A 57671-nucleotide genomic window follows, 5' to 3' on the forward strand; every position below is an offset into this window, starting at 1 on the left:
CGAGAGCAAACTCGCCTACGGCGACCCCACTCGAACGCCCTCGGGCGCCTGGGATCTGGGCACCCAGTACGCGGACACTTCGAGCGGCGGCTCGTCCACGTACACCTCCACCGGGGGTTCAGAACTCGAGGAGCACTACTCGGCGCCCACGGCGATCTGGACCCCGCCCGAGTGGGTGGGGCTGTCCTCTGGGTTCGACGCGTTCGACCTCAACGGGTGGGTCAAGCTGGATCAGCACCTGCGCACGACGTGGCGTAACCACCTCGTCGAATCCTTCGCGCCCGTGCTCGCCGAGGCAGCGAAGCTAGTGAGTGCGTTTGCCTTCGGGCGCGACAGTTTGTATATCGTGGACCCCACGCCGGTGGCACCCCTTTCGCCGCCCAACGGGGGCGGTGGCGGGATACCCAACTGGGCGGACTTCATCCCGAACTGGGCCAACTTTATTCCCAACTGGAATGACGTCGTGCCCAACTGGAATGACGTCGTGCCCAACTGGAATGACGTCGTGCCCAACTGGAATGACGTCGTGCCCAACTGGAATGACGTCGTGCCCAACTGGAATGACGTCGTGCCGAACTGGGACGATGCCGTTCCCAACTGGAATGACGTCGTGCCGAACTGGGACAAAGTCGTTCCCAACTTCGACGGTGCCGTTCCCAACTTCGACGGTGCCGTGCCGAACTGGGACAACGCCATCCCGAACTTCGACGGTGCCGTGCCGAACTGGGACAGCGCCGTTCCCAACTGGGACGACGCCTTCTCCAGCCTGAGCAGTGTGCCTCCCAACGAGGACCAGGCAGGGCTGGGGCCGTGGGATCTGTATCCGAACTCCTCGTCCGACGGTGGGTCTGTTCCGCAGTTCGGAATTTCGCTGCCGAACGGGTCGTACGGCGGCAACGGTTCGCTCGGAGACTGGGCGAATTCCTACCCGAACGCGACCGGCGGCGTTGGTGGGCCGGGTGCGGGTATCGTGGATCCCTTCGCGAACAACCCGGGTGTCGTCGGCGGAATCCCGGGCTGGGATTCGCTCCCCGGCGCCGGCGCGTCCACGCCGGGGAGCCTGGGTGACCTGACGCCGGAGCAGCTTCGACAGTTGGACTCGGTGGGGCTTCTCGACAACGTGCCGCTCTCCCAGGAGCAGGCGGACTTCCTGCGCCGTAACGGCCTCGGGGTCCCGGGTGGCGCGAACCCGACGCTCGGTCAGCTCACCCCGGAGCAGCTCGGCGCGCTACAGGAGGCCGGGCTGCTCGACGACATTCCGCTGACGACGCAGCAGCGGGCCAACCTCGGTCTGCCCGGCAAGCTGCCCGACACGACGGGGGGTCTGACGAAACTGCCGGTTTGGCAGACGACCCCGGTGGACACCAGCAAGTTCCCGACGAAGGTCGACGGCCTCGACGTGTCACCGCTTCCGGACCGGAGCGACACGGGTCTGGTGATCGGTGACGTCAGCCAGCCTGGCACGGGCACCCACCCGGACATTCCAGGGCTGGTGCTCGGCACCGGCGGTTTCTCCTCGGTGCCCGGCGTGTCCGGCACGCCGGGCGTGCTGGGCAGTGCCGGGCTCGGCATGCCCGTCGGTGGAACAGGGACCGTGGGTAACACGGCGGGGACCGGCGGGACCGGGGCGGGAGTGGGTGGCGTGCCGGGATCGGCCGGCAGCAGCGGCCTGCCCGGCGGATCGAACGCCGCGCAGGGCGCCGGCGGCATGCCCTTCATGCCGGGCATGATGGGCGGCTCCGGCACGGGTAACCAGCGGGAGCGGGATCGGGAGCGCAGCACCTGGCTGAAGGAGGACGAAGAGGTCTGGGGAACCGATCCGGAGTGCGCGCCGGCGGTGATCGGCCGGCAGGGCCGGGGCAGCCGGGTCGAGGAGGACGAGTACCCGACGTCCGGCGACGAGCGAATCGTCACGCAGGAGGAGCGCCGCCAGTACCGAGGACGGTGAGGGACCGGGATGCCGGTGAACCCGGCACCCCGGTCCGGGCGTGAGGATTACAGAGGAGGTGCCCGATGGGAGCACTGGGGGACGAGGAGTTGCTGGCCGAGATGAGGTCGGCGCTGGAACAGGTGCAGGCCGAGTCCGATCGCGTGGCCCGGCAGGTGCGGGAGACGAAGACCACCGTCCAGGACAAGGAGCGGAGGCTGTCGGTCACCGTGGGCGGGCAGGGCGAGCTGCTGCAACTCACCTTCCACGGGGACGGGTACCGGCGTCTCGCCCCCGCCGAGCTGGCGAACCTGATCGTGACGTCGGTGGAGAAAGCGCGTGACGACGCCCTGCGCAAGCTGATGGCCGGCACCGCCGCGCTGGCCGATGACCTGCCCCGGCTGCACGACACCGCGCGCCAGGCGACGTCGATCGACGAGCTGATCGAGGGCATCGCGGGGGTGGTCGGCGCCGCAGGCGATCGGCGGCCGGGCAGGAGGAGGACAGCATGAACGGCTCGATCGAGTTCTCCGGGGATGCCCTCGCGCAGCGGGTGCCGCTGCTGACCGAATTCCGGCAGCACCTGGTGGACATCCTCGAACCGCTGACGGACGTCGTGGCGTGTCGGTGGGCGGACGGCGCTCCCGCCAACGACGAATTCACGATGGCCGCCCGCGAAAACGTACGAAAAATGTTGGTCGACTACGTGCTTCCGGCTTACCTGCAGCTTGGTGAGTCGGTGGGCGTGCAGGGCGAGAAGCTGGACGTGGTGCGGCAGGTCGGCGAGAACACCGAGGCCGGCAACGCCGAGGTCGCCGGCGGCTGGAGCGGTGGGGGTGGTCGGAACGGCTGAGGTCCGTCGGATCTTCGCCGGCTTTCGGCAGCAGAGAGGTACGCGTCACGATGATCAAGGCCAACGTCCCTCTCCTTGAGGTCGACGAAGGGACCTTGCGCGCCCTCGAGGTATTCACCGGCAGCCGGTTGCCCCGCGCGAACGTCGGGCATCTGCTGAACGACGCGGCAATCCTGGCCATGTTGGCGGAACGGGTCCGCAAGCAGTTGGGGCCGCAGCTGCTCCAGACGATTCAGGCCGTCGGCGCCTCGGTGGACGGCCAGACCGCCGCCCGCTTCGTCGCCCAGACCGCGCCGTTCGTGGCGACGAGCCCGGCCGTCCTGCATCAGGTGGCCAGCATCCAGGACCAGATCGCCGAGGCGATGCGCGACTACGCCATCGAGATGGACTACCTCAAACGCCAGACGTTGATCATGTTCTCCTTCATGATGACGGAACTCGCGATCGCCGCCATCGAGGCGTTCTTCTCACCGGCGACTGCGGTGGCACGGGTGGCGGCGACGCGCTCGATCATCCAGACGGTGCTGCGCTCCTCGCTGATGAAGATCGCGGCACGCAGTACGGCGATCCAGATGCTGTTCATGCCCGGCTCCGCGCTGCTGGCCCAGCTCGACCAGATGGCCCGGGGCATCCGCTCCGGCGTGAACTGGGGTGTGATCGGCAAGCAGGCCCTGTACGCGCTGGCGGTGGCCGGAGTGAGCACGGCCGCCATACCGGTGTTCAAAAAGGGCACGGTCGCGATCGATGAGATCATGAAGAAGCACGGCGTCGTACCCAAGTGGCGGCAGCCGATCATCGAGTACACGGCGAGGCCCGTCACCGAGGTCACCCTGGAGGTGGGCGGCGGCGTCGGTGCCAGCCTGATCGTCGATCAGAAGTACGACACCCGTAACGCCGACGACGACGCCGTCTCCGGGGCGGTCGAGGCGGGCACCGGAATCGGCGCAACGGGGCTCGGCCGCGGCGGGCGCGGCGCCTCCATCCATTTCGGTTTCACGCCGCCGGCCCTGCCGTGGCTGCGCGGGCCCACCGGCTTCGACGGAGGCGGCCGGCCGGTGCTGCCGCCGAATGGGGAGAAGCCATCGCAGCAGCCGGGCTCGGGCCTGGGCTCGGGCCTGGGCTCGGGCCTGGGCTCGGGCTCGGGCTCGGCGAGCCACCTACCTCCCGGGTCGAAGCCGTCGGGCGGGCCCCCGGTGCCCGGGCCGGTGCCGAACCCGCTGGGTGGGCCCGCCTCGCTCGACGGGTCGACGCTGGTGGGAACGCCGAACCTGTCGGGAGCGCCGAGCCTGTCGGGGGACTCGACCCTGTTGGGGACGCCGATCCTGTCGGGGGCGTCGAGTCTGTCGGGGGACTCGACCCTGTTGGGGACGCCGATCCTGTCGGGGGCGTCGAGTCTGTCGGGGGTGCCGAGTCTGTCGGGGGCGCCGATCCTGCCGCTCGCCCCGGTGCCGGGCTGGGTCGTCCCGACCGACCTCCGCGTCAACGGATGGCAGGGGTTCCAGCAGAACCTCCTCGACCGCTACGGCACGATCGTCGCGCAACTCGGCCAGGCGAGGCAGGCCGTCGCGTCGCTACCGGTGTCGGTCGAGCGCCTCTTCGACCAGTGGCGCGACGCCCGACCCACCGCCGCGGCCCCTGCGGCGCTGCTCACCCGACTCGGCGTACCGCCGACCCTGCTCACCGAGCAGTACCTGACCGATGTCCGGGACCAGGCGGTGGCGCGGATCATCGAGGCGGTGGCCCGTTCGGGCGCCTCCCCGCAGGAGATCATGGCCGCCCTGCCGGTGGAGTTCGACCGGCAGGCGCTGCGCTCGGCGGGGCAGATCGCCGCGCAGTACCAGGTGGACAGGTACTTCGACGGCGTCGCCTCCGTGCCGCCGGATGCCGTGCGGGACGCGGTGGCCCGGCAGATCCGGCTCGACGTCGATCGTGGCCTCGAGACGGTCCTGGGCACCGCCCCGCTACGGCCCGTCGGCGATCCGATCGCCCCCCAGGTCCCGCCGGTGGTGAGCGTGATCCAGCAGGCGACCGGTGACCTGCCCGCCCAGGTCGCCTCCGTCACCCACGGCCCCGAGATCGTGGCGACGGAGAGGCCGACGGGCCCGGCGGCGTTCGAGCAACACGCCGCGCAGGCGGCCGAGGTGGCGCGTACCCAGTTCATCGGGCTGGCCCAGCGGTTCGACCCTGCGGCGGTGGGCAGCGCAAGCCCTGCCGACCCGGTGGGCAGCGGGAGGCTCATCGAGGCGTACCAGCGGGAGTGGCTAGATCGCTACCGTGCCACCTTCGCCCCGGACGCAGGCACGACACCGCAGTCAGGTCCCGCTGCTGCTCCGGGCAGGGTCGAGATCGCCGCCGAGCGGTGGCGCCCGACCGGCGAGGCGTTCCATGTGAGTGATGGCGGTGTGACTCGGACGCCTGATGGTGAGCGGATATCAGTGCGGTACGAGTTGGTGCCGCGGTCCGACCAGTGGGTGTTCGAGGTGCGGTTGCATCTGACGGGTCAGCCGGATGCCGTTCTCGATCAGGTGCGGGAGGCCACTGAAGAGGGTGTGGAGCGGTATCTGAACGAGCCGGGCTACCGGTTGCCGTCGGTGGATGTGCCGATGCGGGTCGAGGTGCGGTTCGTCGATGATCCGGCGCTGGCGCATGCCACGGTTGCGGTGGGGTCGGCGGAGAGCCGGATGGATCAGGCGCGTTGGGCGCCGGGGCAGCCGCCGACGTCGTACGCGCACGAGGTGTTGCACTTCCTCGGTGCGGTCGACCATCGGGCTTCGCTCACGCCTCCGGGCGGCGTGTCGGTGCCGGATGTGGGGTCGTCGTTGATGGGCCGTCATCATCCGGAGGGGTCGCCGGCGGTCACCGATGACGACCTACGGCAGATCGTGGACACCCTGGCTCCGTACTACGCGGGTGTGGTCGGTAGTCCTGGTCCGGTCGATCGTCCGGAGGGTGCGGCGCGGGGCCCGGGTGATGTGGCCGAGTTCTGGGCCAGTGGGATGGACCGGCCGCCCGGGTTGACCGGCCAGCTGGCGGCAGAACCGGAACCGGCGACCGGACCGACCGAGTTGTTCACGGTGCCGCACGACGGCTACTCCCCGCTGTATGCCCTCATCGCCATCGATCCGGCCCTGGTGCGTGACGTGCTGCGGCAGGGCCTGCCCCCGGAGCTGACGCGGAACCTGCCCACGAACCTGCCCGCGGACCTGACCCGCTTTCTGTCCAGACCCGACATGGTGCGCGCGCAGGTGGCAACGTCGACCGGGGGAGGGGCGGTCCCCTCGGACTCCGAGCTCGCGCAGGTGGCCGCGCGGCTGCGGATCCATGTTCTCGATTACCTCAACACCAACCGAGACGCACTTCCGGCCGACGTGACCCTGTCATGGGCGGGGCTCTCGAATGCTGAACCGTCGGTCGATCCGGGGGGCCGTGCCGGGGCTGAGGCATTCGGCAGGGTGCGGAAGCTCGTGGAGGAGTGGAGGAATCCCGCGGTCCTGCTTCCGCTGCTGGCGCACACGACCGGTAGCCGGATCGCCGTCGCCCAGCTTCCCGGCAGGGGCTCGGAAGAAGTTCTGTACTTCGGTCCGGAAAATGGCCGCCCGGTCACGCTCTACCGCAGCGGTAGGAACTTCGACGCCGCCGTGCCCGTCGCGCCGTCGCAGCCGTCGCTCTCCGCCGAACCTGTCACTCCGCCGGCGCCGGCCGTCACTCCACCACCGGTGGTTGACGCGCCGGTGGTGGATGCTCCGGCGGTCATGGAGGTGTCGGAGTCGTCCGCGACGCCTGCGCCTGGTTTGACCTCCGACCTGTCTGAGTCCCCGGGCGGGCAGGGCACTGCCGCCTTGGGTGCTTTCGGCGTCGCCGTGCGTGATTTTGCCGTTGCCGCGCCGCCGAGCGTGCCGTCGATCCCCGGCCCGCCTGCCGCTGCGCCGGCTCCGAAGGCAGACGGGCAGTTGGTCGTCATGGCCGCCACGTTGCCGGAGAGCCTGCGACTGCAGCGCGCGGTCGGCGCCATCCTGTTACACGACAGTGGAACCACACCCGGCGCGATCAGCTCGCGGGTGCCGGCCCCGGGGCCCGGACCGGCGATCCTGCTGGACCCGTCGGTGCTCGACCCGGAGCTTCTCAGCAAGGCGCTGGACGGACTGGAGGCGCAGGACACCGCCAGGGCGGTCCTGCACTGGCCGCAGGAGCAGCAGGTCGGCGTGGACCGCGCGCTGGAGATCATGGCGAAGGTGCAGGGAAAGAAGCACAACGCGATCCTCTCGGTTCCTCGATCGGCGCTGTCGGCCCGACCGAAGCCCAACCCGCTGATCATCCCGTTGGACGCCGACGGCAAGGTGACCTTCTTCGGCGGGCGCCCCGACCGGTACCTGTTCCTGGCAGAGGTTCCTGCCGACAAGCCGGCTGCCGGTGAGCAGCTTCAGGCCAGGCCGCCCGAGCAATCGACGGGCGTCGGTGAGTTCCGGCCCACCCCGTACGGGCTGCCCGAGCGGTCCACGGGCGTCTACCAGCTCGGTGACGACTGGGTGGCCTGGGAGGGGGGAAACCACCTCTGGATCGGTCCCGTGGCCCGGCTCGACGAGGCAACGCAGGCGCTGCCGGGCAGCACCCAGTTGCCGGACGACAGCAGCTTCTCGCAGGAGCCGCAGGTGTTCCTGGGGTGGCGGGGAACTGAGATCCCCCCCGGCGTACGCGATCAGGTGGGTCGGATCTTCGCGGCGATGCCGGCGGGTCCGGTGACCCCGCTCGTCACCTCGGGCATCGGTCTGGACGGGCGCACGTTCGACCCGGCCATGGTGGAGGGTCTGCCCGAAGGCGTCCGACTGAGCCCCGTCCCGGGCGGGCTGGCGGCCTACACCGGTGCACGGCCGCCGGCCGTCACGGCGGCGTTGCACTGGTCCGACCTGACCGACCCCGCACGGCCCCGGCTGGTGATCGACGACTCGGTGACCGACCCGGCCGCCGTGGTGGAGGCGGTGCGGCAGGCGGTCGGGCCGGGACGCGCCGCTCCGCTGCAGGTCTTCCTGGCGCCCGCACATCTGCCGGCACGGAGCAGTGCGACCCCGCCCTCCTTGGCCGACGAGTTGCGGCGTCAGTACGGCGATTCCGTGGAGCTGGTGCTGCCGGCCTCCGCGCTGGGCGGGACGCTGTCGGGCGTCGACGGGCTGGTCCCGATCGACGCCCGGGGCCGGGCGACGTTCCCTGCCGCCGCGCATACCTACCGGCTGCCGGCTGCCGGCGTGGCTCCCGCAGCCGCGCCCCCGCTGCCGCGGTTCACGTCGAACGGCAGTGGCGCCTTCTGGGTGGGTCGGGGCTGGACCGCCGAGCAGCGTGACGGGATTGTCCTCTTCGCCGAGGGTGGGACGGATCCCGCAACGCTGCCGGAGGGTGCCTTGGCGGTGCCGTCGAACGGGGTCGGGGTCGTGGTCCAGTCCTCCGGCGCGCCGATCCCGAGGGAGGTCGCCGCCGCGGTCGCGGAGCTGCTCTCCGGGGTGCCCGTCGCCGACCAGCAGGTGCACGTCTACGGCAACCCGGCCAGCGCCGGGCCGGAAACGCCGGATGCCAGCCCGGTGGCGCCGGAGGCGGGGGCCGGGCCGGCGGCCGTCGCCCCTGCGGTGGCGTCCGACGCGCCGACGATGATCCCCGAGGCCAGGACTCTCCCGCTCTCCGCCCTGAAGGCCGGCCTACCCGGCAGCAAGCGGATCGTAAAGGCACTGGTGGCGGAGGCGAACAGCCGCAAGATCAAGGTCTCACAGCGCCAGAAATACCTGCTGAAGAAGGAGCTGTTCCACAACTACTCGTTGATGGTCGGCAAGGACGGCTACCTGCTCGCACTCGGTGGTATGGAGGTGCTGATCCGGCTGACCCCCGAGGACCCTCAGGTGGTGAAGAACCCCGCCGGGTCAGCCGAAACCGATGCGACCGGCCCGTCGGTGGACGCCGACAATAAGCGAACCACGGAGGACGGCGCCTATCACGCCACGCAGACCACCCTTGGCAATTTCCAGACCGGAGCGCACTCTCAGGCGCAGAGCGGTCTCTTGCGGGCCGCCCGCGCGAGAATCGGTTTGGCCTTCGACATTGTGAGGGCTCAGAAGTGGCATTTGGGGCCAAGGTTCTCCTTCATGGCCAACCGGTCCGATCAGAGGCTCTCGCACATCGTCGATGCGGAGAAGGGGCGAGTTCTCGATACCCGCGCCGACTCGACCATCTACTCGTACCGCCCCGAGTGGTCGGTGCAGGCGCGGGTGACCGCCACTGAGACCGACGGCACGGCGGGGGCAGTCAACACGGCCTGGGCTCAGGTGCGGGTGCCACCGCCGGGCTCGGGTCGAAAGCCCGAACGGTTGATCGTGGCGGTCGCGGACCACCTGCTGGTCGAGACCGGTGCGCAGGTGGTTGCTGATCTGCCCGTGGAGCGGGCGGGCAACAAGGCCAAGGTGCCTGCGCTCTTCCATGCCAGCAACGTGAGCGGGCTGATCGGCCTCTACGACAACATCCTCGCGCGGCTGAAGTCGGACGGCTTCGACGTGTCGGTCGGAAGCCCGATCCGCCGGGAACTGCACCGCAAGCTGTGGAACGTCGACTCCCATTTCGACGAGTTGGTGAACAACCAGCCCTCCGCCGAACCGGGGCAGCAACCCCTGCACACCAAGGGATACCAGTTCACGCTCCATGACAAGCAGGAGGCAGTGGCGACGATCCGGGTGTACGCCGAGCGCGGGGCCGCCGAGCGGGCGGGTGCCACGAGCGACAAGGCGCACATCGAGCGGGTTCGCACCGCGATCATCGGACAGGGCGGAGAGTTCACCCTTCAGCAGAGCACCGGGGTGAATGTCGGCGGCAGCGTCGACGCGACCCTGGGCAACAGCGTGGACTTGGACGTCGGCAGTCAATCGACGCCGTCGGGGAAGCAGGACGGGGCCGGGTTCGGGGCCTCCGCTGAGGTGGGCACGAACATGAACAACCGGGACGGTGGCGGTTTCACCAACGTGTCCCTGAACGTCATGGTGTCCCGCTACACCGGCATGACGGGTGGACACGAGCTCCAGCTGAAGTTCGGTGCGAGCGTGGCGACGTCCCGCAGGCCCCTCGACGGGCCGCAGCAGGTTGCCGCAGTCGACGGATCGATCGTGCTGCGGCTCTCCGAGCCGGATGCGTACGACTTCGGGTTCCAAGTCGATGCCGACGCCTTCGAGGGAGCTGGCCCTCCCGCGAAGAGTGTCGGCGCGCCGACCCCCCCGGCCGCCCCCGACCCGGCCGTTCCCAGTCGACCCGAGGCGGTGCCGTACCAGGAGTGGCGTGACCGCCTGCGCAACCTCGGAAAACACAAGGAGGACTTCGGCGGCAACCAGTTGCCCCGACATGTGCTCGAAGGGCACGGCTTCGGACAGAGCCTCGTCGAAGTCGACGACCAGGTGGTCGGCGAACTCCACGAACGGCTGAGGAGCGACCTGGCTGAGAGGGGGTTTCTGGTCGCGGACCCGGACCGGCCCTGGAACCGGGCGGTCGATTTGCCGACGCCGCTGCAGCGCGTGGCGGGGGGCCCGGGACGCATCTTCGGCCACGACACCAACGCCTCGATCGACAACGCCAACGAGCTTGGGAAGATGGTCTCCCGCGAGGGCCTGGAGTCACACTTCGACACCCTCACTCAGGATGGAATGGAATTCACCCTGAGTAGTTGGCGGGCCGGATTCATCCGGACCGCGAAGGTGACGGTCCGGGCGACCCCCCGCTTTGACGCTGAGGTCGATTCGAACGGCAACTCGGTGTACTACGACCGGATGACCGACGAGCGCCACTCGGTCAACCTGACCATGGGTATCGGCATCGCCGGCCAGGGTTCGGGCGGTAGCCGCGGCATCTCGGGGGAGGTCGGGCTGAAGCTCGCCGTGCCGACGGCGGTGAAGGGAATCGGCTCGGTGGACCTGATCGGTGGGTCGGTGAGCCACTCCGTCGGTGCCGGCGAGCGGGTCACTCGCCTGGTGAACCGTCCGGAGCTGCTGGAGTACCCGGGTCGAGTGCAGTTGTTCAACCTGCCGTACGACTTCACCTACACGATCACCGAGAGCGGCAGCGACAGCACGCCCGACAGCGACGCCGTCAGTCAGGACGGCTCGGCGCGCCCGGTGACCGGATCGGTGCAGGCGGGGCTGTTGCCGCTCAACAGGGACCCGTCCGTGTTCAGCCGGGTCGATCCCGAGGACACCGACCCGGTTGTGCTCGACCAGGGCGTGGTGTACTTCCTCGACACGCACGGCCTGCACAGCGAGGTGAAGCGTCAATTTCCCGGCCTGACCGACGTCGGGCAGCCGATGGCCACGGCGGTGGCCAGCCTGAGCAACTTGATCTCCGTCAAGGCGCATTACAAGGAGGCGCTGCAGGGGGAGTTCAGCACCGACAGCCTCTTCGATCCCGGCTTCTTCAGAAACACCCATGCTGGGCTTTCGATCAAGGCCGACCGCATTCACGGTACGCAGTTCGTCGGGTCGACCCCGGACAAGTACGTCGCCGGTCTGATCGAGCTGTACCAGGCGGAGGCCGTCAACACCGCCACTTGGTCAGGCGGGCTCACCGGCAAAGCGCCCGGGCTGACCCTGAAGGCTGAGCGCGAGAAGAAGTTCGCCATCACCGTGGGCGAGTCGGTCACCGTGAAGGTGGGCGGAAGCTACACCGCTGAGTCCAAGCGCGCCGGTGGCATCGAGTCGATCAAGCTGGCCTTCGGCCGCGGGTACGCCTTTCAGGCGCAGACCGACTTCGAGATCCGCAGCGGGGTCAAGAAGCAGATCGGGTACCTCCACGGCTCGACGAATGTGCCGCCTGCCGGCAGGGTCGACAACCGCACGATCGTGTTCCTGTTGCCCGAAGCCGAGGCATTGGCGGAGTATGCCGCGGGCCGGGTGCCGGTGAGCGACCACCAGCTGACTGACGCGATGCTTCGGTGGTCACGCGAGGAGCTGGTGCTCAGCGGCAACACGGTGGCCGGACTGCTGAGCCGGTGGCGTGAGGACCTGGCCGCTCGCAGCGCCATCGAGACCCCCGACCTCGACGCCCAGCTGATCCGCCACGACCTGCGGAACTGGGCGCAGACGCTCGCTAACCGGCACAGTGACACCGAGAAGCGCGGCGCCGTGCTCGACCAGAAGCGTCGGGCGCAGTTCGAGGCCGGCTTCGGGCTGACGCTGGATCCCGACGTCAACCCCTTCGGCAAGCTGACGATCCCCCCGTACCTGACCCGGACCGGAGACCGGACGATGGGCCACGGGGGCATCGACAAACTGACCATCTTCGCCGAGCCGGCGCCGCAGGACGCCCTGCCGCGAGCGACCAAATCGCTGCTCGACGCGGTCCGTGAGCAGACGGAAGTGGTCGTCCCGGGGCTCCTGGGGTCCAGCCACGCCAACTGGGCCAAGGAGGGAAGCGACGACGGCTACGTCTGGGTCACCCCGGAAGGGAAGTTCCTCGGCACCCTGCCGGGCGCGATCGACTCGCTCAATGCCCTTGTGGCGGGACCACGCGGCAACGCGCTCGTGCACGACATGCTGCATCAGCACAACGGGCCGACGTTCTACTTCGCGAACCGCAAGGGCGCAGTGCTGAGCGACATCGTGGAGGTGAAGCTGTCGGCCATGCTGAAGGGACGGCCGCGATACACCGACTGGGTGGACAATTACGGCCTCGAAACCTACAAGATGTACGTCCAGGCCCTCGGAGACGTCTTCGGTAGATCCCTGGGTTTGAACTTCAAGCCGTTCAGCATGGGGTTCAGCGCCGAAGGGTACCCAATCCCGACCGAGGGGTCCCTGTCGTTTGCCCCGCAGCGAAACCGAACGCTCAAGGGCGCCACGCAGAGCACCGACTATCAGTCGATCTACGACTGGACAGGTCACTACCGGCTGACCACCGACGCCGAGGTCGTCATCACGGCCAGACGCCTGAAGATGGCTGGTCGGCCCTTGAACAACCTGGGCGTCAGCCTTCTCGACGCCTGGAAGAACAGCCCTCCGCCGGCGGTTGGCAGATACCCGGCGCAGCTCGACTTCAAGGTGCCCCGAGGGCTGGCGGAGGCAACCCCGGTGGCGCGGTCGGCCTCCGAGGACCTGCGTCCGGTGCCTCCGCTGCCCGGTGACGTCTACCTCAGTGGTGCACTGGTCGACGGCATCTTCCCGGCCGGTCAGGAACTCCTGGCCAAGGTGTTCGACAAGCAGTCGACCGCCGCCGGCCGCTGGCTCGGCGGGTCGACCGCCGACCCGGCCTATCGGGGCAACATGGGCCTCTCCGTGCTGCTGTCCCGGGTCAACATCGACAGCGGCCTGCCCTCCGCCCTGGATCCGGACGGGCATCTGCTCGCCTCGCACCTCTTCGTGCCCGGGATGTCGAACAGCCGGGCTGCCCTGCGGATGGAAGCGTCCCTCCATTCCATGGAGGCCATCAGCGAGATCATCGACAGCACCGGCACCGGACGGCAGTCGAAGTTCCAGGTCACCACCGGCGCCTCCCAGTCGCACGACCGCCTGCGGCCGACCGTCGACATCGCGCCCTCGGTCGGCCCGTTCGATATGAGGGGAGACACCAACCAGGTAAAGGTCCCCATGGGGGGCAGCCGAGTGGCGGCGATGAACCAGGGCACCACCTACGAGGACAACAGGCGCGGCGAGGCCCACCTGAAGATGCAGGGCCCGGTCTACCTCGTCCGGCTGCGTGGCCAGTTCAGGCTCGCCGCGGTCCCGCACTCACCCGGTGTATTCAGCCCAGGTGCGGGCGTGTCCGCGATCGGGCCGGAGCGATTCGGGCCGGACACCGCCGCCACCGGCTGGGTGGCCGGTGACGTCTACGTCGAGATGTTCATCGACGAATACAACGATCTCAAGCTGCAGATGAACCAGCCGTACCAGTGGGACTCTCCGGCACCGGCGGCCGCGGGGCGGGTGCAACCACCGGGCCCGGCCGGCTGGCCGGCACCGGGGGAGAACGCGTATCGGGCCAACCTGGAAGAGCTACTGGTCCGCACCACGCCGACGAGGATGGCGGAGGCCCCGCTGGCCGGCCAGACGATCCAGGCCGGCGACTTCGACCCCGGTCAGGCGGCCGCGCACACGGCCCTGCTGATTCGCGACGGGCTGGGCAACTCCTACCAGGCGGTACCCCCGATCCGGCTCACCGCCGGCACCGCCGAGCGCGCCCGGCAACATCTCGAGACCGTGCTGGACTGGGCGATTGGCCACCTCGGCTCGCTGACCGCCGAGGAGCAGGTCGCCGCAGGTCTTCCCGAGCTGATCCAGCAGCGAGGCAAGCTGCCCCCGCCGGGTGTCGCGCCGACCGAGCAAAGCGCGTGGCAAGTCGAGGGCTCCGCTGCCGCCGTGCTCGTCGACCGGGTCGCCCGGGCCTTCCCGCCCGACATGGCATCGCCCACGCTGATCGCGGAACTGGCGGAACTCGCCCAGGCCTCGGCCGCCGACGCCGGGGACTTGCCGTTCGGGTCCACGCTGGACTGGGCGATTGGCCACCTCGGCTCGCTGACCGTCGAGGAGCAGGTCGCCGCAGGTCTTCCCGAGCTGATCCAGCAGCGCGGCAAGCTGTTCCCGCCGGGCGGCAGGCCGACCGAGGAGACCGCCTGGCGGTACGAGGACGCCGCTGCCGCCATGATCATCGACCAGGTCACCCGGGCTTTTCCTGCCGGCACGGCGCCGTCCGCGCCGACGGAGGAAGTGGTGATGCTCGGGCAGGATCCGCTCACCGTGGCCCGGGGCGTGGCGGTGGAGCTGAGCACGCACCTCGACCTGGAGCTCGCCGATGGCACCGGCGTGACCCGGTACCGGATCAATCCGCAGGGACTGGTCGTGCAGCTGCGGGAGGACGCGCTCTCCGGCGTGTGGGCCCCGGTGACTTCGACCCAGGTGGTCGCGGCGCTCGACGGCGATCTGACCCGCCGAGCCGATGCCGCCGACATCGACTTCGAGAAGCGACAGCAGATCTACGAGAGTCTGCTGGAGGGCACGCCGATCCAGCCGAAGGCGGCTGCGGCACTGCCCGCGAAGGTCGAGGCGTTTATCGATGACGTGCGTGAGGTGGCCGACGACAGCGCCCGACAGTGGCTCGCCCGGCGGTTCCTGGACAAGGCGGCCGAGACCCCGCCCGTCACCTCGTACGACAGGACATCGCCCGACAGCCGAGCCGGCCGTACGCGGCGGCTCCTGGCCGCCGACATCACGACCGGTGGGAGCACCGTCGGCCCGCTGCCCAAGGTCCCGACCGTACTGCCCTCGACCACCGGTATCTGGATCGCCCTCGATGAGAACGCCCTCGCAGCGCAGCTCCAGGGCGACGGCAGCTACCTGCTGTTCGAGCCACGGGGCAGGAGTGGGCCGAGGACCCTGACCGCTGAGGAGTTCCACCTCGAAGTCGCCGAGGCGAGGAGCGTCACCCTCCTGTGGCCGGAGGCGGGAAATCCCTGGCCGGTGCTCGGGGACGACGGGTGGACGACGCACTTCGGCGCGAGCGCCACGTCCGCAGCGGCCCCGCGCCCCGCCGACACGGGGCTTACCGAGATCAGCGAAGAGGGGTGGAAGGGCGAGGTGGGAGCGGCCCCCGGCGAACCGACTGTCGGGAAGCCTGTCGTCGACAAGTGGACGCAGCTCACCGACTGGGGGCAGTCGTACGAATACCTGAAGGCCAATCGGGTGGAGCTCACTTCCGACGCTGTCCTCCAGAAGCTGCAGAGGAGCCTCGCCCTGCAGCCTGAGAACGCCCATCTCGCCACCCTGGAGGCGTTGCTCACCCTCGCCCGCTACGGCCGCATCGACGACGCGTACGGTCATCTTCTTCTTTCCGGTCCCGACACGACGGCCGCCCATAGCTCCCTGATGGAGATTTTCGCCAAGCCGGACCTGACCGACCACGCGGCCTTGGCGGCGCTTGCGGGCCTGTTGCGTTCTCTGCCGGACCCCGTCGCGGCCACCCACGAGAGAATCCTGCGACTGACCGCCGACACACTCGCCGGCCGCAACATCGACGATGTCGCCGCCGAGACCACGTCGGTGGTGCGCGAGGCGCGGGGAAACCACTCCGTGGAGCAGCGGCAGCAGTGGGCCGAGGCGATCCGGCGGCTCGGCGGCGGCACGACCTCCGCGCCCGGGGCGGCGCTCCGCCACTTCGCCAACCGGCTTCACGACCCGGCGTCGACACCGCAGGCGGCCGACCCGGGCGTGCAGAGCACCACCCGGCAGGCCGCGCGGCAGCGGCAGCAGCAGGCCGCCCATGACCTTCAGCTGGCCCATGGCGCGTTCCGCCAGGCGCGTACCCGTCAGGCGGCGGTCACGCAGGCGTACGCGGACGCGGCGGCCCGGGTCGACGCCGTCGAGGCCGAGCTCCGCGATACGCAGCGGCAACTCACCGCCGTCCAAAACGTCTCCGACGGGGACAACGGGGGCAGCCGACAGCCCGAGCGCAGCGTTTCCGACCTTGAGCAGGCGCTGTCGAACCTGCGCGGGCAGGTGCCGGACGCGCAAGAGGATCTCCGGGCGCAGGAGTTCCAGCGCCAGGTGCACGACCAGGTCGTCCAGCAGCTCGACCAGAACCGGGCGGACCGCGAAACGGCGTTCAACACGGTACGGACCGAGGTCGAGCAGCTGTTGCTGCTGGTCGACCCGCCGGTCGTGCCGAACGCGCCTGTGACGGATGTGGACAAGGCGCTGGCCGACATTGCCCGTTCCGGTTATCAGGCGTCCGCCGCTGTTGACGAGTTGGCCCGCCGAATCCGTGCGGAGCACGGCGGCACGCCTCCGATGTTCCTGGTGTTGACCGCCGACTCGACGTACGCCGCCACCACCACCGCCCCCGTGGACGAGCGGGCCGTACTCGGCCTCGACCGCGTCCGGCTCGCGCGCGACCTCGCCCGGAGTCTCGACTCCATGGTCGAGCTGAGCATTCGTGATGTCACGAATCCGGTGTCGCGGCCCTACCTCGCCTACCCCGGCGGGGAGGTGGTGCGGCTGAACGTCACCCGCAGCCCGGAGAGCCTCGACGAGGCCATCAGGTGGCTGCCGCGTTCCGTGCAGGACACCCTGAGCGAGTTCGGTGACCGCCCTGACGTCCGGGAGAAGCTCGAGATCCTGCACGACGTGGAGATCGAGTCGCTGCGCGACTTCGGCGCCGGCGTGGCCGCGCTGCTCGACAACGTCAAGACTCAGATTATCGAGATCGATGCGGAGCGGTGGCGGCCGAGGGGTGAGGCGTTCCGTTTTGAGCAGTCGGCTTCGGGCGCTGTGGTGGTGTCCCGCCCGGCTGGTAGTGGTGAGCGGATCGGGGTGCGGTATGCGTTGGTGCCGAGGCCGGATCGTTGGTTGTTCGAGGTGCGGTTGCATGTGGCGGGGGCGTCGGAGGCTGTTCTTGCTGACGTGCGTCGGAAGACGTCAGCGGGTGTGGATCGGCATCTGAACGCGCCGGGGTATCGGTTGCCGTCGGTGGACGTGCCGATCGAGTTCAGCGTGAAGTTCGTTGATGATCGGGCTGATGCGCATCATGTGATCGAGGTGGGGGCGCCGGGGAGTCGGACGGATCAGGTGCATTGGGCGGCGGGGGAGCCGTCGTCGTCGTATGCGCATGAGGTGCTGCACATGGTCGGTGTGGCTGACCATGCGGTGGGGGCGGGTGTGGGGTCGTCGTTGATGGGCCACCATCATCCGGGTGAGTCGTTGGAGGTGACTGGCGAAGATCTGGAGCAGATCGTAGCGACGTTGGCTCCGCATTACGCGGGTGTGGTGGGTGGTCACGGGCCGGTGGAGCGTCCGGATGGTGCGGCGAGTGCGGCGCGGGGTTCGAGCAGTGTGGCCGATTTCTGGAACAGTGGGGTGGACACTCCGCCGAGGTTGCCCGGCCAGCCGGCGGAATCGGAATCGGAATCGGCGAACGGCCGGAATCCGATGTTCATCGTGCCAGGTGATGGCTACTGCCAGTTGTATGCCCTCATCGCCACCGATCCGGCCCTGGTCCGTGACGTGCTGAGTCGGGGCCTGCCCGAGGGCCTGAGGCGCGATCTGCCCGCGAACCCGCCCGCACCGCTGAACCTATTCCTGTCCGACCCCAGCAGGCTGCGCGACCACGTGCAGGATCTGCTCTCCGAGGGCGCGGTGCCCTCGAACTCCCTGCTCGCGCGGGTGGCCGCGCGGCTGCGCCTTCATGTCCTTGAGTACCTCGACGCCAATCAGGGCCGGCTCCCGGCTGACGTGAACATACAGCGGTCCTGGTTTTTAGGCTCTGACTCGCCGGTCGATCTGGAAAGTCAGCTCGACTCCTTGGAATTCGGGAAGGTGCGGCAGGTTGTAGAGCAATGGAGCTGGCATATGAACGCCGGGGAGGCGCTGCTGCCTCTGCTGGCACACGCGACCGGTAGCCGGATCATCGTTCTACAGTCCTTTTCGGTGGGTCTATGGAACGAAGTTGCGCACTTCGGTCCGAACGACGGCCGCCCGATCACGCTCTACCGCGAGGGCGACCACTACAACGCCTCCGGGCCCGCTGAGCCGACGCAGCCGTCGGTAACCGCCCCGCCTGCCGCGTCTCCCGCTCCGGCTGCCGATTCGCCGTCTGTGCCGGCGGTCCCGGACGTTGCGGTGGGTCCCGACGTTGCGGTTCCGGGCGATCCGGATGTGCTGCCGGATGCTTCGCCGCTGCCGGAAAGCCCGGCGACTCCGACCACCCCGGACGTCTCGCCGGTCGTGAATGTGCCGGAACCCGCCCCGAGCTCTGTCGTGCCCGCGCACCCGATGCCGGAAACGGCGAGCGCTGCGGTGTGGGCGCCTCAGGTCCCGGGCGACGGCCCCGGCATGCTGTACGCCGTCATCGCCGCCGAACCGGCCGGGGTCCGCGAACTGCTGGGGAAGGACCTGCCGGAGGAACTGGGCACATTCCTGGACAACCCCGCAGCCGTGCACGCCACCGTGACGCGGCTGGCCGGCCGGGAGGTGCCCCCGAAATCGCCGCTCAAGCAGGTGGCCGACCTGCTGCAGGCGGGTGTCCTCGACTACCTCGACGCCAACCGCGGCCAGCTCCCGGCAGAGGTGAACAGGCAACGAATCAACTTCCGCGACGAGGTCGCGGAGAACGTCGACAGGCTCAACGCCGAGGACGTGCTGGAGCGGCTCACCGCAATGGGCTTCCCGCCCGGCGAACTGCCCCCGAACGAGTCCCGCGCCTTCCTGACCCGCGTGCTGGTCGAATCCGATCGTCAGCTCGATGCCCTGGAGTTCAACCGGGTGCGGGCCGCTGTGCGGACGTGGGAGCGCGGATGGCGCGTTCCGGACGGGAACTTCCTGCCGCCCCTGCTGGCGCACGCGACCGGCAGCCGGTTGAGCGTTCAGCAGGTGGACGCGGAGGGCGCGCGCCTGGTCGCGGAGTACGGCCCGGACACCGGCCGCCCGGTGACGCTCTACCAGACGTCGAGCGACGCGGGGGACCAGCTCCTCTTCCACTACGACAACCCCGCCGACACGAACAAACCGCCGACGTCCACCACGCCCGACGTGTCGCCGGATCTGCCCGTCGACGGGACGCTGACGGCCATGGCGGCCAAGCTGCCCGAGGACCTGCGGCTGCAGCGGGCGGCCGGTGCCGTCCTGCTGCACGACAGCGCCGTGGCTCCCGACTCGATCAGCTCGCGGGTGCCCGCCCCGACCGGGTCCGGGCCGGCCATCCTGCTGGACCCGTCGGTGCTCGACCCGACCACCCTCGAGAAGGCGCTCGCCGGGATGCGGGCGCAGGACGCCACCGGGGCCGTCCTGCACTGGCCGGCGGAGCGGCAGGTCAGCGTGGCCGACGCGCTGAAGTTCATCGCGACGGCGGTGGGAGAGACGCACTCCGCCGTCCTCTCGGTCCCGCACTCGGCGTTGTCGGTCCTGCCGAGGTCGAATCCGCGGATCATCCCGTTGGACGCCGACGGCACGGTGACCTTCTTCGGCGGGCACCCCGACCGCTACCTCTTCCTGCCGGAGATCCCTGGCGACCGGCCAATCCGGCCCGCGCCGCACGGGCTACCGGAGCGGTCGCCGGGGGTCTACCAGCTCCGCGACGGCTGGGTGGCCTGGGAAGGGGACAGCCACCTGTGGATCGGTCCCGAGAGCCTGCTGGCCGATGCTCGGCAGGCGTTGCCCCGGTCCGAGAGGCCGCCGGGCTCCGATGGCCTCGTGCGGCAGCAACCGGAGATGTTCCTGGGGTGGCGCGGAAGCGAGCTGCCCGACGGCGTACGCGATCAGGTTGGGTCGGTCTTCACGGCGATGCCGGCGGGCCCCGTCTCCCACCTCACCACCTCGGGCATCGGGCTCACCGCGGCGGCGTTGAATCTCGACCAGGTGGGCGGGGTGCGACTGACCGACGTCCCCGGAGGGGTGCTCGCCTACGTCGGGTTCGCACCACCGGACGGTACGACGGCCCTGCAGTGGGCGGATCTCGGCGACCCGGGCCGCCCCCGACTGGTCCTGCACGAGTCGGTCACCGATCCGGTGCCGGTGGTCGAGGCGGTGTGGCAGTCGCTCGGACCGGAGCGCGCGGAAACGCTGCAGGTCTTCTCGGCCCCCGCCGCCACCCCGTCGTCGACCGACGCGGTGGCCGTTGCCGACCAGTTGCGCCAGCGCTTCGGTGGGATCGTGGAGCTGGTGCTGCCGGCATCCGCGGCGGGTAGGGGCCCCCGCCCCGGTGGCGCCATGATTGCGATCGACGCCCGACGTCAGCGCACGTTTCCCGCCGCCGCGCACGCCTACCGGGTGCCGGTCGCCTCGGATCGGGCCCGCCACGTCCCGCCGCTGAACCTCGAACCCACGGGTGCCTTCGCCTTCGAGGTGCACCGCGGCTGGACCGTCGGACAGCGCGCAAGTGTGATCCTGTTCGCCGAGAGGGGGACCAGTTTCGAAGGTCTGCCGCCCGGTGCCCTGACGGCGTCGCCGAGCGGGGTGACGGTCGTGGTCCAGTCCCGTGGCGGGCCGATTCCGCCCGAGGTCGCCACGGTGGTCGAGCGGTTGCTGTCCGGCGTGCCCGCCCCCGACCGGCACGTGCGCGTGTACGGCAACTCGGAGAGCGTCGGCCCGGTCGCCGCCCCGGTGCCCCAGGAGGTGCCGCCGACGGCGATGCCCGACCGGCGGACCCTCCCCTTCGCCGGGCTGAAGGACAGGCTGCCGGACGTCGCCACCATCGAGCAGGCGCTGCGGGACGAGGCCGCGCGGCGGAAGATCGAGGTGAAGACGGAGGAGTGGACCGAGCTACGAATGAACCTGCACCTCGGCTATTCGTCGCTGGTCAGCCCGGACGGTCACCTGATCGCCCTGGGCGGTATGGAGGTCAGGTTCCGCCTGAACCCCGAGGATCCCGAGCTGGTGCTCAATCCCGCGGGTTCTTCCGACACCCTCGCCCCCGACCTGTCGCTCGACGACGTCGAGGGGCGCACCACCAGCGCTGACGGCCGGTTCCGGGCCAGCGAGTTGATTCAGGGCGCCTTCCAGGTCGGCGCGGAGAGCCAGGCGGAATCCGCCACGATGCGGGCGATCCGCCTACGCCTCGACGCCACGTTCACGGTGCCGTGGAAGTTGACCGCCTATCTCGGCGGGAAGCTCAACCAGACAATCAACCGCACCGATCAGAAGACCACCCACGTCATGGACGCGGAGAAGGGCCGGGTGCTCGACAACCGCGGGGACTCGACGTTCTTCTCCTACCGGCCGGGGTGGGCGGTGGAGACCCGGACGGAGGGGTGGGGGTGGACGCCGGTAGCGCTGCAGGCACCCGAGAACCCCGGCAAGTTGATCGTCGCGGTCCCCGACCATCTGCTCTCCAAGCCCACCGCGCAGGTGGCTGCCAAGCTGCCGGAACGGCTGGCGGCCAACGGGACCAGGTTGCCGGAGACCTACGCCGCGACCGGGATCACCGGGCTGGTCGAGACCTACGATCGGGTTCTGAGGCTGCTGGAGGCGGACGGTTGGGACGTGTCCGTCCGGAGCCCGATGCGCCGCGAACTGCACCGCAAGCTGTGGAACCTCGAGACCCATCTCGACGAGGCGTTCAACGACCGACCGGCGGCAGTCGCCACCGCCGGGCAGCCGGTCCATGCGGAATTCACCAGGGGCTACCAGTTCAGGCTCCATCACGACGGAGCGACGGTGGTGACCGTCCAGGTGCACGCCGAGCGGGGCGACGCCAGCCGGGTGGGTGGCACGAGCGACCTGGCGCACATCGAACTGGTCCGTACCGCGATCGTGGGCCATGGCGCGGAGTTCGCCGTTCAGCAGTCGTTGGGTGCCAGTCTCGGCGGCGGCGCCGATGTCGCCCTGGGCGACCTCAACCAGCCGGAGGTGCACAAGAGCACCGCTCCGGCAGCCCCGAGCGGTCGGCTGGGGTGGTCCGTGACCAGCAATGACACCAGTGGCTTCACCGCTCCGTCGCTGAACGTCCTGGTGGATCGAACCGTCGGTCCGACCAACGGTTACGACTTCGCGTTCCAGTTGACCGCGAGCGTGAGCACCTCCCTCAAGCCGGATGAGGGGCTGCGGCGTATCGAGCCGGTCGACGGATCGGCCGTGCTGCGGCTGTCCGAGCCGGACGCCTTCGACCACGGGTTGAGCGTCGACGTCGGTGCCTTCCGTGCCGACCCCGACAGCCAGGCCGCGCTCGCGGCCATCCCGCCGTCGGAGCAGACGGCAGCCGTCGTGGAGCAGCCCAAGGAGGTGCCGTACGAGTGGCGTGAGCGCCTGCGCAACACCGGGCGGCATCCGGAGGACCTCGGTGGCAACCGGTTGCCACGGCACCTGTTCGACGGCGGCGGCGTGGGGCCGGTGGGCGGCGTCCGGGTTGCGGAGGATACGGCGGCAAAGCTGCGCCTGGGCTTGAAGGACGAACTGGTCCGCGAGGGATTCCTGCCCGTGGACGAGGACCGGCCGTGGATCGACAACATAGCGAACTTCAGATTCGGCACCCTGCGCTCCATGGTGCCCGAGACGTCCGGGGTGTTCTCCGCGCTCGGCACCACGGCGCGCTCCATGCTGCCCGAGGCGTCCGGGGTGGTCTCCGCGCTCGGCACGGTGGTCTCCCTGGTGCCCGGGTTCCGCCCGGTGGCGTCCGCCGTCGGCACGGTGCGCTCCATGCTGCCCGAGGCGTCCGGGGTGGTCTCCGCGCTCGGCACGGTGGTCTCCCTGGTGCCCGGGTTCCGCCCGGTGGCGTCCGTCGTCGGCACGGTGCGCTCCATGGTGTCCGGTGCCGGCGCGATGGCTTCGCCGAGCTCGAGCTGGCTGGGCCGGGTCACGGGGGTGGACAGCGACGCGGTCCTGCACAATCTCGATCTGTTGAACAAGTTGGTCTCCAAAGAAGGTCTCGAATCGCACTTCGACTCCATCTCCCAGGACGGGATGACCTTCACCCTGAACAACTGGCGGGATGGAAAGATGCGGACGGCGATGGTCACCGTCCGGGCGTCCTATCAGGTCACCGACGAGCTCGACGCGGATGGCAACTCCGTGCACTACGACCGGACGTCCGATGAGTATCACCAGGTCAGATTGATTATGGGCCTCGGCATCGCCGGTCAGGGAGCGAGCGGCAACCACAACTTCTCGGCCGACGTCAACGGGTCGTTCAAGACGCCGGCGTCGGTGAAGTTGTTCTCGGCCATCGAGGTCCTGGGTGGCGCGTACAACTACAACGTCGGCGGCTCCGAGCGGGTCACCCGCATCGTCAACCATCCTCTGCTGGAGGAATATCCGGGCCCGGCGAAGATCTTTTCCTGGCCCACCGAGTTCAGCTGGACGATCAACTACCGCGACCAGGCTCCCGACCTCGCGCCGAGCCCCGCCCCGAGCCTCGGTGCCATGCCCGGCTCCTATCCCGACAGCGACTCGGAGAGCGTCTTCGACAGCGACGCGGACGTCGAGACGCACCCCGATGCCCTCGCGACCGTCGATACCAGCCCCGGCCTGCCGAGGGTCGCGCGGGGTGTCGTCGACGGCGTGGTGCGTGCCAAGTTGTTGGGGCTCAACAGCGACCCTGCCGCCTTCAGCGCCCCCGACACCAGAGACGTCGACCAGGCCGTGATCAACCAGGCCGTCCCGTCCTACCTCGACACCCGCGGGTTGTACGCCGCGGTGCAGGAGAAGCTTCCGGGCCTGACCGACGTCGGCCGGCCGATGGCCGCACCGGTGCTCAACATGGTCAACCCGATCGCCATCAGGTCGCGCTTCCTCGAGATGACGCAGGGCCACTACACGGCGGGCAGCCTGGCCGACCCCGCCTGGGCCGTCAACACCAGGGCGGCGCTGTCGATCAAGATGGACCGCGTCTACGACGCGCAGTTCGTCGGGGCGACGCCGGATAAGTTCGTCGTCGGTTACATCGACTACATGCAGGCGGAGGTCGCCAACTCCGCCAACAAGTCGTCCGGGTGGACCACGAGAGCACTCGCACCGACCCTGGGCGGGCAGGTGGGCAGCATAAAGCTCAATGCCACCCCGACGACGGGCGTGCGGGGGTCCGACAGCGCCTCCGTGGAGATCAAACGCGCAAGCGCCATGGAGGTCATCAAGCTGTCCTTCCACCACGGGTACGGCTACCACATGAAGGTCGACTTCCACCTTCAGACCGGAATCGAGAGACAGGTCGGGTTCGCCTTCACCAAGACCCGCGTGCCGGCCCCCGGTGCCGTTCTCGGGCGGGGGATGCTGATCCTGATGCCCGAACCCGAGGCGTTGGCGCACTACTCCGCGAACCGGCTTCCGGTCGGCGTCGCCCAGCTGACGGACGCACTGGGTCGGTGGTCCCGAGGCGAGTTGGTGATCGGCGGCAACACGGTGGCCGGACTGCTGAGCCGGTTGCGCGCGGACGTCGCCGCTCGCCCGGACGACGGTCGTCCCGACAAGCCCATGCTGCTGAGCAAGCTCCAGAGGTGGGCCCAGACGGTCACCCAGCGGCACGCCGACATCGATCAGCGCTTCGCCGTGCTCGACCCGGAGCTGCGCAGCCGGCTCGCGGCGGACTTCGGGCTCCACGACCTGGCCGCCGACATCAATCCGTTCGCCAAGCTGATCCCACCCCCCTACCTGACCCGAGCCGGCGGCCGAAGCCTGGGTTACACGGGCGTCGACCTGATGACCCTGTTCGAGCCGGCAGGCACGGACGGCCGGGGGCCGGGCACCATCACGGTGCTGGACGCGGTCCGCCGGGGACTCAACGAGGTGGCACCCGGACTGATCGGTCCCACCCACGACGACTGGCCCCGTCCGGGCACCAGCCGGGACGTCCTGATCTTCTCGTCCGACCGGCACGTCATCGGCACCAACCCGATCGGCATCGAGTCGCTCCAGAACATCATCGCGGGGCAACGCACCCACGCCCTCGTGAACGACATGCTGCACCGGCACAATCCCCCGACGTTCTACTTCGTCCGACTGCGAGAGGGCCTGTTGGCCCAGGTCGTGGAGGCGAAGCTCTCGCTGGCCCTGGTGGGCAGGCCGCAGTACGTCGACTGGTCCGAACAGTCCGGCCTGGAAATCTACAAGGCGGGCATCGCGGGCACCGGGAAATCTCTCGGCAAGGGCAAGGGTTGGTCTATCTCGAGTGCCGTCACGCTCACCGGCGAGGGCAAGGCCGTGGTGGGCCGCGGCTCGGTGGGGTTCAAACCGATGAAAAACCTCGGTGCCAAGAGCAGCGAGCTGAGCTCCAAATACCAGTCCGCCTACGAATACGACGGCGACTACCGAATGGTCGCCGACGCCAGGATCACCGTGACGGCCCGCGGGCTGGCCATGGACGGCAGGACGCTCAACAACCTCAGCGTCAAGGTGGTGGACTGGCTTCGGAAGCAATTCACCTCCTCGCCTGCCTCGAAGTCGAGCAGCCGCACGTACGAGACCCGGCTGGACATGAGGGTGCCGAAGGGGCTGGCGGAAGCCGTGCCGAGCCATCGGTCGACGACACTGGATCTGCGGTCCCTGCCGACCCTGGCCAACGACTTCATGGTCCTCTCGGCGGAGGCCGACGTGCTCCACCCGACGACCCGTGAGCTCCTGGCCAAGGTGCTCAACTCGAACGCCAACAATCCGGCCTACCGGGGCAACATCGCCATCTCCGGGCTGTTTTCCCGGACCAGCATCGAGAGCCATCTGTCGGAGATGCTCAGCGAGGACGGTTTCCGGCTCACCGCGCAGCTCTTCTCGGCCGGCAAGTCCAACCGGCGGGCCGACACGCAGGCGTACGCCTCGTTGCACGCCCTGGAGGTCATCAGCGAGTTCGAGGGCGCCGGCACCGGCCGGCTCGAGAAGTATCTGGTGAGCACCTCCGTCAACCAGGCGCGCGACCGCTGGCGACCCGAGATCGACGGCGAGTTGTCGTACGAGAAAGCCGTCGGCGAAACCAACTCCCGCCCGGGGGAGGACACGACGGTCAAGGGCAAGTTCACCAGCGGCGCCAACCGCTCCGCCCCGATGAAGCAGACCTCCGGCTACGAGGACAACAAGCGCATCGAGCGTCATCTGAAGACGCAGGGCGGCAAGGTCTTCCACGTTCGGCTGCGCGCCCGGTTCAGACTCGAAGGGGTCGCCCACTGGCACCTGGCGCTGGGCGGGCAAAACCTGTCCACGCTGGCGCCGGAGACGCTGAGGGCCAGCCCGCACGGCACCGGCTGGGTCCTCGCTGACGTCGAGATGTTGATGCCCGCCGACTCCGTACGGGAACTGCGGCGTCAGCTGGCCGAGCAGCCCCATGGCTGGGCAGACACCCCACCGTCGGGCTGGCCGGCGGCGGGGCCGGACGCCAGCACGTTCGATCTGGACGGGCTCTACAGGAGGCTGCTTCCCCCCGAGGGTGTCGACGTCGGGGACCTGGACCCCAACCGGGCGGGCCAGGACACCGCCCGGATGATCAGGAACGCCTCCGGCAGCCCGAAGCCCGGCACCCCGATCCGGCTGACCGCCGACATCGCCGAGCGGAACCGACTGCGCGTCGAGACCGTCCTCGACTGGGCGATCGCCCAGTCGAGGACGTTGCCGGGCGAGCGGGCCGAAGCCCTCCGCGCCGACCTGGCCGTGCGGCGAACTGAACTGCCTTCCCACGTCGTCACGCTCGCCGAGACCACCGACCGGGACACCCTCGAGGCGATCATCAACCAGGTCGTGCGCGCGCATCCGCCCGGCTCGGCTCCGAAGAGACCGACCGAGAAGCTGGAGATCCTCGACCAGGATCCGATCGCCACAGCCCAGATCGTCGCGTTCGAGCTGGATACCCACGTCGACCTGCATGTCACCAACGGCCTCAGGATCGACGAATACCGGATCAATCCGGCCGGCCTGGTCGTGGAGCTGCGCGGCCCGGACGACGTCCCGGCAGGGATGAACTGGTCCCAGCCGGCTACCGCAACCATGCCGAGAACCTCGAACGACATCGTCGGGGGTCTCGACCCCGACCTGGTGCGCCGGGCCGAGGCGGTGGGAATCGACCTCGCGCAGCGGCAGCAGATCTTCGAAGGGCTGCTCGCGCGCACGCCGGTGCAGATGGAGGCGTCCGACAGGCTCGTCTCCGAGCTGGAGAGTCGGATCCGCGAGAAGCTCGACACGGCCGACGACCGTGCCCGCGAGTGGATCGCCCGGAACGTGCCCGGCGCAGATCCCACGGCCTGGGGCACCACCACCGGACGCGACGCCGACGCGCCCGACAGCCGGGCCGGGCGGGCCCGGCGGCTACTGGCCACGGGCCTGCCGCGTGGCTGGACCGCTGCCGGGCCGCTGACCGGAGTACCGACCGCACTGCGGTCGGGAAGCCTGCTCTGGATCGATCGGCCCCAGGGTGCCGCCGCGGCGCGGCTAGCTGCCGACGGCAGCTACCGGCTGCTCGACCCCGTCTCCGGTGCACCGGAGCGTCCCGTCTCCGCCGACGACTTCCGCACGGCGGTCGCCGGGGCGGGGGAGATCACTGTCGTCGAGCCCGACATGTTGACGAGTTGGCTGCTGCGCGACTCATCCTGGACGGCGGTGCGCGCGCTCGGCGACAACACGCCGGAGGTGCCGCCAACGGCCGGCCACCGCAACGACCCGACCGCCGCGCCGGTTCTCGGTGACCCGCCCTCCCCGGCCACCCTGCGTCGGCTGGCCGTCGCCGCCGACGCCTCGCCACAGCGGACGCACTCCTCCGCCGCGCCGATGCTGCGAGCCGTGGCCGATGTGCTCGATCCGACGGTCGGTCCCGTGGCGACCTTCCGGGCCGTCGCGGTCGCCACCCGAGGCCTGTCTCACGCGGCCGATCGGCAGGGCTGGGCGGACGCCCTGAGCGAGCCCGCCTTCCGAGTGCCCGACGAGCAGGCGGTGGACCTGGCACTGCTGAGATCCGCACTCGACACCGTCCCCGGGTCGGCGTACCTCGGGACCGACGAGTTGATCGGCGAACTGAGCCCGACGGACACCGACCTGGTCACCGCGGCCGCCGCCGGGCGGACCGCCGCCGAGCTTGCCCGCCTGTGGCAGGGCACTTCCGACGGTCCAGGCCTGATCACGGCCCTGTCGAAACCGATGGGAGCGTGGGCCGGGACGTCGCCGGACCAGCAGCCCTCCGCCACCTCGCCCGCTCCGCTGCCCGAGACCGTCAACGCGCTCGACGACTGGACCGGCATCGCCGACTGGGCGCAGTCGCAGGCATACCTGAATGCTCACCGCCCGGAGCTGCTCTCCGACCGTAGCCTCAGGAATCTGCAGCTCAGGGCCGCTCAGGCGCCCGACGAGGCCCACCTCGCCACCTTGCGGGCGCTGCTCACCCTGGGCAGCCACGGCCGTATCGCTGACGGGTACCAATACCTGCTCGGTCCCACCCGGCACCCCGACGCACCCGCCGTCGCCGCGGCAGGCCCGACCGAGCGGCAGGAGTTGCTGATGACGCTGCTCCCCGCTCCGGGGCTGGCCGTTCCCGTGGTGGTGGCGGCGCTGGCGCAGCTGGCGCGCTCCCTGCCGGGCCCCGTCAACGCCGTGGACGCGCAGATCCTGGACCTGACCGCCGACGCGCTCGCCGGCCTGCCGATCAACGACGACGCCGTCGGCGCGATGGTGCGCGCTGCGCGCGGAGACCACTCCACGACTCAGCGCAGGCGCTGGGCGGAGGTGATCCGGAAGCTCGGCGACGACACGACCCTCCCGCACGGTGCGGCCCTGGGGCATCTCGCCGAACGGCTCTACCCTGCGGCAGCGCAACCGGCGGCTCCCGAAGTCGGCGCGGTCAACACCCCGGGGCCGGGATTGTGGAAGCGGCAGCAGGAGTCCGCGAACGCCCTCGATGCGGCCCACCGTGGCCTCGAAGACGCGCGTCGACAGCTCCGCGAGATCGTGGAGGCGAACCGCGCCGCGAATTCCCGGCTCGCCTACCTGCAGGACGGACTCGACAGGGCACAGGAGGCGCTGACCAGGAGCGCGGCGTCGATCGCCGAACACCGGGCCGAACTGCCGAACGCGCAGCAGCGGGAGCGGCAGGCGCGGCGTGGGGTCGAGGCCGCTGAGCGGCAGTTGCGCGACGTCGCGGCCAGGGCCGGGCGCGAGGAAAAGCAGGTGACTGCCGAAGAAGCGCTCACCAAGGCGCAGGCGGAACTCTCCTTTGCCCAGTCGGCGCTGGGCAGGGCGAACGAAGCTCTGCGGGGGGCACTCGTTGCCGGCCGCGGCCACGAACAGCTTCTGACGGAGCTGCGCGAGCGGGCGAACGACATGCGGGAGGAGCTTCGGACAGGCCAGGGCCTGCGCCGGGCGCACGCCCTGGCCGTTCAGGCGATGGAACAGAGCACGGCGGATCTGACGACGGCTTACCGCGCCGCGCGAGACGCGGCCAACCCGGTGCCGGCGGGGGGCGCGTCGCAGGTGGGGACCCGACACGTCGTCGATGTGGACGCCGCGTTGGCCGGCATCGCCCGGTCCGGCTACGGTCCGTCCGACACCGTCGCCGAGCTGGTCCGGCGGCTACACCTGCCCGACGGTGGCCTCCCGCCGGGGCGCCCGGTGCTGACCGCCGTCGAGCGGCAGCCGGCGGACCCGACGGCCACCGCCGTGACGACCGAGCTCGACCTCGTCCGGGAGGCGGCCGTCCTCAGCCTGGACCGGGTCCGGATCGCCCGCGACCTCGCCCGCGATCTCGGCGTCCTGGTCGAGCTGCGGGTCGGTGAGCAGACCACACAGCGGGTCCGACCGTATCTCGCCCACCCCAACGGCGAGGTGGTACGGCTGACCGCTGCCGGCTACCCGCAGACCGTGAACGATGCCGTCCACCATCTGCCACAGGCCATTCGGGACCGGCTGAGCGGTCTCCGGGGCCGGCCGGAGGTGGAAAGACGGCTCGAGTTCCTGCACGACCAGGAAATCGCCACCCTGCAAGACTTCGGTGCCGGCGTCGCCGCGCTGCTGGACGGACGCACGCCGAGCGATCAGGACCTACTGCGCGCGCACGACACGGACGCCCCGGCAGGCGCACGTGGCCAGCCCATCGAGGCCACCGGCGACATCGGGCCGGTATCCCGGCCCGAGCAGCCGGCGGGCCCCGCCGACAAGGCGGATGCCCCGGGTGCTCCGGGGCGGGTGGAGATCGACGCTGAGCGGTGGCGGCGGACGGGCGAGGCGTTCCGCCCCACGGGCGACAAGGTGATCCGTGCGCCTGGTGGTGAGCGGGTCGCGGTGCGGTATGCGTTGACGCCCGCGTCGGATGTGTGGGTGTTCGAGGTGCGGGTGCATCTGACGGGTCAGCCGGAGGCCGTGCTCCAGCAGGTGCGGGAGGCCGCCGAGGAGGGTGTGGAGACCTATCTCAATGCGCCGGGGCACCGGTTGCCGTCGGTGGATGTGCCGTTGCGCATGGAGGTGCGGTTCGTCGATGAGCCGGGGCTGGCGCATTTGACGGTGGCGGTGGGGGCGGCGGACAGCCGGACGGATCAGGCGGGCTGGGCGGCGGGGCAGCCGCCGGCGACCTATGCGCATGAGTTGCTGCACTTCCTGGGGGTGGCCGACCATCGGGCCTCGCTGCTGCCTCCGGGTGACGGCGTGGCACCGCCGGTCGGCGAGTCGTTGATGGGTCACCATGACCCGGAGGCGGCGTCCCTGGCGGTCAGCGACGACGATCTGCGGCAGATCGTGGAGACGTTGGCGCCGCATTACGCGGGTGTGGTGGGCAGTCACGGTCCGGTGGTGCGTCCGGTGGGTGCGGCGAGTGCGGCGCGGGGTCCGAGCGGTGTGGTCGAGTCGTGGGCCAGTGGGGTGGACACGCCGCCGGGGCTGCCGGGCCAGTCGGTGGCGGCAGCTCCGGCGGGCGGCCCGCGACTGCCTGACGGGGATGTGTGGTGGTTGGCTGGCGACGGCGTGCCGAGGGGCATCGCGCCGAGGGTGCCCCACATGGTGACCGTGGTAGCGCGTCTGGGTCACGGTGAGTTGATTCAGGTCGATGGTCGCGGTCTTACTGCGGAGCAGTTCGCAGGGGTTCTTCGGGACCGGCGTGGGTGGCCGGCTTCGGGTGGGCCGGATGTGTTGCTGGTCGTTCCCGAGGCAGCGGTGGCGGGGCCGCTGGAGCGGTCCTTTGCGGCGCGGTTGCGGGACCGTCTGGGTGTCGGGGTGTTGGCGTCTACGAGTCCGGTGTTCCGTTGGTCCACGGGTGCCGCGCAGGAGTTGCGGGCCACCGGGGTGGGGATGTCACGTTCCGCCGATGGGGTCCTCACGTTGCAACTGGGGCGATCGGCGTGGCAGTGGTATCCGCCGGGTCTGGGCAGGCCCGCACTGGTGCTGGAATCGTCGTTGACCGAGGCGGTCTCGTCGTTGCGTGGCGATGGGCTTTCCTGGCCGATTCCGGACCGGTCGACGTCGGGCATCTTGGCCAACGAGCCACAGCCGGACGGTGACGTTCCTCGGCAGCAGCCACCGGCGCCGGCTGCTGGCGGCTCCAAGATGAAGAAGTTGACGGGGGTGTTGCGGCAGTTGCGTGATCGGCCACGGCCGGTCTCCGACGGGGCGTGGGAGAAGTTGCCGGCTCATCCTGACCCGTCGGGCTACAGCTTCGCCTATGTTGAGGCGCATCCGGGTAAGCTGCCGGTCGAATCCCTCCTGGCCGAGTTGAATGATCATCGCCAGGGCCCGATGCCGACCGGCAAGCGGCGTTCCGCCCCGCCGGGCACCATCGAGGTGCAGGTAAGCAACGTATTCGTGAAGGATGCCAGGAGCATCCGATCGCTACCGGACCACGCTTCTGGACTCGCTCGCCCGAGCCGATCGGGGTGGAAGCTGGAGATTGGGTCGGTCGAAGGGCAAGCTAGAGCCGAATACCGACTGGTCGAGGCGTACTTCCCATTCGTATTGAAGGAGGAACTTGCAGACGACTACATGGTCCTGAGCGTGCCTGAAGAGACAAAAAAATCAAGCCTTCCTGGGGCATGGAATTCGAAGCTGAATCCTGGGTTATATCCGATTTTCATCGGCATGATATTTCCGATCACGACGACTCGGTCGAAATCCGGGGTCGAGGCGTTGGCGGCCGAGGTGCGACGTCAGTCGCCTCGATGGCAGGGGCGGGTGCCGGTTCTGGTCGGCGATTTTCTGCGGAGTTCTGGCAATCCGATCGCCCAGGTGCTTTCGGATCTGCTGCACACTCGGGTGGTCGCGCCGCCTTCTGGTGCGGTCATGGTGATCGATAACAAGCTCGTGTCGGGTGCGGCGGCCACGTTTGTCAATGCGGCGACCGGTGGGCTGGAGATCGGTGTGATCGGCCCTGGTCCCTCGGTGGCGGGGCGTGTCGGTCACTCCGGGGGTTGGGCCGTCTTCGAGCCGGGCATGGGTCAGGTTGGCGTAGCGCAGATCCGTGGAACGGGGAGCCTGCCCTCGCACCAGGCCCGGATGGTCCAGCTGATGCCGACACTTGACTCGCCGGCCGCTTGGCCCCCCGAGTCGACGCTTTCCCCGTTGAGCCGGACCGCTCAGGAGCTGCTCGCGCAGAGCTTCGCGTTCCCGGGCGGGCGCATTTTCAAGGGCAACCCGCCCAGCGGGTTGGTGGATCTAAAATCTCTGTTGTCCAGCTCCCGTCATCCGGCCCTGCCCGACACGTATGTTATTGCGCTGCACGGGGGTTCGGAGGGTCTTAGTGTAGGAAGCCTTTTCTACAATGCGCGGGCGTTGGCTGAGGTGGTGGCCAGTGACCCGTTCTGGCAGCCGGGTGCCGACGGTAGGCGGCCCGAGTTGCTGCTAACGCAATGCAACACTTATTCGCAGGCCGTCGACGGGGTGCCGTTCCTGCCGGTTGCCCAGCGTGTTGCCGACGCTCTGGCAATGCGCCTGGGCCACGGCATCCGAATACAGGCAGCCGGCGGTATTGTGGTCTTTGATCACCTAATGCAGGGCTACGCGGTGGCCGTCGAGGTTTTCGATCCCCGCAAGAACCAAATTGTTCGGGACATTAAGCATCCGGCTGCTCAATTTTATGAGGTTTTCGGTCGTGAGCTCGGCGAGGCTTTGACAGCGCCCAAGCCGACGGTGCGGTCCCATGGAGTCGGGCCGTCTGAAATCCCACCGTCAGTAAGAGGTGCCCTTACTGCGGTGCCTTCTGCTCTGGAGTTCCCTGTGGGGCCTGGGTGGCAGGCGGCGCCTGCGGATTTCATGGCTACGGAGTTGGTTGGGCTGGGTGGGAGCTATGAGGCCGATGTGCGGCAGGCGCATGAGAAGCTGCCGGCAGATGTGGTCCTGCAGGATCATAAGCTTCGGGCGTTGTGGCGGTTTTTGCGGGTGTACGACGACATCAGTCGATTGACGACTGTCGGGGATGCTGCGAGTGCTATGGAGGCGTTCCAGGCTGGATTGTGGCGTGGTCTGGTGCGTACTGCGGTGGACGCGGTACGGGCTCTGCCGGTGCGTCCGTTCGGAACTGCCGATGGTTGGGGTTATGTGTCGGTGCCGCTCGTCCCGGGCCTCGATCCGCAGGCGCGGGCGCAGGAATGGTTGCGTGATCCGGGGCGGATTCCGGTGCGGGTGTCGAGCGTGGCGAGGCCGGCGCGGCACTCGCTGCTGATCGCGCTCGACAGGGAGTTCGTCAAGAAAGTGACCGAGTTGGCGCCGGGGACGCCGGACGGCTCCGACGTCGGTCTGGCGTATGTCGATCCGTCGTTGGCGCAGGTGTGGGTCGATCGGAATGCGGAGACGGGGGTCGTCTCCGCGAGGGTGGTGCGAGGGGCGGCCGGCTTCTCGGCGCCGGGTGGGGCCGGCACGTCGGCCGGATGGGCTGCCGCATCGCCTCCGGCAGGGACAACCGGCTCCTTCGTTGCGGTGAACTCCGGCGCAGCGCGGGCTGGCCTGAATGCCTCGGGGCGGGTGGAGGTCGATGCTGAGCGGTGGCGGCGGACGGGTGAGGCGTTCCGTTTCAGCGGTGACGGTGTGTCCCGTGTTCCTGGTGGTGAGCGGGTCGCGGTGCGGTATGCGTTGACGCCCGCGTCGGATGTGTGGGTGTTCGAGGTGCGGTTGCACCTGACTGGTCAGTCGGATGGCGACGTCCTCGACGCGGTCAAGCGGGCCACCGGCGACGGGGTGCGGCGATATCTGAATGATCCGGGCTATCGGTTGCCGTCGGTGGGTGTGCGGATGCGGGTGGAGGTGCGGTTCGTCGATGATCCGGGGTTGGCGCATGCCACGGTGGTGGTGGGGGCTGCGGGTAGCCGGACGGATCAGGCGGGTTGGGCGCAGGGGGAGCCGTCGGGGACGTATGCGCATGAGGTTTTGCATTTCCTCGGTGCGGTGGACCATTCCGATTCGTCGTTGATGGGTCATCACAGTCCGGGTGCGCCTTTGGTGGTCGAGGAGGGTGATCTGCGGGAGATCGTGGAGACTCTGGCGCCGCATTACGCGGGTGTGGTGGGCAGTCACGGTCCGGTGGTGCGTCCGGTGGGTGCGGCGAGTGCGGCGCGGGGTCCGAGCGGTGTGGTCGAGTCGTGGGCCAGTGGGGTGGACACGCCGCCGGGGCTGCCGGGCCAGTCGGTGGCGGCAGCTCCGGCGGGCGGCCCGCGACTGCCTGACGGGGATGTGTGGTGGTTGGCTGGCGACGGCGTGCCGAGGGGCATGGCGCCGAGGGTGCCCCACATGGTGACCGTGGTGTCGCGTCTCGACGAGGAACAGAGGATCCACGTCGGTAGCCGTCGTCTCACGGCCGAGCAGTTCGCGTCCCAGCTCCGCCAGCGCGGTGGGGCCTCCGGGGTGCCGGACGTGCTGCTGGCTGTCGGCGAGGCGGCGGTGGCGGCGCCGCTGGAGCGGTCGTTCGCCGCTAGGTTGCGGGACAGTCTGGGCGTCGGGGTGCTGGCGTCCGCGAGCCCGGTGCTCCGCTGGTCCACCGCCGGGGCCGGGGACTTGCGAGCCATCGGCGTGGGGCTGGCACGTGAGGCCGGCGGGCAGCTCACGGTACGGCTGGGTCGGTCGGCGTGGGAGTGGTATCCGCCGGACGCGGGTCAACCCGCACAATCGCTGCGGTCGTCGCTGGCCGAAACGGTGTCATGGCTGCGTGGCGACCAGGTCTCCTGGCCGAACACGGGGGAGTCGCAGTCGGGCGTCTGGGCCAACGAGTCGCAGGTGCAGGGTCTCACCGTCGGGCCGGTGCCGGTGCCGGTCGCGCCGCCGGACCCCGATGCCGGCTCCCACGGGCAGCGGGCTGCCGTCGTGGGCGCGGGAGCAACCTTTACCGCCGATCCGTCTGCGGCGGCGCCGTCCTCTGTGCAAGATACGTTCTCGATGGCGACCGCAGCGCTATCTGATGAGGCCCGCCTCGCGCTGTGGCGATATGTGCGGGACCGTCACCTGACACTCGCCATTTCCTCGGTGGCCAGCGAGATGTCAGATGCGGATAGGGGTCTGTGGGCGGAGGTGGTGGCTCCGGCCTCCCAGGCATGGGAGGAACTGCGCGACCATTCGGATACGGAAGGCTTCAGCTTCGCCTACGTCGAGGCGCATCCTGGCAGGTTGCCGATCGAGTCAATTCTGGCTGAGCTGAACAATCAACAGCGCGGCCCGATTCCGACGGGCGGGCGACGTCCCGCCCCGCCGGGCACCATCGAGGTGATGGTAAGCAACGCGCTCGTGAAGGACGCCAGTGGTCTCGTTCGATCGCCGTCCAGGGAGACTCCTGGTCTCGCCCGTCTGAACCGATCCGCATGGACGTTGGAGTTCGCGCCGAGTGAAGGGAGAATCCCAAGCGGATTTCGGGTGGCCTTGCGGCCCTTACCCGAAGAGGTGCAGATAGTCGGAGGCACGGCCGACATGGTGGTGATCCTGGGTCCCCTGTCGGAGCTGTCGAAGTTGCGTGAGGCGTGGAATTCCGAGTTGAACGGCGGGTTCTACCCGATTTTCATCCACAACTCCATGACGCCAATCTTGAATCAGTACGGTGATATCACCGACGCGGTGGCGGCCCAGATTCGGCGGCAGCGGTCCCTGTGGCAGGGCAAGGTGCCGGTGCTGATCGGCGACTTCATACGTCGATCCGGCAACCCGGTCGTCCAGCAGATTTCGGATCTGCTGGACACGCCGGTGGTCGCGCCGCCCGCGGGTGCGGTGATGGTGATCGACGGCAGGTTGGTCTCAGGTGACTTGGCCACGTTCGTCGACCGGGCCGGTCGGCTCGAGCTCGGCCTGACGAGAAGTGACCCCTCGGTCTCGGGCCCCCTCGGACACGCCACCGGCTGGGAGGAATTCCGGCCAGGAATGGGACGTGTCGGGCCGGTCGAGGTCCATGGGGCAGGAGACCAGCCGCTGCCTCCGGGGCCACTGCACCAGATGATGTCGACCTTTGATGAGCCGACCGCACTACCCCGTGAGTCGCCGCACCCCGATCTGAGCGAGCCCGCCCGAGAGCTGTTGGCGAGCAGCATCCCGTTCTCCGGTGGGCGTGCTTTCAGGGGTAACCCGCCGATTGAACAGCAAGAGCTGGGCGAAATCCTGCGGGCCAGCCGCTCGCCGGGCCTTCCTGGCATGTATATCATCGATATGCACGGTGGGGCTGGCCACCTCACGGCGGCAGATACCTCCTTTGACGCAAGTGCGCTGGCCGAGGTGTTGGCAACCGACCCGTTCTGGCAGCCGGATGCCGATGGGAACCGGCCCGAATTGCTGCTCGCCTTCTGCAACACCTATTCGCAGCTCAGGGACGGCGTGCCGTTCCTGCCGGTGGCCCAGCGGGTTGCCGATGCCTTGGCGCTGATCCTGGGGGAGAGCATCAGTGTCCAGGCGGGTGCCGGCATCGTCTATTTCCTCGGCACGCATCTGAATATCAGGGTGGCCGTTGAGATTCCTGATCCCCAATCGAGTGGGATGCCGACGGCCCGGTCGGGCGGGCACCAGCCCATGGTGGTGACGGACGACCGGCATCCGGCCGCTTTCTTCTGGAAGCTGGACGGCCGTCAGTTCGGCGAGAAGTTGACCAGGCCGAGACGGATGGCCCGGGCGTATCCGGTCGAGGAGCCGCTGCGCGGCCTCTCCGAACCGGAGCCCGGCAAGATCGTGGAGGTGCCTCGTGCTCGGCCTTTCCCTCCGCCGAGGACCGGGGAGATCGCCTCGATCGGCGACCTTCTGGCCGTGGAGATGCTCGGGGAGGGGGGCAGCTACGAGCGCGACTTGCTGGAGGTGAGCGAGGATGTGCCAGCGGCTCTGTTGCAGGAGCTGAATCTGTCGGATCGCAAGGCTCGGGCCCTGTGGCGCTTCTTGGACGACTACGACCGCGTCGGCGAGCTGGTGACCATCGCGAATGACGCGACCGAGATGGAGGTGTTCGAGGCCGGGCTGTGGCGCGGCCTGGTGCGTACCACAGCTGATGTTCTGCGGGATCTGCCGGTGCGACCCTTCGGGGCCGCTGGCGGTTGGGGTTTCGTTTCCGTTCCGCTCGCCCCGGGCGGTGACCTGCGGGCGCGGGCACAGGCATGGTTGGCGAATCTCGAGTTTCCGGTGTGGGTATCGGACGTGTCGCCACCGCAAGCCTCCGGCTCGTTGACGATCGCGGTGAGTCCCGAGTTCGTCAAGAAGGTGACGGAGTTCGTCCCGGGCGGGAACCCGGACGGCTCCGAGGTCGGCCTGGTCTATGTCGATCCCACGCTGGTGGACGTGCAGTTCTACCAGGACGACGGCACGGGACATGCGCTCGCCACGGTGGTGCCATGGCCGAGCTTGCTTCCGTTGCTGGGCGGGAGCGACGGCTATGCGGGTGGCAATTCGGTTTCCATCGATGCGACCGACGTAATGAACTCGGTGCCTGGTCCGAGCGGTATGACGGAGCTCCTGGCCAGCGGGGAACGCACCGCCCCGGGGATGCCCGGGAACCCGGAAGCACCCCCGGCCCGCATCCTGCGGCTGCCGACCGGGGCTGTTTCATGGCAGATCGGCGACCATCTGCCGAGGAGCATGGCACCGCTGGTACCCGACATGCTTACGGTGGTGTCGCGTCTGAACGGCGTCGATCAGCTCATTGATACTGGCGTGGGTTCAGCCGTTACCGCCGAGGCATTCGCAGACACTTTCCGAAAGAGGGGCTGGCCGCCATCTGGTGGGCCGGATGTGTTGCTGGTCGTCAGCGAGGCGGCGGCGGTAACGGACCACCTAAAACGATCTTTCGCCGCTCGCGTGCGGGACCGCCTCGGCGTCGGGGTGCTGGCCTCTGCGACGCCGGTGTTCCAATGGTCCACGGGCCCCGGCGCGGGGTTGCACGCCGGCGGGATCGGGCTGGCACAGAACGCCAAGGGTAAGCTCGCGTTGCAGCTGGGCCGATCGGGATGGGTATGGTATCCGCCGGGCGCGGGCCAACCCGCGCTGGTGCTGGAGGCGTCGCTGGCCGATGCGGTACGCACGCTCCGAGGTGCCCAGGTCACCTGGTCGCAGCCGAACCCGGGCCACCCCAGAGCGGGCTTCTTGGCCAACGTGTCTCAGCTGGAAGGCCTCAATCTGGGGCCGGTGCTGGCCAATACGTCACCCGGTGCCGTGCGCTCCCGGGTGGATCCGGCCGCCGCGGTGGATCAGGGGGCGGAGTTCGCCGCTGATCTGGCTGCTGTGCGGGCGTCCGTTCGGAATGCGTCCGCCACGTCGAGCAACACGGCGGTGGCGACTCAGGCCGGGGCAGGCCCGGCGACCGCGATGATGTCGGACAAGGACCTCGTCGCGCTGTGGCGATATCTGCGCGATCGGCAACAGACGCTCGGCCTCCCGTCGGCAACGAGCGAGATGTCGGACTCGGATATGAGTTTGTGGACGGACGTGGTGGCTCCTGCGTCCGAGGCCTGGGGCAAACTGCCCGACCATCCTGATCCGGCAGGCTTTAGCTACGCCTATGTCGAGGCGTCCCCTTGGAAGCATCCGGCCGCGTCCATCCTGGCCGAGCTCAATAATCAGCGACGAGGCCCGATCCCGACGGGCGGACGGCGTCCCGCCCCGCCGGGCACCATCGAGGTCGTGATCAACCATACGTTCGTGAAGGACGCTGTGGGGCTCGTCCGGTCGCCCACCGCCGGCGCTTCTGGCCTTGCCCAACTGAGCGGATCGGTATGGTCGCTGGACGTCACAAAGTCGCTAGGCGTCGAGGGCTCTTTCTACCGGGTGAGTAACTGGCCAGCTTCGGTCAAGAGCGATATGTCTGTGATCGCCGATGCGGCCGGTATGGTGATTACCTACCCTGGCCCCGCTTCAGACGTGTCGAATCTCCGCGAGGCGTGGAATTCACGGTTGAATAATGGATTCTATCCGATTTTTATCAGCCACTCCACGATGGTCGTGCTGAACACAGGCCCGACGCTCGTCAGCTGGTTGACGGCGCACCTGCGGCGGCAGCGGTCCCTGTGGCAGGACAAGGTGCCGGTCCTGGTCGCCGACTTCATGCTTAGCGCTGGCAACCCGATCGCCCAGCAGATTTCGGACGATCTGGACGTCGGGGTGATCGCGCCGCCCGCCGGTGCGGTGATGGTTATCGACAACAAGCTTGTGTCGGGTGGGGTGGCCACGTTCGTCGACGCGGACACCGGTCGGCTCGAGATCGGCCTGACGGGACATCGTGCGATCCCGGGCCGCGGCGATGCCCTTGCTGGCTGGTACTCATTCCAGCCCGGCAAGGGGCGGACCGGCGTCGCTGAGGTCCGGGGGGTAGGAGACCCCCAGCCGTCGCCGGCGCGGCTCCAGACGCTGCCGACCTTTGACTCGCCGGCCGCCCTGCCCCGTGAGTCTCCGCCCGCCAACTTGAGCCCGGCCGCTGAGGCACTGTTCGCGCGCAGCTTCCCCTACCCCGGTGGGCGCATCTACAAGGGCAATCCGCCGTCGAACTCGGAGGATCTTCAGATGGCGGTGTCCAGCTCCCGCCTCTTGGGCGTGCCGGACATGTACGTCGTCGACATGCACGGCTGGGCGGGTTCCTTCGTTGTAGGAACTGGGCAGTTCAACGCGAGTGCGCTGGCCGAGGCGCTGGCTAATGACCCGTTCTGGCGGCCGGACAGCGATGGTAATCGGCCCGAGTTGCTGCTCACCTTCTGCAACGTCTATGCGCAGTCCAGCGACGGCGTGCCGTTCCTCCCGTTGGCCCAGCGGGTTGCCGACTTGTTGGTGCAGCAACTGGGCCCGGGCATCAGAGTTCAGGCCGCCGGCGGCGTTGTAACCGTCTCTACAAACCGTCGGCAATACGGGGTCGGAGTGCAGGTCCCGGCTGGACGGGATAAAATGCGGCGGGACGGTCAGCATAGTGCTGCCTATTTCTATCGGGTATTCGGCCGTCCGCATGGTGGTTTGCTGACAGAGCCGGAAAAGATGGTTCGGGCGTATCCGGTCGGCGAGCCGCCAGCAGGTATTTCCCCACCGGCGCCGGGCCAGCTCTATGAGGTGCCTTCGGATCTGCTCTTTCCCGTGCGGTATGACTGGAAGGCGACGCCCGCGGATCAGATGTCGACAGAGATGGTCGGTCTGGGCGGCGATTATGACAACGACCTTCGGCAGGTGCCTGAAAATGTGCGACGAAGCCTCAACCTGTCAGATCATGAGACTCGGGCACTCTGGCGCTTGCTGCATGACTACGACGAGGTCGGCCGGTCGGTGGCCATCGCGGACGCCGCTAGCGACATGGAGGTGTTCCAGGCCGAGTTGTGGCGCGGCCTGGTGCGTACCGCGGTAACCGCGGTAAGTAAACTGCCGACGCGTCAGTTCGGAGATGGAAACGGCCTAGGCTATCTTTCTGTTCCGATTGACGAGGGGGTCGACCCGATCGAGCGGGCGGCAGACTGGTTGGTGTATCCCGTGCCGCTTCCGGTGCGGGTGTCGAGCGTGCCGGTGCCGACGCGCGAGGGCTTGTTGGTGATCGCGGTGAGCGAGGAGCTCATCAAGAAGGCGACCGAGTTGGCCCCGGCAACATCCGACGGCGCGGACATCGGCCTGGTCTACCTGAATCCCGAAGTGGTGGACCTGAACCTTCATGATGCGGGCACCGACGGAGCGCTCGTTATGGTGGTGCCGGGTCCGGACTACTACCAGTCGCTCTCCGACGATAGCTCGGAATCTGATGGTTCCGACGGGCCGGTCGAATCCGACGCTTCCGGAGAAGCTGTTCCGCAACAGCGAGCCCCGCAGCCCTCCGGTGCCCCCAGGGCCGCGTTGCGCGGCGATCTCACGCCGGGGACGCCTGCCCGATCGTTGCCGAACGAGGGCGACGATCGGGCAGGCGTCCCCGGCGTGGCAGATCGAGGGAGCTTCGGTGCCGACTCGTCCTTGATGGCGGCGAGTGTGCTGACCGAGTTCTCGGCCAGTGGGGTGGAGACGCCGCCCGGGTTGTCCGGGGAACCGGCAGTAGTAGTTTCGACGAGCGCCCCAGGGTCACCGAACGGGGACCTGCTGTGGTTGACCGACGACAGCGTGCCGAGAAGCATGGCACCGCGGGTGCCCAACATGGTGACCGTCGTGTCGCGTCTGGACCACGATCAGCGACTCCACGTTGATGGCCGGTACCTTACCGCCGAGGAATTCGCAGCAGTCCTCCGACAGGAAGACCGGTCGTCTCCCACCGTGCCGGACGTATTGCTGGTTGTCGGTGAGGCCGCGCTGGCGAGCTCGTCGGAGCTCTCCTTCGCCGCCAGGTTGCGAAACAGTCTGGGCGTCGGGGTGCTGGCGTCTTCGAGCCCGGTGTTCCGCTGGTCGACGGGCGAGGCCGGGGAGTTGCGGGCCGTCGGGGTCGGGTTGTCACGAGATGCCGAAGATCGTCTGACCTCGCGGTTGGGCCCGTCCGAGTGGGCGTGGCATCCGCCGGGCGTGGGTGCGCCTGCGCAGTCGCTGTATTCGTCGTTGGCCGATTCGGTGTTCACGCTGCGGGGTGACCGGGCCTCGTGGCCGGGCGTGCAGTCGGGCCAGCCGACGTCAGGCATCTTGGCCAACGTGTCGCAGTGGGATGGGCTCAAAGTGGGGCCGGCGCCGGTCAACCCGCCTGCGGATCCCCACGTGGCGTCGGCGGCTCCCGTGAATGCCGACGCGGACTTCGCCGCTGCTCTGGCTGCTGCCCGAGCGCCCAACGGGGAGGGTGCCGCGTGGTCGACCATCAGGGCCGTGGCGACTCGGGCTGCGGCGGTTCCGGCGGGTTCGGCGACGGCAGCGCTAGCCGACAGCGACCTTGTCGCGCTGTGGCGATACCTGCGTGATCGGCAACTGACACTTGACCTTCCCTCGGCAACCAGCAAGATGTCGGACGCGGAGAGGGACCTGTGGGCGCGGACCGTCGCCCCAGCATCCGACGCCTGGGGTAAACTGCCCGACCATCCGGACAGGTCAGGGTTCAGCTTCGCTTACGTCGAGATGCGCCCTGGGAAATTGCCGGTCGAGTCCATTCTCAGTGAGTTCAACAATCCACAGAGGGGCCCGATCCCGACCAGCGGAAACCGACTACCGAGCGTGCCGCCGGGCACTATCGAGGTGATGCTGAGTAACTCGTTCGTGAAGGCTGCCGCGGGAATCGTCGCATCGCCATCGACCGACATTCCTGGTCTCGCCCAACCTCACCAATCGCCATGGGTGCTGCATCTTTCTCCCAACAGGAAGGGCAATAAGGGGCGCTACCACTTGGTCAGCTTGCCCGGTGTGTCAGCAGCTCTGTCCGTGTCGGGCGACCGCACGGGAATGCAGTTGACCGGGGTGGGAACCCCGGACCTGTCAGATCTGCGTGGGGCATGGAATTCGGAGCTGAACAGGGAGTTCTATCCGATCTTCATACACACCAACGTGTTGTCGCCCTTCGAGCAGGTGGAAATACACGTCTCGCAGCTGGCCGCCGAGATGCGACAGCGGCGGTCGTGGTGGGAGGGCAGGGTCCCGGTGCTGATCGGCGACTTCATGCGTCGATCCGGCAACCCGGTCGCCCAACAGATCTCGAATCTGCTGGACACTCCGGTGGTTGCTCCGCCGGCCGGTGCGGTGATGATGATTGATGGCAAGTTGGTGTCGGGCAGGTTGGCCACGTTTGCCAATGGGGGCGGTCGGCTCGAGATCGGTTTGACGAGGCACGATTCCCTGGTAGCGGGCCCCGCCGGTCGTTCTACTGGCTGGGAGAAATTCCAGCCCAGCGTGGGGCGGACCGAGGCGGTCGAGGTCCATGGGGCAGGAACCCCGAAAAGTCCTCCGGGGTCGCTGCTTCAATTCATGCCCACCACTGACTCGCCGGCCGCTCTGCCGCCCAGGTTTGCGCCCACCCCATTGGGTGTGGCCGCTGAAAGACTGTTCGCGAGGAGTTTCCCAATCCCCGGTGGGCGGACCTTCATGGGAAACCCGCCGATGGTGGCGGATCTGCGAACCTCGTTGATGGATCCTCGCTTGCCAGGCCTGCCTGGCATGTACATGATCATCGTCCACGGTTCTTCAGCTGGCATTGACCTTGCCGTAGCAGGTGTTTCGTTCCGTCTGGATGCGTTGGCCGAGGTGATCGCCAACGACCCGTTCTGGCAGCCGGACGCCCATGGTGAACGGGCCGAGTTGCTGCTGGTCATCTGCAACCCCTATGCGCAGCGCAGGGAAGGTGTGCCGTTCCTGCCGGTGGCCCAAGGCATTGCCGACGAGTTGGCGCTGCGCTTGAACCAGAGCGTCAAGGTCCAGGCAGGCGGCGGTATCGTAATAGGCGGTACGAAGACACGGAACTTCCAAGTGGCCGTTCAGGTTCGCGGCCTTCGCGTGAACGAAGTGGTGAATTACAGCGGCCATGAGGCTGCGGGCTTCTACCAGGTAACCGGCCGTCAGCGTGGTGAGGCACTGACAGCACCGAAGTGGACGGCCCGGGCGTATCCGGCCGGGGCACCGCCGATCGACGTGTCCGAACCGCGCCCCGGCCAGGCCGTTGCGGTGCCGCTCGATCTTCCGTTTCCGGTGCGTCCCGACTGGAGAGCGAGACCCGCAGATGTGATGGCCACGCGGATGGCCGGTCTGGGCGGCGATTATGAGCGCGACTTGCAGCAGGTGCCTGCGCAGGTGCGAAAAGAACTGAACCTGTCGGACCATGAGGCTCGGGCACTGTGGCGACTACTGCATGAGTACGATGGCTTCGGCCGGTTGGTGACTATTCCGGGCAGTGCGACGGAGCTGGAGGCATTCCAGGCCGGGTTGTGGCGCGGCCTGGTCCGCACCGCGGTGCACGCAGTGTGGAATTTGCCGGTGCGTCCCTTCGGCCGTGGCTGGGGTTACGTCTCCGTCCCGCTTGAGGCGGATGCCGATCCCCTGAAGCGGGCGAAAGAGTGGTTGGCGAATCCCGGCCCGGTTCCGGTGCGGGTGTCGAGCGTGCCCATGCCAACGTCAGACGACTCGTTGTTGATCGCAGTGAGCGGCGAGTTCGTCAGGAATGTGACCGAGTTGGTCTCGGGAGGGGCACCGGGCGGCCCGCAGGTCGGGCTGCTCCTCCTGGACAGGCTGTCGGTGGACGTGCGAATCGAGGAGCTCCCTGAGACGGGGGCACCGGCGTCTGGCGAGCGACCCAGGAGGCGGGTGCTCGCCAGGGTGGTGCAACAGCCGCTAGTTCGCCGGGTGCCCGTGCCGATCGACACGTCAGACACCTCGGACACGTCCGACTCGGATTCGTCATCCGAGGACGCGGTTTCCGAGAACGAAGCGGCGGAACATGCCCAGGCGGGGGCCGACTCCATCCGGCTCTCGACGCCTGACCAGCTGGGTGTTTCGGACAGGGTGGAGATTGATGCGGAGCGGTGGCGGCAGACGGGCGAGGCGTTCGTCTTCGAGCGATCGCCCGATGGCACGAGGGTGGCGGTGACCCGCCCGGCGGGCGGTGGTGAGCGGGTCGCGGTGCGGTATGCGTTGGTGCCGAGGTCGGATGAGTGGGTGTTCGAGGTGCGGCTGCACCTGACCGGTCAGCCGGATGACGTGCTCGACGGGGTCAAGAAGGCTGCCGAGGAGGGTGTGGAGAAGTACCTGGATACTCCGAGATATCGGTTGCCGTCGGTGGGTGTGCCGATGCGGGTGGCGGTGCGGTTCGTCGATGATCCGCAGCTGGCGCATGCCACGGTCACGGTGAGGGCTGCGGGCAGTCGGACGGATCAGGCGGGTTGGGCGCAGGGGCAGCCTTCGGCGACGTACGCGCACGAGGTGCTGCACTTCCTCGGCGCCATCGACCATGCCGGCGCGTCGTTGATGGGGCACCACCGTCCGGACGGGCCGTTGGCGGTCACCACCGACGACCTGCTGGAGATCGTGAAGACCCTGGAGCCGCATTACGCGGGTGTGGTCGGTAGTCGTGGTCCGGTCGATCGTCCGGAGGGCGCCGCGAGTGCGGCCCAGGGGCCGAGCAGCGTGATCGAATCCTGGGCCGATGGCGGGGTGGACACCCCGCCAGGGCTGCCCGATGCGCAGGCGGGGGCAGGTCCGGCGGGCGGCTCGTCGCTGCCGGACGGGGATGTGTGGTTGGCCGTCGAGGGTGCGCCGGAGGACATGGCACCGCGGGTGCCCAACATGGTGACCGTGGTATCGCTCCTGGACCGGCAGAAGATCAATATCGATGGCAGCGTTCTGACCGCCCAGGAATTCGCAGAGGCGCTCCGAGGGCGTTATGGGGATTCAGGTGTGCCGGATGTGTTGCTCGTCGTCGCCGAGTCGGCGGCGTCGATCGAATCGGAGCGCTCCTTCGCCGCTGTGTTGCGCGACACTCTGGGCGTCGGGGTGCTGGCATCTCCGAGCCCGCTGTTCCACTGGTCGACGGCGCCGTCCGGGGAGCTGCGAGCCGACGGGGTGGGGCTGTCAGCCCTTGCCGACGGGAACATCATCCTGCGGCTGGATCGGTCGGGGTGGGAGTGGTATCCGCCGGAGGTGGATGAACCTTCTCGGATGCTGCCGGCGTCGCTCGCCGACGCGGTGTTCTCAGCCCGTGGGGACCAGGTTTCCTGGCTGGACACGGCTCAGTCGAGGTCGGGCGACTGGTCCAACGTGTCGCAGCGGCAGGGCCTCAACGTGGGGCCTGAGCCGGCCGGCCCGCCCAGCGCTGCTGACGATCCCGGTGTGGAAACCGCCGCCGACCTGGATGTTCAGGCGTTCACTCGGACTGTGGGCGCGCTGTCGGTTCTCGACGCGGTGGCGACCCGGGCCTCGGTGGTTCCGTCCACCGCATCCAGTGCAGCGCTGTCCAAGCAGGAGGTGGTGGCGCTCCGGCGATACCTCAGCGACCGGCAACGGACACTTCAACTTCCCTCGGTGGCCAGCGAGATGTCGGACGCGGACAAGGCCCTCTGGGCGGACGTGGTGGCTCCGGCTTCCGAGGCTTGGGCGAAGCTGACCGATCACCCCGACAAGTCGGGGATCAGCTTCGCCTATGTGACGCAGCACCTCGACAGGTCGCCGATCAGGTCCATCCTGGCGGAGCTCAACAACCAGCAACGGGGCCCGATTCCCACCGGTGGGCGGCGCTCTGCCCCGCCGGGAACCGTCGAGGTGCTGGTAGGCAACGAATTCGTGAAGGATGCAACGGGGTTTGTTCCATCACATTTCGGAACTCCCGGCCTCGCTTGGCTCAACCAAGAGGCATGGATCGTGGAGTCCGTGCCGATGGAGGCGGGGGTCGCCTACCGACTGACCAAGCGTGTCGACCCGCAGTTGTCCGTGACCGGTGATAGCGCAGGAATGCTGGCGACCTCAACCGCGGGGAACGAACTCTCGAATTTGCGTGGCGCGTGGCACCCGGAGCCGGATAGTGGACTCTATCCGGTGTTCATAACCAACTACGCGGTGTCAGCGGTGACCATGCACAGTGCACTCGCGGGTGAGGTGGCGGCCGGGATGCGGCTTCGGCGGTCCCTGTGGCAGAACAAGGTGCCGATGTTGATCGGGGACTTCATGCGCCGATCCGGCGACCCGTTGGCCCAGCACCTTTCGGATCTGCTGGACACTCCGGTGATCGCGCCGTCCGCCGGTGCGGTGATGGTGATCGATAATAAGCTGGTGTCAGGTCACCTGGCCACGTTTGTCAATCAGGGCGGCCGCCTCGAGATCGGTTTGATGAGGCAGGACGCCTTGGGCACCGGGCCCGCCGGCCGACTTACCGGCTGGGAGGAATTCCAGCCGGGCGTGGGGCGGGTCAGGGCGGTCGAGATCGATCGAGCAGGAAGTCAGGCAGACCCGCCGGGGCCGCTGTTCCAGACCATGCCGACCTACGACGCGCCGGCTGCTCTGCCGTCTGAGCCGGCGCCCGCTGAGCTGAGCGAGGGCGCGCAGGACCTGTTCTCGTGGAGCTTCCCGGTCCCCGGCGGGCGCATTTTCAAGGGCAACCCGATCAAGAATCAAGTGGAACTGCACGTCAGCGCGAATGTTGCCCGCATGCCGCCGATCCCTGACGTCTATATCATCAATTCGCACGGCGGAGTGGACAGCGTTTCAGTAGCGGGCGACAATTTCAGGCCGCAGACGTTCGCCGAGGTGATGGCCAGTGACCCATTCTGGCAGCCGGACCGCGATGGAAATCGGGATCAGTTGTTACTGGCCGTCTGCAACACCTATTGGCAGCGGGAGGACGGCGTGCCGTTCCTGCCGGTGGCCCAGCTCTTTGCTGACGAGTTGGCGCTGCGCCTAGGCCAGAGCATCAAGGTGCTGGCGCCCGGGGGCCTCGTAGGTATGTATTACTCGCGACGTGGATATCAAGTGAGAGTCCGCACTCCCGGTCCTAATCCGAATGAGGTGGTGGATGACATCGAGCATCCGGCTGCCTATTTCTTCGAGGTGGTCGGTCGTCGGCCGGGTGAGCCGCTGACCGCGCCGAAGAAAATCTTCCGGGCGTATCCACCAGGGTTTGTGGGACACGAAAATTCACCAACGGCACCCGGCATTGCCGCGCCAGTGCCTCTTAGACTTCCTTATCCGGTCGACTTCGATTCGTATAACGCTGGGGAAGCGGATCAGATGGCCGTAGAGATGGTCGGCCTGGGCGGCGACTATGAGAATGACCTGCGGCAGGTTCCCGAGGAGTTGCGAGAAGAGCTGGATCTGTCAGATCACGAAGCTCGAGCGCTATGGCGATTTTTGCATGATTACGGCCGCATCGGCGAACTGGTGGCCATTGCGAATGAGGCGACCGAGATGGAGGCGTTCCAGGCCGGGTTGTGGCGCAGCCTGGTGCGCACCGTGGTAGGCGCACTGCGGTTTTTGCCGGCGCGTCCCTTCGGGGATGGCTGGGGCTACGTAGTTATTCCGCTTCTCCCGGGCATCGACGCCGTGGAGCAGGTGAAAGCGTGGTTGAATGACCTCGACTTCCCGGCGCGGGTGTCGAGCGTGGCGACACCGTCGACAGCCTCGGGCTCGCTGCTGGTGAAGGTGAGCGGCGAGTTCGTCAGGGCGGTCACCGAGTTCGCCCCGGGCGGGACGGCGGAGGGCCCCCAGATTGGCCTCCTCTATCGGGATGGCTGGCGGCTAGCTGTCCATCTCGAACACGATGCGGACACCGGCGTTCCGTTCGCCGTGGTCGACTCGAACGCAGTCGAGCCGGCGACGGCAAATTTGTCCGACACGGCTAGCGACCCCGGTGTCGAGTCCTTCGTGGAACCCGGCCAGATCGTCGCTCCACCCGCTCAACTTTCGGAAACCGACCAGGCCACCGAGCAGGCATTGTTCGAATACGAAAGTAGGAGGCATGAGCTCCCGGTCCTGACCGAGGCGAGCATTCGCCACGTGCCTGAGCATCGGAGGCTGTGGCAGCGTGTCATCGAGCCGGCCATGACCGCGATGTTGGCACTTCCGTGGCATGCCGAGGGCACCGGGTCCAGTTATGTCTATCTGCCGTTCGTGCCGGGTCGTTCCTCACGGGAGTCCGCGCTCAGCTGGTTGACGAGAGGGGCGCAGGGGCCGGTCCGGGCGTTCGAGCCGGACGCGCAGGCAGCGGTGCCAGCAACTGCCGTCCGGGTGGAGGTCAGTAACAAGCTGGTCAGGCAAATGCCAGCTGAGTGGTCCAACGGTGTGGACGGGTACTTCGACTCCGTCGTTGAACCTTGGCTCCTCCGCACCGAGGCGGGCTTGCCAGGTGCTGAGCCGCGTCTGCGGTTGGTCGGGGTGGAGCTCGACCCGTCGTGGCTGCCGCAGGCGGATCGTGCGGGCATGGTTGCCACGTGGCGGGAGGTAGAGAGTCCGGTGGTGTCGCAGTTGCGGCAGGCGTGGAGCCCGGAGCGCACTCCGCAGTTGTATCCGATCTTCGTCTCCGCCGAGGCGGGCGTGGCGGGGGATGGCCCTGGGTTGCCCGATCGGGCGGGGCGGATCGCGGCCGCTTTGCGGACCATTCGGGGCTTCTGGGTGCACAAGGTTCCGGTGCTGTTGACTGATCTGCCAATCGGTGATGCGGTGCCTTTCGCGCAGTTTGTGGCTGATCAGGTCGGGTTCCCGGTGGTGGCGGCGACGGGTGTGGTCGCGGTTGCGGCGGGTGAGATCGTGTCGACGGTCGGGGCCGCGGATGGTGGGCAGCGACCGATCGGTTCGGACCCTGGGTCGGCGTCGTTCGATCCGTCTGGCACGCCGGGGGAGGGCAGTGCGGGTTGGGACGTGTTCTGGCCGAACGGCCAGAGACAGGGGCACGCGGCGTTCGGCCCTGCCCTGATCACTGACGTCGTTCCAGCCGCAACGCCGAGCGATCGGGCCGCCGTCGAGCCGTACGGGTCGTCGCCCGGCGTCGGCCCCGATGTGGCCGGCGATGGTGCGCGGGCACCTTCGATGGCGCTGCGCCCGGCGGCCCTGCCCCAAGGCGCTGAGCCGGTGGGGCTGCGGGTCGACACCCCCTTGCCAGGGCCGGGAATGCCCCGCCGGAGCGCGGGGACAGCCCCGAGGAGCGGTTCGTCCCTGCCCAACGGCGACGTGTGGTGGTTGGCCGGCGACAGCGTGCCGAGGAGCATTGCGCCGCGGGTGCGCGACATGGTGACGGTGGTATCGCGGCTGAACCAGAATCAGGAGATTCACCTCGACGATCGGAGCCTCACCGCCGAGGAGTTCGCAGCGGCTCTCCGCGAGCGTCATGGGGCTTCCGGCGTGCCGGACGTGTTGCTGGTCGTCGGCGAGGCGGCGGTGGCGAGGGCCCCGGAGCTGTCCTTCGCCGCCCGGGTGCGCGACAGCCTGGGCGTCGGGGTGCTGGCGTCTGCGAGCCCGGTGTTCCGCTGGTCCACCGGCGAGGCCGGGGAACTGCGGGCCATCGGAATGGGACTGTCGCGTAACGTCGACAACCTGATCACGTTGCGGTTGGGTCGATCGGCGTTCAAGTGGTATCCACCGACAGCCGGTGAACCCGCACAGGTGCTGCGGTCGTCGCTGGCCGACGCGGTGTCCTCCCTCCGTGGTAGCCGGGTCATGTGGACGAACACGGGTGAGCCGCGATCGGGCGTCTGGGCCAACGAGTCGCAGTGGTCGGGCCTTGCTGTCGGGGCGGCACCGGAAGGCCCGTCCGGCGGTGCTGCCGGCTCCAAGGCCGTCAGGAAAGGTGTCGGGCTGTGGCGACACTTCTCTGATCGGCAGGGAAAGTTGTCCTACGTCGAATGGTCAAGGCTGCCCGCCCATCCGAGCAGCTCGGGGTTTAGCTATGCCTATGTCGAGGCGCACCCTGGGAAGTTGCCGATCGAGTCCATTCTGTCCGAGCTGAACAACGGGCAACGGGGGCCGATTTCCACCGGCAGGCGACGTGCTGCCCCGCCGGGGACGGTCGAGGTGATGGTAAGTAACGTATTCGTGAAAGATGCGAGGGGGCTCGCTCGATCGTCGTCGAGCGGCAACCCCGGTCTCGCCTATCTGCACCGAGCAGCCTGGTCGGTGCAGATCGCGGGGATCAGGGGAAGCGATGAGATGGTCCACCTCCTGGCCAAGCTGGTCCCGGAAAAGATGCACGTGACCGGCGACGGCGCAGGCATGGTGGTGACCTGGGCCGGCTCGCCGGACATGTCGAACCTGCGGGCGGCCTGGAATTCGGAGCTGAACAGCGACTTCTACCCGGTCTTCATCAGCGACTGGCTGATGTCGGAGTCGGAGGGTCAGAGTTCGAACGCGGGCGTGGTGGCGGCCGAGATGCGGCGTCTGCGGTCGTGGTGGCAGGGCAGGGTGCCGGTGCTGATCGGCGACTTCATTCGTCGTTCCGGCAACCCGGTCGCCCAGCAGATCGCGGATCTGCTGGACACTGCGGTGGTCGCGCCGCCCGCCGGTGCGGTGATGGTCATCGACGGCAAGCTGGTGTCGGGTCGGACGGCCACGTTCGTCAACGAGGACGGTCGGCTCGAGATCGGGTTGACGACGCACGCCGACTCGGTCGTGGAGCCCGCCGGTCACCCCACCGGCTGGGAGAGATTCCAGCCGGGCATGGGCCGGGTCGCGGCCGTCGAGGTCCGTGCCGCAGGAGAGCCGCCGCTGCGAGGACGCGAGCGGGGCGGGCGGCAGGCCGACCACCGGGGGCAGCCGTTCCAGCTCCTGCCGACCTTCGACTCGCGCGCCCTGCCCGGTGAGCCCCTGCCTCCCGGTATGAGCAGGTCGGCCCGAGACCTGTTCACGCAGAGTGTCGCCAGAAGTGGCGGACGCATCTTCTTCGGCAACATGCCCGATGATCACGACGATCTGCTGAGCGTCTTGCATACCTCCCGCTTCCCGAGCCTTCCCGGCATGTACGTCGTCGACATGCACGGCGGCGAGGACGGCCTTTCGCTGGGAGATGACTCGATCGACGCCAGCGTCTTGGCCGAGGTGTTGGTGAATGACCGCTTCTGGCAGCCGGACAAGGACGGCAATCGGGCCGAGCTCCTGCTGGCCTTCTGTAATCCCTTCGCGCAGCCAAGGGACGGCGTGCCGTTCCTGCCGGTGGCGCAGCGGGTCGCCGACGAGTTGGCGCTGCGCCTGGGCAGCAGCATCAGGGTTCAGGCCGCCGGCGGTGTCGTCAACTTCGAGCGCACGCATCTGGGCATGACCGTGGCCGTGCAGTCTCCCGGTGCCAGCCCCGGCCAGATCGTGGAGGACGGCGGGCATCCCGCTTCCTCCTTCTTCGCGGTGGTCGGTCGTACGCCAGGTGGGCCGCTTGTCGCGCCGACGCCGACGGCCCGGGCGTATCCGATCGGGACGCCGTCGTCCGGCATATCTGCACCGCAGCCTGGCCGGAGCGAGAAGGTGCCTCTTGCGCTGACCTTTCCAGTGGGCGCCGGGTGGACGGTGCGGCACTCGGATGTGCTGGCCACGGAGCTGGTCGGTCTGGGTGGCGAATACGACAACGACCTGCGGCAGGTGCCCGAGGACGTGCAGGACGAACTGAACCTGGGGGATCCGGGGGCGCGGGCTCTGCGGCGGTTGCTGGTCGATTACGACCGTGTGGGCAAGCTGCTGACCATCGCCGAGAACGCGACCGAGCTGGAGGCGTTCGAGGCCGGGTTGTGGCGCGGGCTGGTGCGTACCGCAGTCCACGCCGTGCGGGACCTGCCGGCGCGTCCCTTCGGGCATGAAGGTGGCTGGGGTTACCTCTCCGTTCCGCTCGAGCCGGGCGTCGACCCCCTGGGGCAGGCGCACGAGTGGTTGGCAAGCCGCGAGTTTCCGGTGCGGGTGTCGAGCGTGGCACCACCGCCGGACCCGGGCTCGCTGTTGGTCGCGGTGAGCGGCGAGTTCGTCAAGAAGGTGACCGAGTTGGCACCGGACGGGACCCCGGACGGCTCGGAGGTCGGCCTGGTCTACGTCGATCACTGGTTGGCAGACGTGCGAATTGTCGACGATGTCGACTCGGGGGCGGGCCTCGCGACGGTGGTTCCCCGGACGGCCCCCGGCGCATCGCCCGAAGAGATCGACATGTCGGGCCTGGTCGCCCGTCCCCGTCCCCGGGCCGCTGGCGTCGCCGTACCGGCCGCTGGTGTCGCTGCGGGTGGCGAAGCGAGCGAGCCGGCCGCCGTGGCACCGCACCCGTCGCCCGACTCGCTGACGACCCCGGAGTTCCAGTACGCCGATGCTGCCGGTGGTCGTGGCCCGGGCGACCGTCTCGCGGGTGCCCCGAGCGCGGCATCCGTTACGAGCAGTGCGGCCGGTTCCCGGGACGGCAGGGCCCAGAGGGCTGCCGGGCGGCCCGGCCAGCCGACGGGGCCAGCCCCGACGAGCGTCACGTCGCTGCCGGACGGGGCGCGCTGGTGGTTGGGCGACGAGCGCGGGGCGAGGGAGCTGTCGCCGTGGGCCGGGGCACCACGAGTGGCCGACATGGTGACGGTGGTGTCGCGGCTGAACAGCCCGAAGCAGTTGATCCAGGTCGGCGCTCGTCGCATGACCGCCGAGGAGTTCGCAGCTTATCTCCGACGGCGTGGTTGGGCTCCCGGTGGGCCGGATGTGCTGCTGATCGTCGCCGAGGCTGCGGTGGCGGGGCCGCTGGAGCGGTCTTTCGCCGCCAGGTTGCGGGACAGCCTGGGCGTCGGGGTGCTGGCCTCTGCGAGCCCGGTGCTCCGTTGGTCCACCGCCGGGACCGGGGAGCTGCGAGCCACCGGAGCGGGGCTGTCGCGCGACGCCGACACGCGGCTCAGGGTGCGGCTGGGGCGGTCGGCGTGGGAGTGGTATCCGCCGCACGCGGGCGATCCCGCCCGGGTGCTGCCGTCGTCGCTGGCCGATGCGGTGTCGTTGCTGCCCGGTGGTCGCCAGGTCTTCTGGCCGGACACGGACGGGGCGCAGTCCGGAATCTGGGCCAACGACTCACAGTGGCGCGGCACCGGTGGGGGGCCGGTGCCGGTCGTGGCGGTCGACGGCACCGCCGGGTCCGAGCTGCGGCCGACGGCTGTTGCGGATGCGGATGCGGAGGCGAGCTTCGCCACCTGGGCGCAGCTGCCCGATCACCCGGACCCGGAGGGGAAGAGCTACGCCTACATCGAGGCGCACCCCGGGAAGCTGCCGATCGAGTCCATCCTGGCGGAACTCAACAACGACCAGCGGGGTCCGATCCCGACCGGCGGGCGACGCCCCGCCCCGGCGGGCACCATCGAGGTGCTGGTGGGCAACGCACTCGTGAAGGACGCTACGGGGCCCTCCCCGTCGTCATCGAACGGCGCTGTTGGTCTCGCCCTGCTGAGCCGATCGGCGTGGTCGCTGAGACTCGGGGGGATCGAAGGGCGGCCCGCCTACCAGTTGACCAGGCCGCCCCGCAGCGGCATCTCCGTGACCGACGACGACGCAGGGATGCTGGCGACCTGGGCCGGCTCGTCAGACCTGTCGGAGCTGCGGGCAGCCTGGGATTCGGCGGCGCTGAACGACAGGTTCTACCCGGTCTTCATCGGCAGCTCCTTGAACGCGCAGCAGATGAAGAGCGACGTTCTCATCGACGTCCTGGCGGGCGAGATGCGCCGTCAGCGGTCTCGGTGGCAGAGCAAGGTGCCGGTGCTGATCGGCGACTTCCGGCGTAGCTTCGGCAACCCGTTCGCCGCGCAGCTTGCGGATCTGCTGGACACCGCGGTGGTCGCGCCGCCGGCCGGTGCGGTGATGGTCATCGACGGCAAGCTGGTGTCGGGTCGGTTGGCCACGTTCGTCAACGAGGGTGGTCAGCTCGAGATCGGGTTGACGAGGCATGCCGACTCGGTTGCGGGCCCTGCCGGTCACCCCACTGGCTGGGCGGAATTCCAGCCGGGCATGGGGCGGGTCCGGGGGGTCGAGATCGAGGGAGCAGGACAGCTCCCGGCGCTGCCGGGGCCGATGTTCCAGTCGGTGCCGACCTCCGACTCGCCGGTCGCCCTGCCCGCCGAGTCGCCGCCCGCCGGGCTGAGTGAGGCCGCCCGGGAGCTGCTCGCGCTGAGCGTGCCGTACTCCGGTGGACGCCTCTTCCTGGGCAACCCGCCGAATGATCAAAAAGACCTGTTTTCGATGTTGAGCAATTCCCGCCTGCCGGGTCTCGAGGGCATGTACATCATCGAGATGCATGGCGTGGCAGATCACTTTTCAGTAGCAGGCAGAGCATTCGACGCGAGCACGCTGGCTGAAGTGGTCGCCAGCGACCCGTTCTGGCGGCCGGATGCCGCTGGTGATCGGCCCGAGTTGCTGCTGGCCGTCTGCAACATCTATTCGCAGCCCCGGGCGGGCGTGCCGTTCCTGCCACTGGCCCAGCGGTTCGCCGACGCGTTGGCGCTGCGCCTGGGCCGGAGCATCACGGTTCAGGCGGCCGGCGGTCTGGTGAAGTTCAATCACAAGGAGCGAGGCTTCCGGGTGGCCGTCCGGGTTCCGGTCCCCCGCTCGGACCAGCCGTCGGCGACCTCGCCGCCGAAGCGGCAGCTGCTCGTCAGGGATGACTACCAGCACCCGGCTGCGGGTTTCTACCGGGTGCGCGGCACGCTCGATGGGCCGCCGGTCGCGCCGGAGCGCACGGCCCGGGCCTATCCGGTCGGGGTGCCGCAGCCGGAGGGCAACTCCGAACCGTTCCCGGGTTCCAGCGATCAGGTTCCGCTCACGCCTTCCGACCTTTCCTTTCCGGTTTATCCCGAATGGAAAGCGAGGCCTGCGGATCTGAAGGCCACGGAGTTGGTCGGCCGGGCGGGCGACTACGAACGCGACCTGAAACAGGTGAGCGAAGATGCGCGGAGCGTGGTCAACCTGACGGACCACGAGGTCCGAGCCCTGTGGCGGTTGTTGCACGAGTACGATGGAATCGGCCGATTGGTGACCATCGGGAACGCCGCGAGCGAGATGGAGAGGTTCCAGGCCGATTTGTGGCGCGGTCTGGTGCGCACCGCGGTCGGCGCGGTGCGGCACTTGCCCGACCGTCCCTTCGGGACGGCTGGTGGTTGGGGTTACGTTTCCATTCCCCTTGCCTGGGGCGTCGACCCGGCGAAGCGTGCGAAAGAGTGGTTGGCGAATCCCGGGTTGGTTCCGGTGCGGGTGTCGAGCGTGGCGGGGCCGAGAATGCCGAACTCGTTGTTGATCGCAGTGAGCAACGAGTTCGTCAAGAAGGTCACCGAGCTGGCGCCGAATGTGTCGGACGGCGCCGAGGTCGGCCTGCTCTATCTGGATCACCGGTTGGTGAACGTGCTGATCGAACGCGATGCCAGGACCGGGGCCGTGCTCGTCAAGGTGGTAGGAGAGGCAGAGCTGGTGGATGCCGGGCCGCAGTCACGTCGCTGGTGGCACAGGGCGGGGCGGTGAACGGATCCGGGGGGATGTCAGGCGGCGGGCGGGGAAGCCCCGAGCCGCGTCGGTGCCGCCGAGCAGTCGGGCGACGGTGCACCACGGGCCTGAAGACTCCCCGGTAGGGCCGGTCATGATGGCGGGGCGGCAGCACGCCGCCCGGCCGGGTGCCGTGTGGTGTGGTGTGGTGATGAGTTCATCTCGTACGAGGGAGTTGTCGTGACTGTTTCTATCCGTAGTGCCGACGAGCTTGACCGGGTCGCCGGTTGCCATGACATGTTGCTGCGTCTGGCGGGTCGGCTGCCCGATGACCTGATCGCTCAGGCGCGCAGCTGGCTCGCGGAGCGGGATCTGGGCAAGCTGGCCCAGGCGGTGGCGTGGGCCGTCACGGCACAGCGAATGGCCCCGCACCCCGATGATGCCGCCCTGCTGGTCGATCTGCTGGGCGAGGCGGGGCTGGACAGCTCCAAGCTCGAGGGTCTCGACCAGGCTGAGCACGACGTGGTGGTTCCGTACCTGTTCCAGCCGGTCACGCCGGACGAGGCGGAGGCGATTCGGGAGCATGGCGGGGAGATTCCGGTCGCGCTGGATCTGACGATCGGCGTGCCGAACCTGGACCCGGCGGACGCGGCGGCGGTGGAGGCGGTCGCTGCCCTGCCCGGGGTGCACGGCCTGTGGCGGGCGTGGCGGTCGGCGGCCAACGGCGCGGCGTGGCCGCTGCCGCGTCGGGTCTATCTGGTGGAGGCGGCTGACCCGGCGGACCGCCCCCGGCTGGCCGCCGCCCTGCAGGGCGCACTGGAGGCCGCGGGCGAGGTGGCACCCCAGGTTGAGGTGAACGCCGTGGGTGAGACGTCGGGGTACTACCAGCGCACGGCGCGCGGGGCCGGGGCATTGCTCTGGGCGCACCAGCCCGCCCCGAGGATCGAGAACGCGGCGGTGTTCGATTCCGTCGACCCGGCGCGGGGTGCGGTCTTCGCACCGGATCACCCGAAGGTCGCCGATGCGACGGCCCGGGAGGCGCTGCTCGCCTATCTCGATGGTGGCCACGAGTTGGTGTGGACCAACGCGACCCTCGACGACGTGGTGGACCCCGGCCGGGGCCAGGTGGTCCCGTTGAACTTCCGCACCGACGGCACCTGGATCTGGCCCGGCGTCGTCACGTACTACCTGCGCGAACATCACCTGCGGCCGGACGATCGGCTGGTGGAGCACATTGAGAAGGCGGAGTTCCGGTTGGCGCCCCTGGACGGGGTGGCGATCTTCCGTACGCTGACCAAGCTGCAGGAACCGCCGACGGGTGAGCCGGTGTGGCGGTTCCCCGACAACGACCCGGAGTGGTCCTGACAGCTCC

The 57671-nt window shown here is 68.8% G+C and carries 5 protein-coding genes (1 of these 5 only partly in view); all 5 read left to right on the forward strand.

Annotated elements, in window-relative coordinates; genetic code table 11:
• A protein-coding gene (locus SNR22_RS06975) for a hypothetical protein (RefSeq protein WP_320065630.1) crosses the window boundary here: on the forward strand, window positions 1–1948 show its 3' portion. Its footprint begins 821 nt before the window's first position; 1948 of the gene's 2769 nt are visible here — the last part of the coding sequence; its start codon lies beyond the left edge, outside the window; the stop codon is at window positions 1946–1948.
• Window positions 1949–2013: 65 nt separating this feature from the next.
• A complete protein-coding gene (locus SNR22_RS06980; RefSeq protein ID WP_320065631.1) occupies window positions 2014–2439 on the forward strand; it encodes a YbaB/EbfC family nucleoid-associated protein in 426 nt (141 codons plus the stop codon).
• Window positions 2436–2780, forward strand: a complete 345-nt coding sequence (locus SNR22_RS06985; RefSeq protein WP_320065632.1) for a hypothetical protein — start codon at window positions 2436–2438, stop codon at window positions 2778–2780. The genes SNR22_RS06980 and SNR22_RS06985 overlap by 4 nt, the downstream gene beginning before the upstream one ends.
• Window positions 2781–2830: 50 nt before the next feature.
• Entirely contained in the window at window positions 2831–56338 is a 53508-nt protein-coding gene (locus tag SNR22_RS06990; RefSeq protein WP_320065633.1) for a hypothetical protein, read from the forward strand.
• A gap of 201 nt (window positions 56339–56539) precedes the next feature.
• Window positions 56540–57664, forward strand: coding sequence for a hypothetical protein (locus tag SNR22_RS06995; RefSeq protein ID WP_320065634.1), 1125 nt, complete (start codon window positions 56540–56542; stop codon window positions 57662–57664).
• Window positions 57665–57671 lie beyond the last annotated feature (7 nt).

Source organism: Micromonospora sp. RTGN7 (assembly GCF_033804645.1).
GTDB lineage: Bacteria > Actinomycetota > Actinomycetes > Mycobacteriales > Micromonosporaceae > Micromonospora.

Bases quoted from the DNA above. Each gene is read 5' to 3' on its own strand.
- SNR22_RS06980 (WP_320065631.1), top strand. From the start codon at position 2,014: ATGGGAGCACTGGGGGACGAGGAGTTGCTGGCCGAGATGAGGTCGGCG.
- SNR22_RS06985 (WP_320065632.1), top strand. From the start codon at position 2,436: ATGAACGGCTCGATCGAGTTCTCCGGGGATGCCCTCGCGCAGCGGGTG.
- SNR22_RS06990 (WP_320065633.1), top strand. From the start codon at position 2,831: ATGATCAAGGCCAACGTCCCTCTCCTTGAGGTCGACGAAGGGACCTTG.